The sequence below is a fragment of the Caballeronia sp. GACF4 genome, assembly GCF_023631025.1.
Lineage (GTDB): Bacteria > Pseudomonadota > Gammaproteobacteria > Burkholderiales > Burkholderiaceae > Caballeronia.
On sequence record NZ_JALQDW010000018.1, the window covers coordinates 230,687 to 288,357 of the forward strand.

At 60.9% G+C, this 57,671-nt stretch carries 49 protein-coding genes and 1 pseudogene (1 of these 50 cut by a window edge); 26 read left to right on the forward strand and 24 right to left on the reverse strand.

Annotated features, from left to right (window positions below; translation table 11 throughout):
• Positions 1-48: 48 nt before the first annotated feature.
• From corA to NCR40_RS16170, 5 genes are all read right to left on the reverse strand, one after another.
• Entirely contained in the window at positions 49-1,026 is a 978-nt protein-coding gene (corA, locus tag NCR40_RS16150; protein WP_244829707.1) for a magnesium/cobalt transporter CorA, read from the reverse strand.
• Between the two features lie 174 nt (positions 1,027-1,200).
• The gene (locus NCR40_RS16155; RefSeq protein ID WP_244828389.1) at positions 1,201-1,641 is read right to left on the reverse strand and encodes a bactofilin family protein; all 441 of its coding nucleotides are present in this window, start codon (positions 1,639-1,641) and stop codon (positions 1,201-1,203) included.
• A gap of 63 nt (positions 1,642-1,704) precedes the next feature.
• Positions 1,705-2,061, reverse strand: a complete 357-nt coding sequence (locus NCR40_RS16160; RefSeq protein WP_244828388.1) for a hypothetical protein — start codon at positions 2,059-2,061, stop codon at positions 1,705-1,707.
• A complete protein-coding gene (locus NCR40_RS16165) occupies positions 2,048-3,031 on the reverse strand; it encodes a M23 family metallopeptidase (protein ID WP_250509954.1) in 984 nt (327 codons plus the stop codon). Before NCR40_RS16165 ends, NCR40_RS16160 begins: the two co-directional genes overlap by 14 nt.
• Before the next feature lie 207 nt (positions 3,032-3,238).
• Positions 3,239-4,201 (reverse strand): LysR family transcriptional regulator, encoded by a 963-nt coding sequence (locus NCR40_RS16170; RefSeq protein ID WP_250466796.1) that lies wholly within the window; start codon positions 4,199-4,201, stop codon positions 3,239-3,241.
• Positions 4,202-4,393: 192 nt separating this feature from the next.
• Between NCR40_RS16170 and NCR40_RS16175 the strand changes: the two genes are divergently transcribed.
• From NCR40_RS16175 to NCR40_RS16185, 3 genes are all read left to right on the forward strand, one after another.
• A complete protein-coding gene (locus NCR40_RS16175) occupies positions 4,394-5,941 on the forward strand; it encodes a CoA-acylating methylmalonate-semialdehyde dehydrogenase (RefSeq protein WP_502800988.1) in 1,548 nt (515 codons plus the stop codon).
• A 13-nt stretch (positions 5,942-5,954) separates the two neighbouring features.
• Entirely contained in the window at positions 5,955-6,848 is an 894-nt protein-coding gene (mmsB, locus tag NCR40_RS16180) for a 3-hydroxyisobutyrate dehydrogenase (RefSeq protein WP_250509955.1), read from the forward strand.
• A 266-nt stretch (positions 6,849-7,114) separates the two neighbouring features.
• Positions 7,115-7,471 carry a hypothetical protein gene (locus NCR40_RS16185; protein ID WP_250509956.1) on the forward strand — a complete coding sequence of 119 codons (357 nt, stop codon included), beginning with the start codon at positions 7,115-7,117 and terminating at the stop codon, positions 7,469-7,471.
• Between the two features lie 70 nt (positions 7,472-7,541).
• On the opposite strand, the gene NCR40_RS16190 is transcribed toward NCR40_RS16185, so the two are convergent.
• The 4 genes from NCR40_RS16190 to glgC form a co-directional block, all read right to left on the reverse strand.
• Positions 7,542-8,978, reverse strand: coding sequence for a dihydrolipoyl dehydrogenase (locus NCR40_RS16190; RefSeq protein WP_250509957.1), 1,437 nt, complete (start codon positions 8,976-8,978; stop codon positions 7,542-7,544).
• 64 nt (positions 8,979-9,042) lie between these two features.
• On the reverse strand, positions 9,043-9,843 hold the full coding sequence (locus NCR40_RS16195) for an SDR family oxidoreductase (RefSeq protein WP_250509958.1): 801 nt from the start codon (positions 9,841-9,843) through the stop codon (positions 9,043-9,045).
• A 58-nt stretch (positions 9,844-9,901) separates the two neighbouring features.
• Positions 9,902-11,365 (reverse strand): glycogen synthase GlgA, encoded by a 1,464-nt coding sequence (gene glgA, locus NCR40_RS16200; RefSeq protein ID WP_250509959.1) that lies wholly within the window; start codon positions 11,363-11,365, stop codon positions 9,902-9,904.
• A 37-nt stretch (positions 11,366-11,402) separates the two neighbouring features.
• The gene (gene glgC / locus NCR40_RS16205; protein ID WP_244828377.1) at positions 11,403-12,677 is read right to left on the reverse strand and encodes a glucose-1-phosphate adenylyltransferase; all 1,275 of its coding nucleotides are present in this window, start codon (positions 12,675-12,677) and stop codon (positions 11,403-11,405) included.
• A 451-nt stretch (positions 12,678-13,128) separates the two neighbouring features.
• Here glgC and pdxY point away from each other — a divergent pair, with 451 nt between their 5' ends.
• Positions 13,129-14,007, forward strand: coding sequence for a pyridoxal kinase PdxY (pdxY, locus tag NCR40_RS16210; protein WP_244828375.1), 879 nt, complete (start codon positions 13,129-13,131; stop codon positions 14,005-14,007).
• A gap of 115 nt (positions 14,008-14,122) precedes the next feature.
• Complete coding sequence (locus NCR40_RS16215) at positions 14,123-15,082, forward strand: MBL fold metallo-hydrolase (RefSeq protein WP_250509960.1); 960 nt, start codon at positions 14,123-14,125, stop codon at positions 15,080-15,082.
• A 30-nt stretch (positions 15,083-15,112) separates the two neighbouring features.
• On the opposite strand, the gene NCR40_RS16220 is transcribed toward NCR40_RS16215, so the two are convergent.
• Entirely contained in the window at positions 15,113-15,595 is a 483-nt protein-coding gene (locus NCR40_RS16220) for a hypothetical protein (RefSeq protein WP_250509961.1), read from the reverse strand.
• A gap of 511 nt (positions 15,596-16,106) precedes the next feature.
• On the opposite strand from NCR40_RS16220, the gene NCR40_RS16225 reads away from it, so the two are divergent.
• Positions 16,107-17,444 carry a glycosyltransferase family protein gene (locus NCR40_RS16225; RefSeq protein WP_250509962.1) on the forward strand — a complete coding sequence of 446 codons (1,338 nt, stop codon included), beginning with the start codon at positions 16,107-16,109 and terminating at the stop codon, positions 17,442-17,444.
• Between the two features lie 19 nt (positions 17,445-17,463).
• On the opposite strand, the gene NCR40_RS31305 is transcribed toward NCR40_RS16225, so the two are convergent.
• From NCR40_RS31305 to NCR40_RS16235, 3 genes are all read right to left on the reverse strand, one after another.
• Positions 17,464-17,595, reverse strand: a complete 132-nt coding sequence (locus NCR40_RS31305) for a hypothetical protein (RefSeq protein WP_284503858.1) — start codon at positions 17,593-17,595, stop codon at positions 17,464-17,466.
• Between the two features lie 151 nt (positions 17,596-17,746).
• On the reverse strand, positions 17,747-18,574 hold the full coding sequence (locus tag NCR40_RS16230; protein WP_250509963.1) for a shikimate dehydrogenase family protein: 828 nt from the start codon (positions 18,572-18,574) through the stop codon (positions 17,747-17,749).
• 431 nt (positions 18,575-19,005) lie between these two features.
• Entirely contained in the window at positions 19,006-20,724 is a 1,719-nt protein-coding gene (locus NCR40_RS16235; protein ID WP_250509964.1) for a SulP family inorganic anion transporter, read from the reverse strand.
• 371 nt (positions 20,725-21,095) lie between these two features.
• Here NCR40_RS16235 and NCR40_RS16240 point away from each other — a divergent pair, with 371 nt between their 5' ends.
• The 5 genes from NCR40_RS16240 (at position 21,096) to NCR40_RS16260 (ending at position 26,760) form a co-directional block, all read left to right on the forward strand.
• Complete coding sequence (locus tag NCR40_RS16240; protein WP_250509965.1) at positions 21,096-22,874, forward strand: FAD-dependent oxidoreductase; 1,779 nt, start codon at positions 21,096-21,098, stop codon at positions 22,872-22,874.
• On the forward strand, positions 22,871-23,482 hold the full coding sequence (locus NCR40_RS16245) for an NIPSNAP family protein (protein WP_244828366.1): 612 nt from the start codon (positions 22,871-22,873) through the stop codon (positions 23,480-23,482). Before NCR40_RS16240 ends, NCR40_RS16245 begins: the two co-directional genes overlap by 4 nt.
• A 10-nt stretch (positions 23,483-23,492) precedes the next feature.
• Positions 23,493-24,317 carry a sugar phosphate isomerase/epimerase family protein gene (locus tag NCR40_RS16250; RefSeq protein ID WP_250509966.1) on the forward strand — a complete coding sequence of 275 codons (825 nt, stop codon included), beginning with the start codon at positions 23,493-23,495 and terminating at the stop codon, positions 24,315-24,317.
• Between the two features lie 69 nt (positions 24,318-24,386).
• Complete coding sequence (locus NCR40_RS16255) at positions 24,387-25,247, forward strand: IclR family transcriptional regulator (protein ID WP_250509967.1); 861 nt, start codon at positions 24,387-24,389, stop codon at positions 25,245-25,247.
• Positions 25,248-25,314: 67 nt separating this feature from the next.
• Positions 25,315-26,760 carry a cytochrome P450 gene (locus NCR40_RS16260; RefSeq protein ID WP_250509968.1) on the forward strand — a complete coding sequence of 482 codons (1,446 nt, stop codon included), beginning with the start codon at positions 25,315-25,317 and terminating at the stop codon, positions 26,758-26,760.
• A 13-nt stretch (positions 26,761-26,773) separates the two neighbouring features.
• Here the strand turns inward: NCR40_RS16260 and NCR40_RS16265 are convergent, their stop codons facing one another.
• Positions 26,774-27,379 carry a helix-turn-helix domain-containing protein gene (locus NCR40_RS16265; protein WP_250509969.1) on the reverse strand — a complete coding sequence of 202 codons (606 nt, stop codon included), beginning with the start codon at positions 27,377-27,379 and terminating at the stop codon, positions 26,774-26,776.
• Between the two features lie 199 nt (positions 27,380-27,578).
• Here NCR40_RS16265 and amaB point away from each other — a divergent pair, with 199 nt between their 5' ends.
• The 9 genes from amaB to NCR40_RS16310 all read left to right on the forward strand — a co-directional run bounded on the left by amaB (position 27,579) and on the right by NCR40_RS16310 (position 36,742).
• Positions 27,579-29,078, forward strand: a complete 1,500-nt coding sequence (gene amaB, locus NCR40_RS16270) for an L-piperidine-6-carboxylate dehydrogenase (RefSeq protein ID WP_250510285.1) — start codon at positions 27,579-27,581, stop codon at positions 29,076-29,078.
• Between the two features lie 18 nt (positions 29,079-29,096).
• The gene (locus NCR40_RS16275) at positions 29,097-30,269 is read left to right on the forward strand and encodes an NAD(P)/FAD-dependent oxidoreductase (protein ID WP_250509970.1); all 1,173 of its coding nucleotides are present in this window, start codon (positions 29,097-29,099) and stop codon (positions 30,267-30,269) included.
• Positions 30,270-30,524: 255 nt separating this feature from the next.
• Positions 30,525-30,725 (forward strand): hypothetical protein, encoded by a 201-nt coding sequence (locus NCR40_RS16280; protein WP_244828357.1) that lies wholly within the window; start codon positions 30,525-30,527, stop codon positions 30,723-30,725.
• Positions 30,726-31,073: 348 nt separating this feature from the next.
• Positions 31,074-31,622, forward strand: coding sequence for a hypothetical protein (locus tag NCR40_RS16285; RefSeq protein WP_250509971.1), 549 nt, complete (start codon positions 31,074-31,076; stop codon positions 31,620-31,622).
• A gap of 170 nt (positions 31,623-31,792) precedes the next feature.
• Positions 31,793-32,179 (forward strand): PaaI family thioesterase, encoded by a 387-nt coding sequence (locus NCR40_RS16290; protein ID WP_250466828.1) that lies wholly within the window; start codon positions 31,793-31,795, stop codon positions 32,177-32,179.
• 11 nt (positions 32,180-32,190) lie between these two features.
• Positions 32,191-33,108 carry a LysR family transcriptional regulator gene (locus NCR40_RS16295; protein ID WP_244828354.1) on the forward strand — a complete coding sequence of 306 codons (918 nt, stop codon included), beginning with the start codon at positions 32,191-32,193 and terminating at the stop codon, positions 33,106-33,108.
• 107 nt (positions 33,109-33,215) lie between these two features.
• Positions 33,216-34,409 (forward strand): CaiB/BaiF CoA transferase family protein, encoded by a 1,194-nt coding sequence (locus NCR40_RS16300; protein ID WP_250466830.1) that lies wholly within the window; start codon positions 33,216-33,218, stop codon positions 34,407-34,409.
• The gene (locus tag NCR40_RS16305; RefSeq protein WP_250509972.1) at positions 34,406-35,338 is read left to right on the forward strand and encodes a hydroxymethylglutaryl-CoA lyase; all 933 of its coding nucleotides are present in this window, start codon (positions 34,406-34,408) and stop codon (positions 35,336-35,338) included. The genes NCR40_RS16300 and NCR40_RS16305 overlap by 4 nt, the downstream gene beginning before the upstream one ends.
• Before the next feature lie 75 nt (positions 35,339-35,413).
• Entirely contained in the window at positions 35,414-36,742 is a 1,329-nt protein-coding gene (locus tag NCR40_RS16310; RefSeq protein ID WP_244828349.1) for an MFS transporter, read from the forward strand.
• Positions 36,743-37,068: 326 nt separating this feature from the next.
• Here NCR40_RS16310 and NCR40_RS16315 read toward each other — a convergent pair whose 3' ends face one another.
• The 3 genes from NCR40_RS16315 to NCR40_RS16325 form a co-directional block, all read right to left on the reverse strand.
• A complete protein-coding gene (locus tag NCR40_RS16315; protein WP_250509973.1) occupies positions 37,069-38,175 on the reverse strand; it encodes an acetate/propionate family kinase in 1,107 nt (368 codons plus the stop codon).
• Between the two features lie 4 nt (positions 38,176-38,179).
• Positions 38,180-40,579 (reverse strand): phosphoketolase family protein, encoded by a 2,400-nt coding sequence (locus NCR40_RS16320; RefSeq protein ID WP_250509974.1) that lies wholly within the window; start codon positions 40,577-40,579, stop codon positions 38,180-38,182.
• Between the two features lie 314 nt (positions 40,580-40,893).
• Positions 40,894-41,643 carry a hypothetical protein gene (locus tag NCR40_RS16325; protein ID WP_250509975.1) on the reverse strand — a complete coding sequence of 250 codons (750 nt, stop codon included), beginning with the start codon at positions 41,641-41,643 and terminating at the stop codon, positions 40,894-40,896.
• Positions 41,644-41,794: 151 nt separating this feature from the next.
• On the opposite strand from NCR40_RS16325, the gene NCR40_RS16330 reads away from it, so the two are divergent.
• The gene (locus NCR40_RS16330) at positions 41,795-46,258 is read left to right on the forward strand and encodes an Lhr family helicase (protein ID WP_250509976.1); all 4,464 of its coding nucleotides are present in this window, start codon (positions 41,795-41,797) and stop codon (positions 46,256-46,258) included.
• Between the two features lie 159 nt (positions 46,259-46,417).
• On the opposite strand, the gene NCR40_RS16335 is transcribed toward NCR40_RS16330, so the two are convergent.
• Positions 46,418-46,639 carry a hypothetical protein gene (locus NCR40_RS16335; RefSeq protein WP_244828340.1) on the reverse strand — a complete coding sequence of 74 codons (222 nt, stop codon included), beginning with the start codon at positions 46,637-46,639 and terminating at the stop codon, positions 46,418-46,420.
• Positions 46,640-47,258: 619 nt separating this feature from the next.
• Here NCR40_RS16335 and NCR40_RS16340 point away from each other — a divergent pair.
• Complete coding sequence (locus NCR40_RS16340; RefSeq protein ID WP_250509977.1) at positions 47,259-49,403, forward strand: serine/threonine protein kinase; 2,145 nt, start codon at positions 47,259-47,261, stop codon at positions 49,401-49,403.
• 51 nt (positions 49,404-49,454) lie between these two features.
• On the opposite strand, the gene phaP is transcribed toward NCR40_RS16340, so the two are convergent.
• From phaP to NCR40_RS16365, 5 genes are all read right to left on the reverse strand, one after another.
• A complete protein-coding gene (gene phaP / locus NCR40_RS16345) occupies positions 49,455-49,877 on the reverse strand; it encodes a phasin family protein (protein ID WP_244828337.1) in 423 nt (140 codons plus the stop codon).
• A gap of 472 nt (positions 49,878-50,349) precedes the next feature.
• Positions 50,350-50,736 (reverse strand): DUF3564 family protein, encoded by a 387-nt coding sequence (locus NCR40_RS16350; protein WP_244828335.1) that lies wholly within the window; start codon positions 50,734-50,736, stop codon positions 50,350-50,352.
• Positions 50,737-51,461: 725 nt separating this feature from the next.
• The gene (locus NCR40_RS16355) at positions 51,462-52,796 is read right to left on the reverse strand and encodes an ATP-binding protein (protein WP_250509978.1); all 1,335 of its coding nucleotides are present in this window, start codon (positions 52,794-52,796) and stop codon (positions 51,462-51,464) included.
• A complete protein-coding gene (locus NCR40_RS16360) occupies positions 52,793-53,506 on the reverse strand; it encodes a response regulator (RefSeq protein ID WP_244828331.1) in 714 nt (237 codons plus the stop codon). Before NCR40_RS16360 ends, NCR40_RS16355 begins: the two co-directional genes overlap by 4 nt.
• A 12-nt stretch (positions 53,507-53,518) precedes the next feature.
• Complete coding sequence (locus tag NCR40_RS16365; protein WP_244828329.1) at positions 53,519-53,824, reverse strand: EF-hand domain-containing protein; 306 nt, start codon at positions 53,822-53,824, stop codon at positions 53,519-53,521.
• A 239-nt stretch (positions 53,825-54,063) separates the two neighbouring features.
• Between NCR40_RS16365 and NCR40_RS16370 the strand changes: the two genes are divergently transcribed.
• From NCR40_RS16370 to NCR40_RS31475, 4 genes and pseudogenes are all read left to right on the forward strand, one after another.
• Positions 54,064-54,393, forward strand: a complete 330-nt coding sequence (locus NCR40_RS16370; protein WP_250509979.1) for a hypothetical protein — start codon at positions 54,064-54,066, stop codon at positions 54,391-54,393.
• A gap of 540 nt (positions 54,394-54,933) precedes the next feature.
• Complete coding sequence (locus tag NCR40_RS31470; protein WP_502801000.1) at positions 54,934-55,008, forward strand: hypothetical protein; 75 nt, start codon at positions 54,934-54,936, stop codon at positions 55,006-55,008.
• Positions 55,009-55,292: 284 nt separating this feature from the next.
• Positions 55,293-56,129, forward strand: coding sequence for a 3-oxoadipate:acetyl-CoA acetyltransferase (locus NCR40_RS16375; protein WP_250509980.1), 837 nt, complete (start codon positions 55,293-55,295; stop codon positions 56,127-56,129).
• Positions 56,130-56,765: 636 nt separating this feature from the next.
• Positions 56,766-57,338 (forward strand): annotated as a pseudogene (locus NCR40_RS31475) (ESPR domain-containing protein); the annotation flags it as partial.
• 53 nt (positions 57,339-57,391) lie between these two features.
• Here the strand turns inward: NCR40_RS31475 and NCR40_RS16380 are convergent.
• On the reverse strand, positions 57,392-57,671 hold the 3' portion of the coding sequence (locus tag NCR40_RS16380) for a hypothetical protein (protein WP_250466848.1). It continues 140 nt past the right edge of the window; the window shows 280 of its 420 coding nt (coding positions 141-420); its start codon lies beyond the right edge, outside the window; the stop codon is at positions 57,392-57,394.

Below are 57,671 nucleotides of genomic sequence, written 5' to 3' on the forward strand. Positions count from 1 at the left end.
GCGTTTTGGTTCCGTCTTGGCGCCAGGCGCGAGCTCTGCAAGACAGCATTATAGCCAACCTGCCTTCTTGAAGCGCCAATATAGTACTAAATCCACCGCTAGCATGACAGCGAGACACGCAGGATAGCCGTAAGCCCAGTCCAGCTCGGGTATGCGATGGAAGTTCATCCCATAGATGCCGGCGATCATGGTCGGTACGGCAAAGAGCGCGGCGAACGAACCGAGACGCTTGGTTACTTCGCTTTCCGAGAGCGCGATCAAGCCGAGATTCACCTGTATCGCGGTAACGATCATTTCGCGACGTCCTTCGATGGTCTTCACGATTCGCAACAAGTGATCGTACACATCGCGGAAATATTCCTGCATGCCCGCGCACACCCCCGGAGAGCGTCCGCCATACAGTTTGCTGACTGCTTCGAGCAACGGCGCCGTGTGATGTTGCAAGATCGTCATGCGGCGCTTGAGCGAATAGAGATCTTCGATGATCTCGCGCGAAGCCGTCGAGCCGTTCTGTTCGAAGATGCGCTCCTCGACTTCATCGAGTTCCGAGCCGAGCGATTCCAGCACGGGAAAGTAACGATCGACCACCGCGTCGAGCAGCGCGTACATCACGAACGCCGGACCGTGCTTGAGCAAATGCGGCTCGCGCTCGCAGCGCTTTCTGACTTCCTGAAAGCCTTGCGTTGTCCGGTTACGCACCGAGAGCACATAGTTCTTGCCGACGAATACGTTCATCTCGCCAACGAGCACTTCGCCTTCTTCATCGAACTCGACAGTGTGGAACACGGCGAATAGCGAATCGCCGTATTCCTCGATCTTCGGACGTTGATGGCCGTTTTGCGCGTCTTCAACCGCGAGTTCGTGCAAGCCGAACTGATGCGTCATGTGGGCGAGTTCGCCGGGACCAGGTTCCTTCAATGCAACCCAGATGAAAGAATCGGGCAGATCGCGATAAGCGTTGATATCGTCGATATGCACGTCCGCGAGCTTCCGGCCGTTTTGATAAGCCGCGCAATTGACCAGCATGGGGCGCCCTTGTTGTGTCGATGTCACGGGCCACGCGTCGATGGGCGCTCGGGCCGCGTCATGTACGAGCGACATGCGAGGGCGCGAGCGCGTGGCCTCTTCATCTCTCGAATCTTAGCGGAAATGCCTCGCCTTGCATGCTCGCTGTTTCCCTTGCTGCAAGAACGCGACGCCTTATTTCGCCGAGTAATCGAGTACGGGAATGGGTTCGGGCGCGGGCAACGTGGCGACGAGGCCGCCTTGCATCGAATCGAGCCGAGTCAGCTTGCCTTCTACGGTCGCGCCGACATCCATGCGCAACTTTTGATAGTAGATGTTGCCGTGCACGTGAGCGTTGGACTGAAGCTCGACGAAATTCGCGACGGTGACGTCGCCGACCACGCGTCCGTTGATGATCACATCGTGCGCGACGACGTTGCCGTGAATCGCGCCCTGATCGCTCACGACGAGCAGCGACTCGTCGCCCATGCGGCCCGTCACGTTGCCAGTGACCTGACCGTCCATGCGCAGGCCCTCGCTGAATTCGAGGTCGCCCGAGATATGAACGTTATGCGCGATGAGCGTGGCAAGCTTGGCTTGCTTCACGCCTTGAGTGTCTTTCTTCGATGAAAACATATCGAGTCCTTGCAATGCTGTTTGGATGTGACGAGCGACGCCGGCGGCGCGGCGAGAAGCGCATCAACGCTGTTTCTTGAGGAAGGCGAGATCGGTCTGTAATTTCTCGATCTGCGCGGTGGCCTGCGCCGCGCGTTGTTCGAGCGCCGTGCGCGTCGCGGCTTCCTGTTCGAGCGCGAATTGCGCATGCTGAAGTTGATCGCGCAACGTCTGTTCGGGGGCGGGCGGCGCGCACAGCACGTCGAGCTTGCGCGCCTGTTCGTGCGAAGTCTTGAGCGAATAGCCGGCAGCGCCGAGCGCGGCGATGGCGCAGACCGCGGCGATGACGCCCGGTACGAACGCGAGACTGCGCTTGGGCGTGAGCGAGTAGGTGTGGCGCGCGAGTTGCATCGACGCCCGTTTGGAATCAGCCTTGCGCATGAGCGATGCCCCTGAAAAGCATGAGATAGGGCTTCGGATTGATCTGCGCGCCATCGAGGATCACCTCGAAGTGCAGATGCGGTCCGGTCGAACGCCCCGTGGAACCGACTTCGGCGATCTCTTGTCCCGGCATCACGTACTCGCCCTGATGCACGAGCAGTTTCGATGCATGGCCGTAACGCGTGACGACGCCGTTGCTGTGACGGATATCCACCGCATTGCCATAGCCGGAATGCTCGCCGGCCTGGACCACGCGACCGCCCGCACTCGCGAGAATGGGCGTGCCCGTGGGCGCGACCAGATCCATGCCGGGATGGAAACTGAGCCTGCCGGTGAACGGGTCGAAGCGATTGCCGTAAGGCGAGCCGAAGTGCGAGCCCGGCGCGGGATCGCGGCCGGGGTAGGCCATGTAGGCAGCGTAGTGTGCAAAGGTCTTGTCCTGGAGCAGCGAGAGTTTGTCGCCGATACAGTCGATGATCTGCTCGGCGCGCTTCATGCGCTGCCGGGGCGAGCCGGTCGCGCTGCTGTTCATATCGCAAAGATGCGGCGGCAATTCGGGGCCGCCCGCGCCATCGAGTGCGGGGCCGCCTTCGTCGCTATCGGGCAGCGGCGGGACGTCGTGGACACCGGGTGCTCCGCCCTCGCCGCCGTTCGCGGCCTTGAGGTGAGCGTCGAAATCGTGCAGTTCGCCGACTTGCGCGGCAAGACTTTCCACGCGCGGCGCGAGTTCGATCAGCGAGGCATTGAGACGGCCGAGTTGTTCGATCTCGTAGGAATTGCGCGAGACGAGCGCGTGTTCCTCGCCGAGATGACTACGCCCGAAGATCGTGCCGATGGCAATGCCGAGCGCGAGCGCCGCGATGAGCAGCGCGATCAGCGCGACGACGGCGATTGCACGCGCGGTACGCGCTTCGACGAAGCGAATGCGCTTGCTCGATACCGATCGCCGTGACCAGATGACGAAAGCCATTAGCGAGACGCGCGAGCAGAACAGGCGTCGTGAGCCCGTGCGGATGGAAGCAGGATGGAACTAGGCGAAAGCATGAGGATAGGAGGATCGCGGCGCGGATCGAACATGGAAACCGGCCGGCGATTATGCCGCACGAATGCGCGTATTTGAGGTCTCGAATCAAAATGCTACGAATTCCGCTTTTTGCCTTATTTCTCTCGGAATTAATCAGGATGCCTTGACGTCGACCCACGTCATGTTCGAGTCGCTGCCCATGAGAAACGCGCGATTGGCGTCCGCTGCTTCGCGCAAGTAATCCCACACTGTCGTGATGCGTCTGAGCTTGCGCAAGTCCTCGCGGCAAGAAAGATAGAACGCCCGCGTCACTTCGACTTGCTCCGGCAACACCGCCACGAGTCGCGCATCCGGCGCGGCCATGAAGCACGGCAGGATGGCGAGCGCGCGGCCCTGCAACGCGGCGAAGTACTGCCCGATCACGCTCGTGCTGCGAAAACGCGAAACCGCGCCCGGCACCGCGCGCTCCAGATAGAGCAGCTCGTAGCTGAAGGCGAGATCGTCGATATAACTCGCGAAACGATGACGCGGCAGATCGTCCTTCGTCTGAATGCGCGGATGCGCGTCGAGATATTCGGCGGTGGCGTAGAGCTTGAGCCGGTAATCGCAGAGCTTCGTGTAGACGTACTGGCCTTGCTCCGGGCGTTCGAGTGTGACGGCGATATCCGCTTCGCGTTTCGAGAGACTCACGAAATGCGGCACGGGCAGCAGATCGATGGAGATGTTCGGATGCGCATCTTGAAAGCGCGCGAGTTGCGGCGCGAGAAAGAAGCAGCCGAAACCTTCCGTCGAGCCGACACGCACGTGGCCGGACAGCGCGTGGCCCGTGTTGGCGATCTGCTCGGTGGCGGACTGTACCGTGGTCTCGATCGAATCGACGAAACCGAGCAGATGTTGTCCTTCCGCCGTGAGGACGAAACCGCCACTGCGCGATTTATCGAAGAGCAGCGCGCCGAGTGCGTCTTCCAGCACGCGAATACGCCGCGCGACCGTCGTGTAATCCACGCCCAGCCGCTTGGCGGCGTGGCTCGCGCGCTGCGTGCGGGCAACTTCGAGGAAATAGCGCAGGTCGTCCCAGTTGAGTTTGCTTAGATCGAAGTTCGTGTGTTTTTGCATATCGATCGGGTGTTTTTATGGCGCGTCGATGGACTTTTGCATAACTATACTCAAGGGTACGAGTGCGCTGCATGACGGCGCGCCGATAACGATTCCGGAGACGACATGCTGATTCCCTTGCCGCTGGCCTTCTGGCGCGTCCCGTCGCTTCCGTTCGTCCTTTCTGCATGACATTCCAACAAGGAGACATTCGTGAATATTGCTGCTGAACATCCGGCTCAAGGCGCGGCTCGCGCAGACACGTCGACTCGCACGGCCAAATTGCTGATCGACGGCAAATTCATCGACTCGAAGACTGCGGATTGGCGTGATATCGTCAATCCGGCGACGCAGGAAGTCGTCGGCCGCGTGCCGTTCGCGACCAAGGAAGAAGTCGATGACGCCGTCACTGCCGCGCACAAGGCGTTTCAGACCTGGCGCACCACACCGCTCGGCGTGCGCATGCGCCTCATGCTGCGCTTTCAGGATTTGGTGCGGCAGAACCTGAAACGGGTGGCGCAGACGCTGACCGCCGAGCAAGGCAAGACGCTGGCCGATGCCGAAGGCGATATCTTCCGCGGCCTCGAAGTCGTCGAACATGCGTGTTCCATCAGCACGCTGCAACAGGGCGAGTTTTCGGAGAACGTCGCGGGCGGCGTGGATACCTACACGCTGCGCCAGCCGATTGGCGTCTGCGCGGGCATCACGCCTTTCAACTTTCCGGCCATGATCCCGCTCTGGATGTTCCCGATGGCGATCGTCTGCGGCAACACTTTCGTGCTGAAGCCATCGGAACAAGATCCGCTTTCGACCATGGAACTGGTCGAACTCGCGGTCGAAGCGGGCATTCCGCCGGGCGTGCTCAACGTTGTGCACGGCGGCAAGGAAGTGGTGGATGCCATCTGCACGCATCCGCTGATCCGCGCGATTTCCTTCGTCGGCTCGACGGCGGTCGGCACGCACGTGTACAACCTCGCAAGCCAGCACGGCAAGCGCGTCCAGTCGATGATGGGCGCCAAGAATCACGCCGTCGTCCTGCCCGACGCCAACAAGGAGCAGACGCTCAACGCGCTCGCGGGCGCGGGCTTCGGCGCGGCGGGACAACGCTGCATGGCGACCTCGGTCGCGGTGTTCGTGGGCGCGGCCAAGGACTGGGTGCCGGAACTCGTCGAACGCGCGCGCTCGCTCAAAGTCAACGGCGGGACGGAGCCGAATACGGATGTCGGGCCGGTTGTATCGAAGGCAGCGAAGGAACGCATCCTCGGGCTGATCGGCCAAGGCGTGGAAGAGGGCGCGACGCTCGCGCTCGACGGACGCGACGTGTCGATCGAAGGCTACGAGAGCGGTAACTTCATCGCGCCGACCATTTTCACGGGCGTCACCACCGAGATGACCATCTATAAGCAGGAGATATTCGGGCCGGTGCTATGCGTGCTGGAAGCGGCGACGCTCGAAGACGCGATCGAACTCGTGAACCGCAATCCGATGGGCAACGGCGTCGGCCTCTTCACGCAAAGCGGCGCGGCGGCGCGCAAGTTCCAGAGCGAGATCGATATCGGTCAAGTCGGCATCAACATTCCGATTCCGGTGCCGGTGCCCGCGTTCAGCTTCACGGGATCGCGCGGCTCGAAGCTCGGCGATCTCGGTCCGTACGGCAAGCAGGTCGTGCAGTTCTATACGCAGACTAAAACCGTGACCGCGCGCTGGTTCGACGACGCCACCGTCAACGACGGCGTCAACACGACCATCGCGTTGCGTTAAACAGGAGACAGCGATGCATATCGGCTTTATCGGACTCGGGCACATGGGTGGCCCGATGGCGGCGAATCTCCTCAAGGCCGGTCACGCGGTGACGGCGTTCGATCTTTCCGCGCCCGCGCTCGATGCGGCGAAAGCGGCAGGCGCGACGCTCGCCGCGCGCCCGAGCGACGCGGTGCGGGACGCGGAAGTGGTCATCACCATGCTGCCCGCCGCCGCGCACGTGAAGGCGGTCTATCTCGGCGATGACGGCGTGCTCGCGGGCGTCAAGGCAGGCGTTCCGCTCGTGGACAGCAGCACGATCGACCCGGCGACCGCGAAGTTCATCGGCGCGGCGGCGGCGAAGCACGGCAATCCGTTCGCGGACGCGCCGGTGTCCGGCGGCGTGGTCGGCGCGCAGGCCGGCACGCTCACCTTCATGGTCGGCGCGGAAGAAGCGCTTTTCGAAACCTTGCGTCCCGTGTTGGCGGGCATGGGTAAAAACATGGTGCGTTGCGGCGAAACCGGAACGGGCCAGATTGCGAAGATCTGCAATAACCTGCTGCTTGGTATTTCGATGATCGGCGTAGCCGAAGCAATGAAACTCGGAGAAACGCTCGGTATCGATCCTTCGAAACTGGCGAGTATCGTCAATACATCGACGGGGCGTTGCTGGAGTTCGGATACGTGTAATCCCTATCCGGGTATTGTCGAAACCGCGCCGGCTTCGCGCGGATATAGCGGGGGCTTCGGCGCGGATCTTATGCTCAAGGATCTCGGCCTCGCCGTCGATGCCGCGCGCGGCGCAAAACAGCCCGTCTTCATGGGCGCTCTGGCACAACAGTTGTATCAGTCGATGAGCCAGCAGGGATTAGGCGGACTCGACTTTTCGGGCATTATCAAGTTATACGGAAAAACCCAGGAGCGGTAACGCAGATTAAGCAATAGGTTAATTAGGCACGCACGTGCGTGCCTAATTCGTCTTAACGTAATAATCGCTTTATTAAGCTGCACTGCACCATGTCGCTTTAAACCCCTTACTGGGTGGAATCATCGGGATAACGATGATTCGCTTTCTCGAAAATTGTCCTATTCTGAAAGCACGACGCCCTTGTACTGTTAAAACACGGCTGCAATGGCGTTACTGGATGCAGGCGATTAGCCCGGCCTGTCGGGCGCTCAGACGAGGAGTACGCGATGCAAGTAACACGACACTTAAATATGGAACTGCGGCACGCCACACTGCCGACTTATGTAGCCAGCTACTTTTTCCCGTTGCTATTATTGGCATACGAAATCTGGCGAGTAGGGTCTTACGTTGCGGTCAATGGCTTTAATTTCATGAACTTCAACGCGATGGGCTATGAGTTCGCGCTGATGATCGCCGTGTTCGCCATGCAGGTCATCGTTGAAATTGCTTTCCTGGCGGGCGCGGTTTTGACGAAGCATAAGGACGTGGGGCATCGCGTTGCGAATTTGTCGCTGGGGCTGTTCTGTTCGCTCGTCGTGCTCGGTTTTGACCTTGCACTGCAATATGGCTTGAGCCAAAGCTAAATCACGCGTTCTTGCTCTGAGTCAAAAAGGGCCGGCTGCTTTTGCAGCCGGCCTTTCTCGTTTCAGGCGTTCAATAACCTGCGGCGCTGGGCAATCCCGGTGGCGTCTCCGAGCGTTCTTCATAGCACTTTCTATTCGCATCTTTTAACGCGGTGCGCAATCCTTCTTCGACAACCGGGTGATAGAAAGGCAGCTTCAGCGTTTCGTCCAGCGTCAAGTCGAGTTGCAATGCCCAGGCGAGTAAATGCCCGAGATGTTCCATCGCCGGGCCGCAGCCTTGCGCGCCGCGCAGCTTGCCGGTTTTGGCATCGGCGTAGATATGGAGAAGGCCGCGATTCTGCCGCATTACCCGACTGCGTCCTTGCGTCTCGAACGATACTTCGCCCGTCACCGTCATCTGCTTGTCGAGATCGTCGTAGGCTGCGCCGACGATCGCCACCTGCGGCTCGCAGAACACGATGGAAAAGGGCACCTTGCGCTTGACCGGCTTCACGTCCGGGAAGCGCGCGGCATTGTCGCCTGCGAGCTTGCCTTCGTCGGCGGCATCCTGTAGCCAGGGACGGGTGCCGTCGCAATCGCCTGCATTGAAAATCGCGCTCTTGCCGCATTGCATAGTGTTTTCGTCGAAGAGCGGAGCGCCCTTGTCGTTCAGCTCGATGCCCGTTTTGCCGAGGTCGAGCGGCTGCAGATTCGGCGCGCGTCCGGTCGCGGCGAGCACGAGATCGAAGCGCTCGATGCGCTCGTCGCCTTGGGGCGTCTTGAAGCGCAGCGTCGGTTGCCCGTCCATGAGCGACATTTCGTCGATCTTCGCATCCGCATCCAGATAGAACTCGTCGGCGAGCGCGGCGGCGAGCGCATCGCGCACGGGCGTGTCGCTGATCGCGCCGACGCCGCCGCCTTTCGCGAACATGAATATTTCGACGCCCAGCCGCGACAGCGCCTGTCCGAGTTCCAGCGCGATCGGTCCCGCGCCGAAGATGGCCATGCGCTTTGGGAACGTGTGCAGTTCGAACAGATCGTCGCTCGTGATGAGTTTGTCCTCGAAGACCTTCAACTCGTCGGGAATCACGGGCGCCGCGCCCGTCGCGATCACGATACTTTTCGCCTCGATGCGCGTCTCGTCGCTAACGACGAGCGTCGTCGGCCCGTCGAAGCGGGCGTGGCCGCGCAGGATCGACCCGTCGGGAAACGACTTCGTTTCCTCGATCACGCTATTCACGAAGTGATCGCGCTCGTGCCGCACATAGTCGAGCACGTGCGCGAAATTGGCATCGAGCGCATGCGTGCCTTCGATACCGCGCGGAGCCAGCGCGTGCGCGTCGTGCAGGCCATTCGCGGCGGCGAGCAAGAGCTTCGACGGCATGCAGCCGATGCGCGCGCACGTCGTTCCCAGTTCGCCGCTTTCGATCACGACGGCCTTCGCGCCAGCCTCGCTTGCCGCGCGAAACGCGGCGAGACCGGCCGTGCCCGCCCCGATCACGGCGACGTCTACTGTGATTGTCTTCATCGTATGTCCCGTTGGTTATGTGGTTGCGGCCCGCTGGCCTTCGTTTGTTGTCGGGACGAACACATCATCCGTTGTCGGCGAAACCGGGGCAAAGCGTCATGCCGCCGTCGACGAAGAGCGTCGTGCCGATGACGTAATCGCTGTCGTCGGAGGCGAGCCAGACCGCCGCGCGCCCGATGTCTTCCACTTCGCCGACGCGCCCATAAGGCACGAGCGTGAGCAGCCGGTCGAGCGCTTCCTGCGTGTCCCACGCGTCCTTGTTGATCGGCGTGCGGATGGCACCGGGCGCGATGGAATTGACGCGGATGCGCAGCGGCGCGACTTCCTGCGCGAGCGACTTCATCATCATCTGAATGCCGCCTTTCGACGATGCGTAGTTCACGTGCCCTGCCCACGGAATGATCTCGTGAACCGAACTCATGCAAATGATCTTGCCGAGCGCCTTCGACACCGGCCGCGGCCCGCGCCGCTGAAACTCGCGTACCGCGCGCTGCGCGGTGAGAAATTGCCCGGTCAGGTTCGTGTCGATAACCCGGCGCCAGTCGTCGAGCGTGAGTTCGGTGAACCTCGCGTCCTTTTGCAGGCCGGAGTTCGCCACGACGATATCCACCGTGCCATAGCGCTTGACGACGGCATCGAACATGGCGTCGGTTTCGTGTTCGTCGGAGACGTCGGCGGCGACGGCGAAGGCATCGCCGCCATTCGCCGTAATCTCGGCGGCGAGCTTTTCGGCGGGTTCCGCGTGCGAGTGATAGTTGATGGCGACTTTCGCGCCGGCATCGGCGAGCGACTGGGCGACACCCGCGCCGATGCCGGAACTCGCGCCCGTGACGAGCGCGATCTGGCCTTCGAGGGATCGTTGCATGAGCGTTTCCGTGTGATTTGCGTCACGTGGCGGCAAGCAAGGTGCGCGCCCGGCACGTTCACGCGCCGAGCACGCCCTGATAGACCTCCGCGTAGCGCAATGCCGCCGTCTCCCAGCCGAAGTTCTGCGTCATTGCGCGTTTGACGACGGTCTTCCACTCCGTGCGACGCGCTTTCAACGCGAACGCGCGCCGGATTGCACCGACGATCCCCGCGCGGTCGAAGACATCGAAGGTAAAGCCGGTCGCGAGTTCATCCGCGAGATTTTCCAGCGAGCAATCGACAACCGTATCCGCAAGCCCGCCCACGCGATGCACGAGCGGCGGCGCGCCATACGACAGCGCATAAAGCTGCGTGAGTCCGCAAGGCTCGAAACGCGACGGCACCATGACGACATCGCTGCCCGCGATGATCGAATGCGAGAGCGTTTCGTCGAAACCCAGTTCGACGGCCACCGCGCCCGGATGCGCGAGCGCCGCGTTCTTCATGCCGGTTTCGAGCGCCGGGTCGCCCGTGCCGAGCACGACGAGCTGGCCGCCGCGCTGCACGATATCCGGCACGGCGGAAAGCAGCAGGTCGAGACCCTTCTGCTCGGTCAGGCGGCTGACGACACCGAAGAGCAGGGCGTCGTCATCGCGCGTGAGGCCCATGCGCTCCTGCAAGGCGGCTTTGCATTTGCTTTTCGCCGATGGCTTCGCGGCCGTGTAGCGCGACGCGATGGAGTCATCGACGGCAGGGCTCCAGATCGAATAATCGACGCCGTTCAGAATCCCGGTGATGTCGTGGGTACGCGACTGCAACAGGCCATGCAGACCCGCGCCGTGGGCTTGCGTCTGGATCTCGCGGGCGTAAGTCGGACTCACCGTGGTGATGCGGTCCGCGTAGTAAAGCCCGGCCTTCAGAAACGAGACATGGCTGTAGAACTCGACGCCATCGACCGCGAAAAAGTCGCCCGGCAATTGCAGCGCGCCGAACTCGGACGCGGGAAAGACGCCCTGATACGCAAGGTTGTGCACCGTCATCACCGTGGCGACGCGCGGCGCGCCTTCACGCTCGAACGCGCGCATGTAGGCGGGCGCGAGGCCCGCATGCCAGTCGTGCGCGTGCACGATCTGCGGCTGCCAAGCGGGATCGGCGCCGCCAGCGATACGTGCCGCGCTCCAGCCGAGCAGCGCGAAGCGCCGGTCGTTGTCCGCATACGGGCGATGCGCGGCATCGAGATAAGGATTGCCCGGACGGTCGTAAAACTGGTCGGCCCGCACGACGTAGACGATTACGCCATGCGGCTGCAACACACCGCGTTCGAGCCGCACATTGCCGGCACCGAACGCAGCGCCCAGATCCGCGACGGGCTCGATGCCGGTGAGACCTTCGAGCACGGCGGGAAAGCCCGGCAGCACCACGCGCGCGTTCGTGCCCAGTTGCGATTGCGCCGGCGGCAGCGCCCCGACTACGTCGGCGAGGCCGCCGGTTTTCAACAGCGGAAACATTTCTGCTGCAACATGCAGCACGCACACGGTCATCGGCGCTCCCGTAGGTTGAGTTGACTACTTTGTGGCTTCAACGATCCGCGAGCCGCTGCAACGCTTCGCGCGTGACGAGCGTGACGCCGGACTCCGTGCGGAAAAAGCGCGCGGCATCGTCGTCCGGATCTTCGCCGATCACGAGACCTTCCGGTACCGTGCAACCGCGATCGATCACCACGCGCTGCAATCGGCAGCTCGGTCCTATCGTCACCTGAGGCAACAAGACTGCCTCATTGATGTTACAGAACGAGTGCACCCGCACCGCCGACGAGAACACCGACTTCGAAACTTGCGATCCTGAGATCACGCAGCCGCCGCAGACGAGCAGATTGGTGATCGCGCCTTGCTGGCCGTTGAGATCGCGCACGAACTTGCCTGGTGGCAACTGTTCCTGATTGGTCCAGATCGGCCATTTGCGGTCGTACAAATCTAGCTCGGGGATGGTCGATGCAAGGTCGAGGTTTGCGGCCCAGTAGGCATCCACGGTGCCGACATCGCGCCAGTAAGCGGGCGCTTCGGGATCGGCGCTGGAGGTCACGCACGACATGCTGAACGGATGCGCGATGGCCGTGCCGCTCGTCACCACGCGCGGAATGATGTCCTTGCCGAAGTCGTGATCCGTGTTCGACGCGGCGATGTTCTCTTCGAGCAGGTGATAAAGATACTTCGCGCTGAACACGTAGATGCCCATGCTCGCGAGCGCCACGTCGGGCTTGCCGGGCATGGCGGGCGGATCGGCGGGCTTCTCCAGGAAGTCCGTCACGCGGCGATTTTCATCGACATGCATCACGCCGAAGGCGGTCGCGTCCATGCGCGGCACTTCGATGCAGCCGACGGTGCAATCCGCGCCGCTCTCCACGTGGTCGAGCACCATGCGCGTGTAATCCATCTTGTAGATGTGATCGCCCGCCAGCACGATGATGAACTCCGGCGCAATCGACCGGATGATGTCGAGGTTCTGGAACACGGCGTCGGCCGTGCCGCGATACCAGCTCGAATCGACGCGCTGCTGCGCCGGCCAGATATCGATGAACTCGTTGAACTCGCCGCGAAGGAAACCCCAGCCGCGCTGAAGATGGCGCAACAGCGAGTGAGCCTTGTATTGCGTGACGACGGCGATACGGCGGATGCCCGAGTTGAGGCAGTTCGATAAAGCGAAATCGACGATGCGGTACTTGCCGCCGAAATGCACGGCAGGTTTGACGCGCCTGTCGGTAAGCGGTCCGAGACGAGTGCCGCGCCCTCCGGCGAGGACGATTGCCAGGGTCGACTTTTGCAAATCGGTGCGATTCTTTGACGACGTCTCCATGTCAGCTCCTGATTTGACCTGCGACTAGTGAATTGATGCTGCTCTCTTGTTCGTCCTCGTATGCTGGCGGCGCGCGAGCTCGCTGGCTCGGGGTAGGTCCATGAGTTCGCGCGCACGAACAGGGTGGAAGCATTATCCGGTGCGCGTCGGCATTCGTGTACCGATGTCGCTCTTTTTTTGTTCCACCGATCCGCGCTGCCGCGCGCAGTGCACGGAAATGCTGGCGGCATTTTCGAGCAAACAGCGTGCCGAACGCCCGTGCGGCGGCCTTCTCGGGTGTTGCAGTTGCGCAATTTATCGTGCGTGGACGATGCCGCGGTGCGTTAAGGCACGGCACAATACGGCTATGCAAGCTTCGCGATCAACACGCAAACGCTTGCGAGCACGAAGAGAAGCCGCATGCCATGCGGCATTCTCCTGACCGAACAAGCCGCACCCGGGAATCAAAAACATGAACAACGTCCTGAGTATCCAGTCGCATGTGGTGTTCGGCCACGCCGGCAATAGCGCGGCGGTTTTCCCAATGCGCCGTCTCGGCGTCAACGTCTGGCCGCTCAACACGGTGCAGTTCTCCAATCACACGCAATATGGCCGCTGGACCGGAAGCGTGGTCGACGCCGACGAGCTTCAGAGCGTGATCGAAGGTATCGGCGCGATCGGCGTGCTCGGTCGCTGCAACGCCGTGCTGTCGGGCTTTCTCGGCGCGACCGAGCAAGGCCGCGCGGTGGTCGAGATCGTGAAGATGGTGAAGGCGGTGAATCCGCGCGCGCTCTTCTTTTGCGATCCGGTCATGGGCGTGACGGGCGGCTGCACGGTGGCGCCGGGCATCGAAGACTTCCTCGTGACGACCATGCCCGAAGTCGCCGATGCCATGATGCCCAATCACCTCGAACTCGAAAAGCTCGCGGGCCGGCCGATCGAGACGGTGGAAGAAGCCGTCGATGCCTGCCGCGAAGTCATCGCGCGCGGGCCGCGCACGCTGCTCGTCAAGCATCTGCTCGACCGCAACAGTCGCGCCGATACCTTCAACATGCTGGCCGTGAACGCGCACGAAGCGTGGTTCGCGCAGCGTCCGCTGTATCCGTTCGCGCGTCAGCCAGTGGGCGTCGGCGATCTGACGAGCGGTGTGTTCGTCGCGCGCACCTTGCAGGGCGATTCCTTGCGCCACGCGCTCGAACACACGCTCGCGGCCGTCAACGCGGTGGTGAAGACGACTTACGATGCAGGGCGTTACGAGCTGGAGATCGTCGCCTCGCAGGACGAGATCGCAAAGCCCACCGACTGGTTTCCGGCCATTCGCGTGTCGGGCACCGAGATGGCGCGGCGATAGTCCGGCCACGCGCCCCGTATTTACCCTTGGTTGGCTGACAGGACGCGCGGTTGCTTTTGACAAGCCGCCAGATGGGCGTCGATGATTCACCGACCCTCACTCATGGAAGCGCGACATGGCAAAGGCTTTCGCATCCCAGGCGGACCTGGAAGAGAAGAAGATCACCTTCACGCAGCTCTCCGAGAACGCCTGGGCCTATACGGCAGAAGGCGATCCGAACTCGGGCGTGATCGTCGGCGACGACGCCGTGCTGATCGTCGATACGACCGCGACGCCCTCAATGGCGCAGGATCTGATCGCGAAGATTCGCAGCGTCACCGACAAGCCGATCAAGTACGTCGTGCTGTCGCACTATCACGCGGTGCGCGTGCTGGGCGCATCGGCGTATTTCGCGGAAGGCGCGCAGCAGGTCATCGCGAGCCGTGGCACGTACGAGATGATCGTCGAGCGCGGCGAGGCGGACATGAAGTCGGAGATCGAGCGCTTTCCGCGCCTCTTCGCAGGCGTCGAGACGGTGCCGGGCCTGACATGGCCCACGCTCGTGTTCGATCGCGAGATCACGCTCTGGCTAGGCAAGCTTGAAGTGCGCATCGCGCATCTCGGCGCGGGTCACACGAAGGGCGATACGGTCGTATGGCTGCCATCGCAGGACGTGCTGTTTTCGGGCGATCTGGTCGAATACGACGCCGCGTGTTATTGCGGCGATGCCCAGCTCGCGCAATGGCCCACGACGCTCGAAGCCTTGCGCGCGCTGAATGCGCGGAAGCTCGTGCCGGGCCGTGGCCCCGCGTTGCTCACGCCTCAAGATGTGCACAAGGGTCTCGACTACACGAAGGACTTCGTCACGATACTGCTTGCCGCCGGGCGCGAAGCCGTTGCGCAACGACTCGACCTCAAGGGCGCGATGGCGCTCGCACGCAAGTCGATGGACCCGAAGTTCGGCCACGTCTTCATCTACGAGCATTGCCTGCCTTTCGATGTCTCGCGCGCCTTCGACGAAGCGAGCGGGATCACGCATCCGCGTATCTGGACCGCCGAGCGCGACAAGGAAATGTGGACCGCGTTGCAGGAATGATGCGCGCGGCCGTTCGCGTTTGGTCGTCAATCACGCGGTCGCGGCGGCTGCGGCCATTGCCTTGAAGTTCTCCGGCGTGGCGAATGCGAGGTACTGCGCCTGCATGTCGGGCGTGAGGAATTCGAGCATCGTCGAGTTTTCGATCCATAGTTCGATCACGTCGAAGAAATTGCGGCCGCGCATGCAGCGCACCGCGCGCCAGCCTTCGCGTTCGCCGATGGCGATCACTTGCGCCGCGTCCATCTGCGTGGCAATCGCCATATGAAACGCGCTGTATTGCGGACGGTCGACCTTGCCCGCGCCAAAACTCACGCTGGTTTCCGCGCCGCCGCCGGGCCTGATGACGCGATCGCCCGGATAGACTTCGATGATGCTGCCGCGGTCATCGCCGGCGACGGCCATCCACGAGTCGGGAAACGATGGAAACGGCGCGGCGAAACCGTTCCAGAGTTCGGCGAGCACGTTGGCGACGTGTTGTGGATCGCGGGCGGGAATGGATGCGTGGTAGATCATCGCGAAGGTCTCCGGTGGCTTTGAGGAAGATCGACGGCGATGCTTTCATGCTTCGCAAGTGGCTGTCAATTGGCACTGCTACGAAGCGCGGATGAGTGCTTAATTTTGGCGTTATCTTGTCACTAAGCGCTGATAGAAAACGCTTGAAGTGTCTGAGGAAAATCCGTCGATTAGTTAGCAAGACAGACGGATAAAAAAATGCCGCCCGGGGTAGGCGGCGAGAGCGCGTCCAGTTGAAATCCCGTTAGGGTGAACGCGTGAGGAGACAACATTGAGGAGTATGGCAAACGCCCGGGCGGCGCTCAACCTCGATTCGGAAGCACACCATTTCATGGTCGCCGTGATTCCGTTCAAGCTGAAACCTCGTCGTCGCCGGGTTCATTGCTTGAGTAAGCGCTTCGGAACGATGTGCATCATCGTTGCGCTTTCAAACATATCTTTGCGTTTCTGAACGCGCGCAACGCCATGCGTTGGCTACACTGATAATCCGCTTCGTTTCCACGCTTCATTCATGCCTTGTCTGCTCGTTGATTCATTCGATTTCAAGCAGTATCCCGACGCGAACCACGCACTCAAGCACGCTTTGGAAATACGTGATTCCGGCGATTGGGCGTTGCTCGAGCACTTCTGTGCAAACGCGCTGCAGTGCTTTCCTGGCGATGTCGAACTGTCCTGGCAACTCAGTCATAGTCACTGGATGCGGCATGACTGCATGAAGGCCGAAGCGGTCATGCGCGATGCCGCAAGGCTGCATCCGGACAACGGTCTCGTCACGGGCGCGATCGCGATGTATCTGAACGAAGAGGCGCGTTATGAGGAAGCGGAAGCGCTTTACCGCCAGGCTATCGCGCAGAGTCCAAATGCGCCGCATCTCCCGATTGATCTAGCCGATCTCGAATTGCGTCGCGGCGCGTGGCGTGACGGCTGGACGCGCTTCGAACATCGTTTGACTAACCCGCATCATGGCGACAAAAGCGTCGTCACCCGCTTGGAACGTGAAGCGCCGCGCTGGCGCGGTGAATCGCTCGCGGGAAGGCGCGTGGTTGTGTATAGCGAGATCGGTCATGGCGACGATATCCAGTTCGTGCGTCTATATCCGCGATTCGCAGAGTTGGTGCGCGCGCACGGCGGCGAGCCGATGCTGGCCGTGCGCCACGTCCTTCACTCGCTCATCGAGCGTGTCGTGCCTGATTGCGTGCTGGTCGCGGAACATGCATTCAGCGGCTGCGATTACTCCATACCCATGATGAGCATGCCGTTCTGGCTAGGCTTGATGCCGGCGGAAATCGAGGGCCGCGCGTATCTGCATGCCGATGCGGAACGCGTTGCGGCGTGGCGCTGCTTGCTCGAAGAAGAAGGCGCCGATAACTTGCGTGTCGGCATCGTCTGGGCGGGCAGTCCGACGCATCGGCGCGATGGTCAACGCAGCATTCCCGTCGATGCGCTTGCGCCGCTTTGGCGTCTGTCGAACGTGACGTTTTATCCGGTTGCTCCCGGCCGCGATGGCGATATCGCAAAGATGCGCGCGGCAGGTGCGTGTGTCGTCGAGGTTGCGCAGCGCTATCGAGACAATTTTCATGACTCCGCTGCATTGCTCACGGCGCTGGACGTATTGGTGACTATCGATAGTTCGCCCTTGCATCTCGGTGGCGCGCTTGGGCGGCCGGTGCTGGCGATGATCGATCTTGCATCGCACTGGTGTTGGGGAACCGGCGAGACGCAGCCGTGGTACGACTCGGTGCAACTGCTGCGTCAGCATGCGGCGGGCGACTGGCGGCCCGTTGTGGAACGCGTTGCGGATGAACTGGCGCAACGCGTCCGCATCCATCAAAGGACGGCGGGCAAATGAGTCGACCCGCCGTTGCCGCTCATGAGCACTCGTGGGCAGGCATGGGCCGCGCATAGCCGCGCTGGGCGGAATGGATGGTGGTCACGCACTGACCGTCTTGCGGTTCAAGCGCGCTGTCGATATCGCGCTTGGCGCCGTCGTGCGTCTTCATGCTGTAGCGACTCTCGCGGTGCGCTTCGGGCTGCTGTCGAAGAGGCCGTTGAGATCGGCACGCGCTTCGGAAGGAAGCGAATGCGCGGCCGTCAAAGTGCAGTAAGGATCATGGAATCAAAACCGGAAGCCTTTATTCGGCTGGCGCGGCCTCAGCGCTTCAACAGATAGTCCAAGATTTTGTCGCACACGCGCCCGAACATTTGCGTGCCGGTGACGGTGCGGCAACCTTGCGCGCGCGCCGCTTCGATGAACGGCGTAAGCGGCGGCTTCGTGACGACATCGCCGACGAAAGTCTTTGCATCGAGCTTCGATACATCGATTGGCAGCGGATCGCCTTCGCGCATTCCGGCAGGCGAGGCATTCACGACGATGTCGAAGTTCTCCGCGCCCGAGTCGCTATCGACGCTCACGGCGCCGCGACCCAGACTCGCTAAACGCGAGGCGAGGGATTTGGTGCGCGCGGCATCGAAATCGCGGACAGCGAGCGATGCGACGCCCGCATTAACCAACGCATGACCGATTGCCGATCCCGCTCCGCCCGCGCCGATTAGAAGCGCGCGTTTTCCTTGCGGATCGCAGCCTGCGTCGCCAAGGGCCGCGACCATCGCGGCGCCGTCGGACATGCCGCCGTGCCAGGAGCCGTCCGCGTTGCGTCTTAGCATGTTGGCCGCTCCGAGGAACGCGGATTCTTCCGCGAGCGACGCGCAAAAGCCAGCGGCGCTGAACTTGTGCGGCACGGTGATGATGACGCCATCGACGTTTTGCATTGGCGTGACGCCGGCGAAGAAAGCGGCGAGGTCGGCAGGTGCGACGTGAGCCGGGATCACGATTGCATCGTGTCCTGCCTTGCGCAAGGCGGCGGTCACGCCGGAGGGCGAACGTACCTGCGCAATGGGATCGCCGACGATGAAGTAGAGGCGAGTTGCGCCGCTTAAGCCCGCATCGAGCGATGCGGAGAAGGATGTGTCCTGCGCCATGCTTTGAATGTCTCCTTTGTGCGCTTCGGTCGGGGGACGTTGCGCGGATGGGTGTCTTAGCTCAAAAGCGTTGATGAACTGTAGTCTAAATTAGAATTGGATTCAATCTTCTGTCTGCGTTGGCAACTAACGGTCTTCGATTTTGGCTTACTTGGAATCCGCAAGGTGAGTGGTCGGAGGAAGTGCCTAATGGCTCTCAGCGCCAGCGTGGACAAAGTGCATGCAGTATGCAACTTGCGGGTGCCTAAAATACAAAATCCAATGCAAAACGAGTGTGAAAGTGCTGAAACCGAAACCGAAGCCGAGCGCCGAGCGCCGAATGCCGAATGCCGAATGCCGAATGCCGAATGCCGCAGCCGCAGCCGCAGTCGCAGCCAGATGCTGAAGCCGAACCCCGAGCCCTGAGTCCTATGTGCCGAACGCGCCGCACCTCAAAGCGCCCCTGCTTCATGCGCCTCGGCACTCACCCCCGCAGCCGCAAGCGCCTCGTGCAGCGTCGCGAATACATTGGACTTGCCGATCACTTCCGTTAGTCCATGCCGATCCATGTCGAGCCGAAGAAACGGATTCACTCGTCCAAAGATCATCGCGATATCGTGATGCCGCACGCTTGCGACTAAATCGCTCAACGTGCGCGCGGCCGAGTAGTCCAGATCGGTGATCGCGCCGGCATCGACGACAAAATGACGTAGTTCAAGAGGCGCCGCATCGATCAACTGCTTCACTTCCGCCGCGAAGAGATGATCGTTCGCATAAAACAGATCGGCGCCGAACCGATACACGATCAAGCCAGGCGCGGTGACGACGCCGGGACGCGTCGGTACGAACTGCCATCGGCGGTCCGGCGCGACGGGCGCGAGTACCATCGTATGCGGACGATAGCTGTGCCGCACATGCCGCATCAGCGACAACGCCACGGCAAGCAAGATGCCATGCTCGACCCCGATCAGAACGACCGCCGCCGCCGTGATCAGCGCCAGCGTGAACTCTCCCGGACTCTCGCGCCGAATGGCCTGCAGGCTTTGCACATTGACGAGCCCGACGGCGATGGTGAAGACAATCGCGGCAAGCACGCAATGCGGCAGGTACTGCAAAAAGCCGCTCAAAAACATCAAGACGACGACCACCACCGCCGCGAAGGTGAGTTGCGCGATCTGGCTGCGTGCGCCGGCGCGATCGGCCATCGCTGTCTGCGTCGGGCTGCCGTTGACCACGAAGGCGCCGCTGAACGCGGCAGCCGCATTCGCGGCGGCGAGGCCGAGCAAGTCGCCGTTGGTATCGGCGGACTCGTGGTGCTGCTGTGCGAAGACGCGCGCCGCGGCCGCGCTTTGCGCCACGATCATCACGAAGCACGACGCCGCCACGGGCACGAGATCGAGAAACTGCTGCCACGTGACGTGTGGCACGCGCAGCGGCGGCAATCCGCCTGCGACCGGGCCAAGTACCGCGATGCCGTGGGCCGCGAACCCGAACGTCTTGCTCGCGAGGATGCTGCCGATGACCGCGACGAGCGGTATCGGCACGCGCGGCCAGATACGTCTGAAGCCGAGTATCGCGACGATCACGAGTAACGAGAGAGCGAGCGTCGGCAAGTTCGCTTCGACGATATGGTCGACAACATACCAAAGCTGCGCAAGACTGCGCGACGACGGCACCGGCACGGTCATGCCGAGGATATCGCCGAGCATGGCGATCGACACCTGTATGCCGACGCCCGCCAGGAAACCGGCCAGCACCGTGCGCGAAAGGAAATCGGCGAGAAAGCCGAGCCTGAAGAGCCGTGCGAGCAGCAACAACGCGGCAGTCAGCAGCGCGACCATGCTTGCCAGTTCGACATATTCGGCGCTCGCCATCGGCGCGATGGTCGATACGCGGCTCGCGAAAATCGTGGCGGTGGCGGAATCCGCGGCCACCACGAGATGGCGCGATGCCCCGAACAACGCGAACGCGGCGAGCGGAATGAATGCGGTATACAAACCTGTAACCGCAGGCATGCCGGCAATGCGCGCATAGCCCAAGACTTGCGGGATATCCATCGATGCGAGCGAAAGCCCCGCAAGAATGTCGCGTCCCGCAGCGAGCCGGTCGATCGGCAAGATGCCTTTCAGGAAACGCGGCGGCACGGGAGGTCGCGGAGTTGAATCTTGCATGCGTTATACCGGTCGCGGGAAGAGCGCATCGTGCCCCATGACGGCCGCAATGCCAAGCGGCTTGATCACTCACGCCAAGCAATCTAAAAAGGTCTTTGCGCGCGATCGGAAAATGGAATAGGATTCCAATATCAAAGACAGTTCTACAGCTAAAGGCAGCTTCGAGTCGCGTATAACTGCGATCCGAATCGGAAGGAGCGAGACAAAAATGATGGAGACGCTGGTTAGATCGAATACAAGCGGCCGTATGCGCGAGCTTGTCTCTCGGCTGTCTACGCGACATCGAACGTCACCAGACAGCATGCGTTTGCTGCACGAGGACTCGTCGCCGCGTGCGCCGGCAAGCAATAGGCATCAACCCAGGCCTAGCGATGAAGCCTGACCCGGTACTGGAATGCGACGTCCTCGTGCTCGGTTCCGGTGCGGGCGGACTATCGACGGCCGTGACAGCGGCCACGCGAGGACTCTCCGTTTTGGTCTGCGAGAAGGAAGACGTCTTCGGCGGCACGACCGCGTGGTCGGGCGGCTGGATGTGGGTTCCGCGCAGTCCGCTTGCGACGCGCGCAGGAATGATCGAGGAAGCAGACGCGCCGCGAACATATCTGAAGGCCGAACTTGGCGCGCAATACGACGCGGCTAAAGTCGACGCGCTCATCGAACACGGTCCGCGCATGGTCGAGTTCTTCGAGACAAATACGTCGATGCGTTTCATCGATGGCAACCGCATTCCGGACTTTCATACCTCGCAAGGCGCGGGCATGGGTGGCCGCTCCGTGTGCGCCATGCCTTTCGATGGTCGCGAACTCGGGGCGCTCATCGACAAGCTGCGGCCACCGCTTCTCGATACGACGATCAACGGCATGGCGATTTCTCCTGGACAAGAGCTCACGCACTTTCTGAACGCCACGCGCTCGGTGCGCTCCGCGTGGCATGTCACCAAACGCTTCGCCAAGTTCGCGCACGACAAGCTTCGCTACGGCAGATCGATGCATCTATTGAACGGCAATGCGCTCATTGCAAGACTCTTGAAGTCGGCGGCGGATCGTGGCGTCGATCTGCGCACGCGCGCTAAAGCGGTCGGTCTCTTGCGCGATGGCTATCGTGTGATCGGCGCTCATGTCGAGATCGAAGGCGTAAAGCATGAGGTCCATGCGCGACGCGGCGTGGTGCTCGCGTGCGGTGGTTATCCGCACGATGAAGCACGTCGCGCGGCTACGTTCGCTTATACGCCGACGGGCCGCGAACATTGGTCCGCGGCGCCGCGTTCCAACACCGGCGACGGCATTCGCATGGGCGAGGCCGCAGGCGCACACTTCAATGCAGCGCTCGAAAACCCCGCGGCTTGGGCGCCCGTTTCGCTCGTTCCGAAGCGCGATGGTCCGCATGTCGCGTTCGCGCATCTGATCGAACGCGGCAAGCCTGGTCTGATCGCGGTGACGCGTGCGGGGAGGCGCTTTGTGAACGAGGCGTCGTCATACTACGACTTCATGTCCGCGTTGATGGACATCACACCCGCAGGCGATGAAGTGTGCGCGTGGCTCGTCTGCGATCATCGTTTTCTGCGACGCTATGGCCTTGGTGCCGCGAAGCCGTTTCCATTCCCGTTGCGCGCGCACGAACGCTCGGGCTATCTAAAAAGCGCGCCCACGCTCGAAGCGCTCGCGCGAGTTTGCGGCATCGAGCCAACTGGCTTCATCGAAACCATCGCGGCCTATAACCACTACGCTCGCGACGGCTTCGATCCGCAATTTCATCGAGGCTCGACACCCTACAACCGCATGCAGGGCGATGCATCGCATAAGCCGAATCCATGCGTTGCACCTATTGCCGATGGCCCGTATCACGCAGTGAAAGTGCTGCCCGGCAGCCTCGGTACATTCGCCGGCCTCGCTACCGATTCGACCGCCCGCGTGCTGGACGAAGCGCACATGCCGATTGCCGGCCTCTACGCAGTTGGCAACGATGCCGCGAGCATGATGGGCGGCCACTATCCCGCAGGCGGCATCACGCTCGGTCCGGCGATGACCTTCGGCTATCTCGCGGGCCACGCACTTGCAGATCAAGGCGATGACAGCAGTGAACGCGAAGCGCATCGCATCGAAACCATGACCACTCTCTCTCAATTCAATCAGGCAAGGACATTTCAATGACCCTGTACGACACAGTCACACTCACCGTGAAGATCGGCACGAATGCGCAGGTCTTCGAAAACATCAAGTCGAGCGGCGAGCAAGCAGGCGCGCGCTTGCTCGGATGCTGGTATTCCGATATCGGTGCCTTGGGCAAGGTGATGGTCTTGCGCGGCTACGCTTCCGAAGCGGCACTGATCGATGAACGCAGGCGCCTTCTGCTCGAAGGCAATCCGTTCGGTTGCGGCGAATTCATTACGGATGTCGAAATAAATAGCTATGCGCTCTTTCCATTCCTGCCGCCGATCGAGCCTGCCGAACACAACGGCATCTATGAGATGCGCGTTTACGGCACGAAGCTCGCGAGCCTGCAGCACACCATCGACGCGTGGCAGAACGCCTTGCCCGAACGCACGAAGCGTTCGCCGTTGATCGGTGCAATGTACGCGCTCGATGGCACCGTGCCGCGTTTTCTGAACATCTGGCCGTACAAGAGCGTGGATGAACGCTCGCGTATTCGCGCGGAATCGGTGAAGGATGGCGTATGGCCGCCGAAGGGCGGACCCGCGCATCTGACGACGATGGAATCGACCATCTATGTGCCCGCACCGTTCTCGCCACTGCGCTAAGGAAAACCATATGTCCACACGAAAACTTTCGCTCTCAGCTTTGACCGTGCTCGAATTGACGCCGCCGCAGATGGTCGAATGCGCGGCGAACGCCGGCTATGACTATGTCGGCCTGCGCCTTCTTCCGGCGACCGATACCGAAGTGCGGCACGACATCATCGGCGATACACCGCTCGTGCGCGAGACGCTCGCGGCGTTGAAGGACACCGGCATTGGCGTGCTCGACACGGAAATTCTCCGCCTCAAACCCGACACCGATGTGACCGCATACGAGCCGATGCTTGCGACCGCCGCCGAACTTGGCGCGCGCTATGTGCTCGTCGCGGGCAACGATCCCGACGAGTCGCGCACCGCCGAGCGTCTCGCGCAGTTGTGCGATCTGGCGCGTCCCTATGGCCTCTCGCCATCGCTTGAACCGATGCCGTGGACCGACGCGAAGGACATCGTGCAAGCCGCGCGCATCGTGAAGGCGGCGGAACGCAACAACACTGGGCTGATCATCGATCCGCTTCACTTCGACCGCGCGGGGTCGTCGACCCAGACGCTGAGTGAGTTGCCGCGCGAGTATTTCGGCTATGTGCAGTTCTGCGACGCGCCCGCCGAGCGCCCGACCGACCTCGAAACACTACTTTTCCAGGCGCGCTGCGAGCGGATGATTCCGGGTGAAGGAGGTATCGACTTGGCTGGCATTTTGCATGCACTGCCAGAAGACTTGCCGCTTTCACTCGAAATACCGACGCAACAGTGGGCCAAGACCACCAACGCGCTCGAGCGCGCGAAGCGCATGCGCGAAGCGACGCTTGCCTTGCTCGACGAGGTTTATGCCGGGCATTGAACGATGGCGGTTGAATTCCGAGGTGGAATCATGTTCAAATTCCGAATCGGAACTTCGAGGTAACGAAACATGGCAGGAAATCTTGAGCGCGCGTTGTCCATCATCGAACTGCTGGCGAAGAACGGCGGACGCATGCCGCTTGCCGCCATCGCGGATACCTTGAGCATTCCCCGCAGCGGCACGCATCGTCTGCTCGCGATGTTGATCGACGAAGGCTACGTGCGCCAGGACGAGGATCACGGCGAGTACATGCTCGCGCTGAAGCTCGTGTCGCTTGCGCTGATCTATCTTTCGACGGGCGGCGTGCTCGATGTGTCGCAACCGGTGCTCGACCGCCTCGCGGCGGCGTCGGGCGAACTGGCGCGGCTTGGCGTGGTGGAGGACGATCACATCACCTTCGTCGGCAAGGCGCAGGGCGCGAAGTCCGGGCTGCGCTACGACCCGGACATGGGCAGCCAGCCGCCCTTGCATTGCACGGCAAGCGGACAGGCGTGGTTGTCGTCGCTGACCGATGAGGAAGCGCTCGAACTCGTGTCGAAGCAAGGCGGACTCGGCAAGCCCGGACAAGGCGGTCCGAAGGCGCCGAAGACGATTCAGCAGTTCCTGACCGACTTGCGCGCGGCGCGCGAACGCGGTTACGGCATCGCGAGCGAAACCTACGAAGCCGGCATGACGTCGATGGCCGCGCCGATTCATCATCCTATGACGGGCGTGGTCGTGGGTGTCGTCAGTCTCGCGGGCCCGACGAGCCGTTTGCCGGAAACGCGTCTGAAAGAGCTCGCGCCCGCGCTGCTCGAAGCGGCATCCGATATGAGCGCGGCAACATTGAGCTCGCCTTATTTCAAGCGGCCGCTGACTCAAGCTCCGGTCGTTGCCGAAGCACCGGCGCCTGCTGGCAGGAAGCGGGCAAAAAGCGCTCTCGTTCAATAAGCGTAACGGCCGTCGCGCGCGTCGCGCTTGCACTATGCTGTGCACATCAGCGCTTGCGAGGCCGATCATGAATGCCGCGTCCGTCACAGCTTCTTTGCGCGAAATCGACGACTTGCCTTCGCCGCGCGGCTTGCCGCTCGCGGGCAATCTCTTTCAATTGCCGCCGTCGACTCATCATCTGACGCTCGAGCGATGGGCGAAGGAACTGGGCACGCCGTATCGCTTCAAGCTCGGCCGCGTGCCTATTGTCGTGTGGTCGGATTTCGAGCTGTCGCAAGCGGTTTTGCGTGAACGTCCGCATCGTTATCGGCGTTACGGTCCGCTCGAAACCTTGTTCGATGAAGTCGGCTGCAACGGTCTCTTTTCCATCGAAGGCGAAGCGTGGGCGCCGCAGCGTCGACTCGTGATGCAGGCGCTGTCCGTGCCGCATATCAAGGCGTTTTATCCGACGCTGGCCGCGATCACCGAGCGTTTGCGGCGGCGCTGGGAGTCGGCCGCGCGCGAGGGACGTATCGTCGAGATGAACGACGATTTGAAGCGCTATACCGTCGATGTCACGAGCGCGCTCGCATTCGGCGAAGACCCGAACACGCTGGAAAAAGAACGCGGCGTCATCCAGGAGCATCTCTCGCAGCTTCTGCCGATGATCATGACGCGCCTCTCCACGCCGTTTCCCTACTGGCGCTATATGCGGCTGCCGCGCGACCGCCGATTCGATCGTGCGATGGCCGAAGTGCATCGCTATGTGCGTGGCTTGATGTCGAGATCGCGCGAGCGCATGCGTGACGAGGCATCTGCACGCGAGCCGCGCAATTTGCTCGAAGCGATGCTCGCGCTGCGTGACGCGCCCGAGTCCGGCCTCACCGATGACGAAGTCGCCGCCAACGTCATGACGATGCTCGTCGCGGGCGAAGACACGACGGTGGCATCGCTCGCATGGGGACTCCTGTTTCTCGGCGGCGATGAAGCCTTGCAGACGCGCATCGCGACGCATGCAAAATGCACGTTCGGCGACGCGCGCGTTTGTCCGAGTTATCAGGCAATGCGCGAACTCGATCTATGCGAGGCCGTCTGCACGGAGGCGAGCCGACTGCATCCGGTGGCGCCGTATTTGTCGCTGGAACCGTTGGAGGAAGTGGAGTTGCAGGGCGTACGGCTACCCGCGGGCACCAAGCTCTTTTTTCTAAATCGTCCCGCGATGCTTGACGAAAGCCACTTCAGCGATCCCGCGCGCTACGATCCGGATCGCTGGCTGCGCGAGCATCGGCTGCAGGCGGGCGAGCACGCAAATCAGGGAACGCACGATCCACGTGCTTATCTGCAATTCGGCGCGGGGCCGCGCGTGTGTCCGGGACGGCATCTGGCAGCGGTCGAAATACGGCTCGTCATTTCGATGCTCACGGCGAATTTCACGGCGCGCCTGGCTCAGGATGCCGCCGATATTCACGAAGTCTGCAACTTCACGGTGGTGCCGAATCGTATGCCGATGCGGCTCGCTTTGCGGCCCGCTTGAACCGCGTCATCGTTCATTGAACGTCGGTGGCACCGGTTGCCATCCACAGAACTTCGGCATCTTCCGCGCTGGTCGATATCGCCGCGTGGCCCGTGCGGCTGTCGAAATAGATGCTGTCGCCCGCATTCAGATGCGTCGGCGCATAGAGTTCCGAGTAGAGGCACACGCTGCCGCTGATCACGTACAAAAACTCTTCGCCTTCGTGACGGCCCCAGTCGTCGAAGGCATCCAGTGTATGCGCCGAGATGCGGATGCGAAACGGCAGCATCGCCTTGTGCGCGAGTTCAGTCGCCAGCAATTCCATCTGATAACCGCGATACGCGTGCCTTTGCCCCTCGTCGCGTCGCGTGAGTGCGCGCCGGCCGCTTGCGCTGGCAGCGGGCGCGCTGCCGAACAGTTCCGCGAGATCGATCTGCAGGCCGCGTACTATCTTCTGCAAGACATCGAAAGTCGGCGACATCAAGCCGTTCTCGATCTTCGACAACGCCGAGCGCGACACGCCGCATAGCCGGCTCGCGGTTTCCAGCGTGAGATTCTGAGCGGTGCGAGCGTGCTTTACCCGTCGTCCGAGATCGGCTGCGGATTGCTCAGTCGAATTTTTGGCGGGCAAAGTAGACATGAGAGGTCGAAGGTGGTTTGTTTCCGATAATACCATCGACTTTTCGGGCGTTTGCATTCGGTATGCAAACTGAGACTGGTGAGAACCCCAATATTGACAGCGTTGTGAGCATGCGACGCTGGGCGTATAGTTTCCGAACTTGACCGTTGTTTCGCATCGGAAACAGCGAGGCTAATCTTGCATGCAAAAGGAATTCACTGTGGACGCCAAGACCATTCTCTCCGACCTCGGTATCGCAGGCATCGCGAACGAGGGCGACATGACTGTCACTTCGCCCATCAGCGGCGAAATCATCGGACGCGTGAAACGCCATACTTCCGCCCATGTCGATACCGCGCTTGCGCAAGCCCGCAGCGCATTTGCCGTATGGCGCAACGTTCCGGCGCCGCGACGTGGCGAACTGGTGCGTTTGCTCGGCAATCGCCTGCGCGAAAAGAAGGCTGCGCTCGGCCGGCTCGTCGCGCTCGAAGCGGGCAAGATCCTGCAAGAGGGCCTGGGCGAAGTGCAGGAAATGATCGACATTTGCGACTTCGCCGTCGGCCTTTCGCGGCAACTGTATGGCCTGACGATCGCCTCCGAGCGGCCCGGTCATCGAATGGCGGAAACGTGGCATCCGTTCGGCGTCTGCACGATCATTTCTGCATTCAATTTTCCGGTCGCGGTGTGGTCGTGGAACGCGGCGCTTGCGCTCGTGTGCGGCAATGCGGTCGTGTGGAAGCCGTCGGAAAAGACGCCGCTTACCGCGCTCGCCGTCGATCGCATCATGCGCGATGTACTCGACGAGTTCGGCACCGCGCCGGCCGGCCTGGCATCGGTTCTGATCGGCGACCGTGAAGTGGGCGCGAAGCTCGTCGCGGACAAACGCTCCGATATCGTCAGCGCGACCGGCAGCACGGAAATGGGCCGCGCGGTGGGCGTGGAAGTGGCGCGCCGTTTCGGGCGCTCCATTCTCGAACTCGGCGGCAACAACGCGGGCATCGTTTCGCAGACGGCCAATCGTGACCTCGCGCTGCGCGGCATTCTGTTTTCGGCGGTCGGCACGGCGGGGCAGCGCTGCACGTCGCTGCGGCGTCTTTTCGTCCATGAGAGCATCTATGACGAAACCGTCGCTCGCCTCAAGGATTTGTATGCAAAAGTCCCGGTCGGCAATCCGTTGAACGACGGCGTGTTGATGGGACCGCTCATCGACGTGCAGGCTTTCGCGCGCATGCAGGACGCGCTGGAGCAGGCGAAGGGCGAGGGCGGCAAGGTGTTCGGCGGCGAACGCGTGAGCGTGACGGGTAACGAGAATGGCTATTACGTGCGTCCCGCGCTCGTCGAAATGCCCGCACAAAGCGAAGTCGTGCTGAAGGAAACCTTCGCGCCCATTCTTTACGTGATGCGCTACACCGATTTCGATGACGCCATCGCCGCGAACAACGCCGCCGCGCACGGCTTGTCCTCATGCGCCTTCACGACGGATCTGCGCGAGGCGGAGCGCTTTCTGTCGGCATCGGGCAGCGATTGCGGCATCGCCAATATCAACATCGGGCCGAGTGGCGCGGAGATCGGCGGCGCGTTCGGCGGCGAAAAGGAAACCGGCGGCGGACGCGAATCCGGCTCGGACGCATGGAAGGCCTACATGCGGCGCGCGACCAACACGATCAACTATTCGTCGGAATTGCCGCTTGCACAGGGCATCGACTTCAATCTCGGCTAGTCCTTAAACGGAGGCGGCGTGGTGTCCAAGGTTGTGATCGTTGGCGGCGGCGTGATCGGCAGTTCGACCGCGTACTTTCTTCGCATGATGGATCCAGGCGTGCAAGTCACGGTGATCGAGCGCGATCCGACTTACGCGCGCTCGTCGTCGGCGTTGTCGGCGGCGTCGATCCGACAGCAATTTTCGACGCCGCTTTCCGTGCGTATGTCGTTGTTCGGTATCGAGTTCTTGCGGTCGATTGGCGAGCGCCTCGAAGTGAACGGCGAACGGCCCTCGGTCGATCTGCACGAAGGCGGCTATCTCTTTCTAGCGACGCCGCCGGGCCTGTCCACGCTGCAAGAGAACCATGCGCTGCAACGCGAACTCGGCGCGGATATCACCTTGCTCGATCCCGCTTCCCTGCGCGCGCGCTTCCCCTGGTTGAATACAAAAGACCTTGCGGCGGGTGCGTTCGGCGAGACCGGCGAAGGCTGGTTCGACGGCTATGGTCTCGTCCAGGCGCTACGACGCAAGGCGCAGGCGCTGGGCGCGCGTTACGTGGCCGCCGAAGTGACGGATATTGAATGCCAAGGCGGCCAGGCGAAGCGCGTGCTTGCCTCGAACGGCGAAGCGTTCGCATGCGATGTCGTCGTCAACGCGGCGGGCGCTTGGTCGCGCCGGATTGCGGCAATGCTCGACATCGATATTCCGGTGTACGCGCGGCGGCGCAGCATTTTCAACGTATCGTCGCCAGCGGTGCTCGAAGACTGCCCATTGTTGATTGATCCGAGTGGCGTCTACTTTCGCCCTGAGGGACGCACGTTTATCTGCGGCACATCGCCTTCGGCGGACAACGATCCGGACGACCTGCCGCTCGATGAAGTCGATCACGCGCTTTTTGACGATGTCATTTGGCCGACGCTTGCGCACCGCGTTCCGGGATTCGAAGCGCTGCGCGTGGAACGATGCTGGTCTGGGTATTATGAATACAACGTGTTTGACCAGAATGCGATCATTGGGGCCCACCCGCACATCGAGAATTGCCTTTTTGCCAATGGGTTTAGCGGACACGGCTTGCAACAAGGACCCGCAACGGGACGGGGCTTGAGCGAACTTATCTTGCATGGAAAATACATCACGCTGGATTTATCTTCGCTCGATTGGGCGCGCGTGTTGACCGGCCGGCCGATCATTGAAAAAAACGTGGTTTGAAAAAGCTATATGCAGTCCAGTTGCATAAACCAGTATGGCTGCATTACCGTCTGCAAAAGCAGGCGCTAATATGGCCGTCAGAGAAATTAGCAGATTGCTGTCAACGACATGGGCACGCGATAAATAGCAATTTTTTCGAGCAAGTCACAAAAATGCCGTTCGTCCATTAATGAAATCCACTAGGGCCAATAGACGCCGATAAGCGCATGCTTAAACCGTCAGACGCAACTTGCGTTTTTAGTACGGAGACAAGACATGGAAGCCTATATGAGCGCCCGGCTCGCACAATGGCTGGAAGACGAAGCCGACACCGCGTCGGCAACAACTGCCCCGGTGTGTCACAAGTCCAGCCAGGTCAGCGGCGCACCACAGTACGTTGCGGAAATCTGCGGTCGTTTTGCAGGCGAGAAAACCGAAGAGGAACAAAAATCCTGCGTGATTCGCGGGTATAACTGATCATTTTCTTTTCCGATTCGTTGCGCGTGCGACACGCTTTACGGCACGCGTAGCGCAACTCTGCCCGATAGAAAAAGCCATTCACGCGAGAAAAGGATTTTGCTTATGATCGCTTCAGGTCATTAAGCTTCCACGATTCACGCGCATCAATCGGCGCTGGAAAATTATTTCCATTGCAAGCTAAAAAAACGCGGTTGACGCATTTTGGCAATGTGGCGTCGCGTGAGAACGTGGAGCGAGTTTTTTTGATCGCCTACGCTGACGCTTGTGAATGGAGAATTCCAATGAAAGATATCGGGGAGCGGCAAGATTTGACCGCTCGGCAACCGCATGTTTTGCGAGCGTGTCATGAGCGGCGGTGACGATCCCGGGCCACTGGAACTGATGTCGCCGCCCGCCCCGCGCATGCGCGACAGACCAGCCGACTTGCCGCCGGTCGCGTTCGAGCTGCCTGTCACGCCCCCGTTCGAACCGCCGTCAGGCAAGCGCTCGCTTCAAGATCTCGTGGCGGACGCGGATCGTCTGCGCCGTGCGGTTGCAGCGTCGGCGTGTGTAGTCGTTGCATGGTCGATATTCGAGGCGCCTTGGGAAATCGACGCCAACAGCAGCACGGAGGAGATTGCCGGTGTCATCTTTTCGAAGGCGATGCTCGGCGCTATCGCAGCCTTTGCGCTTGCCGGACGCAAGTCGGCGCGCTATCTACTGCTCTTTGTATGCTTGACGAGCGTGCTGGCCATCGTACCTGACTTGCCCGCCGAATTCATTCACGCGCCATGGCTGGCGTTCTTATCGAGCGTCGAGTCTTTGGCAAAGCTCGCGACTTTTGCCATGCTCGCGTGGTATCTCAAGCTCGTCAGCCGAATCGACGCTTTGCGCGCAGTTGCGCCGACCAAATGAAGGCCTAAGACTAGAACGACCTCTTCAAAACCCGCCTCGCGCGGGTTTTTTGATGTGCGCGAGAAACCCAACGTGGCGGCACGTTGCGCGCCTCGATGGCACAATCGAATGCAATATTCCAAACCCGCGCAGCACCCACAAGCATCGACGATGCAAGGAGATCCGCAAACGTGGCGAACCTGGATCTGGACAATCCGTTTCTCGAAGCGCTTGGCGCGACCCTTACGGCATGGCGCGCCGGGTATGCAGAATTCAATATGCCAATTCACGCGGGGCATTTGAACCGTCAACGTATTCTTCAGGGCGGCGCGATCGCTACCTTGCTCGACGCCGCCTGCGGTTACGCGGGTCTTTTCACGAGCGGTTCCACGCCCATCCACGGGTTCACGCTTTCGCTCACGGTCAACTATCTGGATCGAGGTATTGGCGACAAGGTGGTCGCCAAAGGATTCCTTGAGCGACAGGGACGCTCGGTTTACTTTGCGCGCGGCGAAGCGTGGATAGACGAGCGCGTGATGATTGCGAGCGCGCAAGGCACGTTCAAGTACGCGCGCTGAAGCACCATGCCATGACCTCTCGCAACCTGCTCCGGCGCCTCGACCTCACCACGCTGCAACTCTTTCTCGCGGTTTTCGAGGAAGGCACGCTCACACGCGCGGCGGAACGTGAAGCGATCGCGGTATCGGCGGCGAGCAAGCGGTTGCTGGAACTCGAGCAAGCGGTCGGCGCCGTGTTGTTCGAGCGCAAGGCGCGTGGAATGGAGCTCACGCCCGCGGGCGAAACGCTTCTGCACCATGCGCGCCGCGTGTTGCGCGATGTCGAGAATATCGGCATCGAACTGGCGGAACATGCGAGCGGCGTGCGCGGTTATGTGCGGATGATGGCGAATCTTTCCGCCATCGTCGAATTCCTTCCGGAAGATTTGCGCGCGTTCATCACCGTGCACGATCAGATCAAGATCGATCTGGAGGAGCGGCCGAGCGGCGGCATCGTGGAAGGCGTGCTGGATAGTCTCGTCGATCTCGGCATTTGTTCGGGCGATGCCGACACGCGCGGACTTCAATCCACGCATTACCGCCATGACCGTCTCGTGATCGTGACGCCGGGCGATCATCCGCTGAGCCAACGCGAGCACGTCACTTTCGCCGATACCCTCGACTTCGACCATATTGGCCTGCATTCGGCCAGTTCCATCAATATGCGCACGCATCTGGCCGCGCGGCAAGCTGGCAAGGCGTTGCGGCTGCGCATTCATGTGCCGGGCTTCGATGCCGTGTGCCGCATGGTTCAGGCGGGCATGGGCGTGGGCGTGTTGCCGCATCGCGTATTCGAGGCGATGGGGCGACAGCTTGGACTCGCTGCCGTCGCGCTCGACGAGGAGTGGGCCGCGCGCAGCCTCGTGATCGTCGTGCGCGATACGGGCGCCTTGTCGCCAGTGAGCCGTCTTTTGTTCGATCATTTGCGATCGGTGGAAGCGGGCACATAAGCGAGCGTTCGTCATTCGCGAACGATGCTTGCCAAAATGCGGTTGGACGCGGTCGAGCGTTCGCCAATAAGCTTGTCTCAAGCAAATCATAAATGGAGACAAGCACCATGAGCGGACCCCTCAAGGGCATTCGCGTCATCGAGATCGGCACTCTCATCGCGGCGCCCTTCGCGGCGCGCATGCTGGCCGAATTCGGCGCCGAAGTCATCAAGATCGAAACCCCCAACGGCGGCGATCCCTTGCGCAAATGGCGCAAGCTCCATGAAGGCACGTCACTCTGGTGGTATCTACAGTCGCGCAACAAGAAATCCGTGTGCGTGAATCTCAAGTCGCCGGAAGGCGCGGACGTCATCAAGCGTCTTGCGGCGGATGCGGACGTCGTCATCGAAAATATGCGGCCGGGCGCGCTCGAAAAGCTTGGCCTTGGCTGGGACGTTTTGCATGCAATCAACCCGAAGCTCACGATGGTACGCATTTCCGGCTACGGTCAGACGGGCCCGTATCGTGACCGGCCGGGCTTCGGTGCAATCGGCGAAGCGATGGGTGGCATTCGGTATACAACCGGCGATGCCGATGGCCTGCCCGCGCGCGTCGGTGTCAGTCTTGGCGACTCACTCGCGTCGCTGCATGGCGTGATCGGCGCGTTGATGTCCCTGTTGCGCGTCAAGACCGGACAAGGCGACGGTCAGGTGGTCGATGTCTCGCTCGTGGAAAGTGTTTTCAACCTGATGGAGAGCCTCGTACCCGAATACGATTTGCTCGGGCATGTACGCGAGCGCAGCGGCGGCGCGCTGCCGGGAATCGCGCCATCGAACACCTATCGGACCGAGGACGGCGGCTTCGTCGTGATCGCAGGCAACAGCGACCCGATCTACAAGCGTCTGATGAACGTGATAGACCGCCCCGATCTCGCCGACGATCCCGCGCTCGCGCACAACGATGGTCGTGTGCGGCAGAGTGCGATGCTCGACGAAGCCATCACGGCGTGGACCACGCATCATGCAATGGACGATGTGCTCGACACACTCGCCGTTGCGGAAGTCCCTGCGGGACGCATCTATTCCGTTGCGGACATCATCGACGATGCGCATTACCAGGCGCGCGATATGTTGCTGCAGGCCGACTTGCCGGGCGGTGCATCGGTGAAGATGCCGGGAATCGTGCCGAAACTGTCGGATACGCCAGGCGAAGTGCGCTGGCAAGGACCGACGCTTGGCGAACATACGCAATCGGTGCTGGAATCGCTCGGCTTCGATGCAAGCGAAGTGCAAAGGCTTCGTGCCGAAGGAGCGGTTCAATGAACGATGATCGTTTGCTCGTTCAGGAAGTCGCGCCGCGCGACGGCTTGCAGATCGAATCGAACTGGGTCGAGACTGCCGACAAGATTGCATTGATCGATGGTCTCTCGGCGTGCGGCTTCACGCGCGTCGAAGCGGGCTCGTTTGTATCGCCGAAAGCCATTCCTGCGTTGCGTGATGGCGAGGCCGTGTTCAAGGGCATCGAGCGTCAAGAAGGCGTGATCTATGTCGCGCTGGTGCCGAACGTGAAGGGCGCGCAGCGTGCGCTCGATGCGAACGCCGACGAACTGAACCTCGTGATGTCTGCAAGCCAGACGCACAATCGCGCCAACATGCGCATGAGTTGCGAGGCATCGCTTGAGGGCTTCGGGGATATCGTCGCGCTCGCGCAAGGTACGAAGGCCATGCTCAATGCAACGGTTGCCACCGCGTTCGGCTGTCCGTTCGAAGGGCATATCGATGAAGACCGAGTGGTGTCGATCGTGCGGGCATATCGCGAGTTGGGTATCGATGGCATCACGCTTGCCGATACGACGGGCATGGCGAATCCGCGACAGGTCGCGCGGCTCGTTACGCGCGTGCTGGAGCAAGTGCCGGCCGCTGCGTTGACGTTGCATTTTCATAATACGCGAGGGCTAGGCCTTGCCAACGTACTTGCCGCATACAACGCAGGCGCACGCCGGTTCGATGCCGCGCTCGGCGGCCTGGGTGGCTGTCCATTTGCGCCGGGTGCATCGGGAAACATATGTAGCGAAGACCTCGTGAACATGTGCGACGAGATGGGCATACCCACAGGCGTCGATTTGCAGAAGCTCATCACGTTGTCACGCACTTTGCCTGCGCTCGTCGGCCATGACGTGCCGGGACAAGTCGCGAAGGCAGGACGCAACTGCGACCTGCATCCCGTTCCCGATTACGTGCGCGCAATCTGAAATCATCGACGACAAACCATACGACCGGATATCACAAAACAATCCGGCCACTTTGCTTCGAGCAAGGAGACAAACATGAGTGACTTGAGCGTAGGTGCGCCGCGTGAGCAAGCGCTAGGCAATACCGCGGACATCATCCGCAAGGTGGCATGGCGTCTCATGCCGCTCATCATGCTGTGTTATCTGTTCGCGTTCTTCGACCGCATCAATATCAGCTTCGCGAAGTTTCAACTGCAAAGCACGTTGGGTTTCTCCGATACCGCCTACGGTCTCGGCGCGAGTCTCTTCGTGATCGGCTATGTGCTTTTCGAAGTGCCGAGCAACTTGCTGCTCTACAAAGTCGGTGCGCGTCGATGGATAGCGCGCATCATGATTTCATGGGGTATCGCAACGGCGCTGATGGTTTTCGTGCAGACCGAGTGGCAGTTCTATGGCTTGCGCTTCATCATCGGCGCGATGGAAGCGGGCTTTGCGCCAGGCGTGCTTTACTACCTGACGCTGTGGTTTCCGGCGAGCTATCGCGGACGTATCACGTCGCTGCTGTTTCTTGCATCGGCGTTCTCGGGTTTGTTTGGCGCCCCGTTGTCCGGGCTCGTGCTGGGGCATATGAACGGCGTGTTCGGTATCGCCGGATGGCATTGGCTCTTTCTGCTTGGCGGCCTGCCTTGCGTGCTGCTTGGCATCCTCGTTTTGAAGGTGCTGAAAGATCGTATCGACGATGCCGCGTGGCTCACGGGCGCCGAGAAGACTTACCTGAAAAGCCAAATCGCGACGCAGAGCCAGCACACGGACTCCGGGCACTCGCTCTTCGGCGCGATCAAGACCCCCGGTTTTCTGATGCTCGGACTGATCTACTTTCTGATTCAAGTCGGATCGTACGGTCTCAACTTCTGGGCGCCGCATTTGATTCGCGCCGCCGGGACGGAGAATCCGACGATCATCGGTCTGTTGACGGCGGTGCCTTATATCTGCGGGGCGATCTGCATGGTCGTGGTAGGGCGCATGTCGGATCGCTCCGGCGAGCGGCGCAAGTTCGTTTGTGTATTGCTTCTGATGGCGGCTGCAGGCTTCTTCGCGGCCGGCGTGTTCGACAAGCAGACGGCCTTGTTGATCGCCGCGCTCGGTGTGATGGGTGCGGGCGTAATTGCATCTATTCCGGCGTTCTGGGCGTTGCCGCCCAAGCTATTGACGGGAGCAGGCGCGGCGGGCGGGATCGCGCTTATCAATACGCTTGGACAGCTTGGAGGCATCGTGAGCCCGGTGATGGTCGGACGTATTCGTGATGTCACCGGCAGCACGACGCCTGCGCTGTATGCCATCGGTGCGATGAGCCTGATTTGCGCGCTGCTGCTCTTGTATGGGCTGCCGCAGTCGTTGCGGCAAAGGGATCATTCGGAGAAATAGGACCAAGGTGGTCCGAGGAAGGTTGAAAAAGCGCCCGGCGATGGTTGTTCACCGGGCGCTTTGCCTATTGCATGCTGCATTCGGTACGTTGAATGCAGAATGGGATTTGTCGACACGTGGCCGTTCTTCACGCTTGGTGCTTTCACGTTGTGCAGCCTTTTGCATGCAAAAGTCAAAGAAACTCGGCGTGCAATCGGATCGTGGTTAGCGCGTTGCGTTGCTTGTACGAGTGCACGCAACGTAAAGATCTACGTCTTGTCCGCTGCACTCTGCATGCAAAATGCCGCCGACCATCCGACGGCACACTGCATGCAAAATGCAACCAGTCACGCATCAAGCAACCGCCGACAATGCCTTGCAATCTGCCGTTCCTCCTCGGTCTCCACCACCCGATGCGAAGCCCCAAGAAACGAAAGCCCATCGAGAACCTGCGCACGAACCGCCTCGCTATGCTCGCCAATTCCTCCGCTGAACACGATCTCATCCAGCCCGCCGAGCAAAGCCGCATACCCGCCGATAGTCTTCCGTATCGCCGTGCAAAACACGTCGATGGCAAGCGTTGCGTTCGCATCGCCGTGATCGCGGCGTTCGATCAGCGTTTGCATATCGTCGTCCGATTCCGATAACGCTTTGAGACCGCTTTGCCGATTCACGAGCGTCTCCAGCGCATCCGCGTCGAGCGACTCCTGGCGCAAGAGATGAATCAGCAAACCGGGATCGAGGTCGCCGCTGCGCGTCGCCATCGGAATGCCGCCGGTGGGCGTCATCCCCATCGACGTATCGATTGAATGGCCATTCTGCAACGCGCACAGGCTCGCGCCGCTGCCAAGATGCGCGATGACCGTGCGCGGCTTCAGTTTCGCGCCAAGCGCGTTGACGATGGATTCATACGACAGCCCGTGGAATCCATAACGCGTGACACCACGCTCGGCAAACTCTCGCGGTAACGCATAACGCGTCGCGCGCTCCGGCATCGTGCGATGGAATACCGTATCGAAGCATGCAAAATGCGGTATGCCAGTGAAGATGCCCTGCGCTTCGTCGATGAGGGCAAGCGATTGCGGTAGATGTAGCGGCGCAAACGGCACGGCGTCGCGCAACGTGTCCTTGAGCGCGGAAGTAATCTCGCGATGCTCCCGCACATCCGGCCCGCCATGCACCACGCGATGCCCGACCGCTGCAAGCGGTTCGCGCATATGCTCGCGCAGGGCATCGGCGACACGCTGCAACGCGTCGTGCTGCGACTCCATCAGATGGTCCTGCGCGACATCGATCTGCTTGTCGGAAGAACGCATCGTCAAGGAACCGTTGTCGCGGCCGATGCCCTTCGCGCTGCCCGTGAGCCACGCCTCATCGTCGCCGTCGTTCGCCATGAACACGCCGAACTTGAGCGAAGACGAGCCGCTGTTCAACACGAGAATGCCCTGTGTCATGGTGTCAGTCCTTCCATGTCCACTCGCGGATCTCGTCGCGGTCGATACCTTCCGCATGGGCATACTGCACGCTCTCGATGATCTGATTCTTGAGCCATTCCTTCGTATGCGCGGCGGTATCGGAGATACGTTCCACGCGGTCGATCACGTCGATGGCAAGCGAGAAGCGATCGACGCCATTGATGATCGCAAGCTCGAACGGCGTGTTGATGTTGCCGCGCTCGCAGTAACCATGCACGTGCAGATTGTCGTGATTCGTGCGGTTGTACGTGAGTTTGTGCACGAGCGACGCATAGGAATGGAAGTTGAAGATGACCGGTTTATCACGCGTGAAAATGGAGTCGAAGTCGCGATCGGAAAGACCATGCGGATGGTCCGTATCCGGCATCAGCCTGAAAAGATCGACGACATTGACGAAGCGTATCTTCAGATCGGGGCATTGCGCCTTCAAAATCTCGACGGCGGCGAGCGCTTCCATGGTCGCGATATCGCCCGCGCTGGCAATCACCACGTCGGGCTCGTGGCCCTTATCCGTCGATGCCCAATCCCAGATGCCAATGCCCTTCGCGCAATGCACGATGGCATCTTCCATGTTCAGATACTGCAGATGCGGCTGCTTGTCCGCGACGATCACGTTCACGTAATCGTGCGAGCGCAAGCAATGATTCGCGACGCTCAACAGGCAATTCGCGTCGGGCGGCAGATAAATTCGCACGACACCCGGGCTTTTGTTCGTGACGACATCGAGAAAGCCAGGATCCTGATGCGTGAAGCCGTTATGGTCCTGCCGCCATACCAGTGACGTGATCAACAAATTGATCGATGGCACCGGCGCGCGCCACGCAATCTCATTCTTTGCTTTTTCGAGCCACTTTGCGTGCTGATTGAACATGGAGTCGATCACGTGCACGAAGGCTTCGTAGGTCGCGAAAAGACCGTGGCGACCGGTCAACACATAGCCTTCGAACCAGCCTTCGAGCGTGTGTTCGGAGAGCATCTCCATCACGCGGCCATCGACGGAAAGGAAGCCGCCGTCTGCATCTTCGGGCAGCGTTTCCGCAAGCCAGCGCTTGCCCGAAACTTCATAGACGCCGTCGAGTTTATTGCTCGCGGTTTCGTCCGGACCGAATAGACGAAAGCGCGTCATGTTGCGACGGATCACTTCGCGCAGATAAATGGCGAGCACGGCCGTTGGCGACTGATACGTGCCGGCCGCGCTTTTGAATTCGAATGCAAAATCACGAATGTCGGGTAGATCGAGCGATTGCCGCAACACGCCGCCGTTTGCATGCGGATTTGCGCTGATGCGGCGCGCGCCTTCCGGCGCAAGTTCGCGCAGCGGCTCGATCAGCCGGCCGTTCTCGTCGAACAACTCCTCGGGCTTGTAACTGCGCATCCAGGTTTCGAGTACCTGCAGATTTTTGCGACTGGTCGCCGGATCGGCCACCGGCACCTGATGCGAGCGCCAGAAATTTTCGACCTTGTGACCATCCACTTCTTTCGGACCGGTCCAGCCTTTCGGCGAACGCAGCACGATCATCGGCCAGCGCGGACGCTCCACCTTTTCCTTGCTCGCGCGCGCACGCTCTTGAATTGCGCGAATCTCGCCGATGCAATGTTCCAGCGTCGCCGCCATCTTCTGATGCATGGTGTCGGGGTCGTCGCCCTCGACGAAATATGGCGTGTAGCCGTAGCCCTTGAAGAGCGCTTCGAGCTCCTCATGTGGAATGCGCGCAAGGATGGTCGGATTGGCGATCTTGTAGCCGTTCAGATGCAAGACCGGCAGCACGGCGCCGTCGGTGATCGGATTGAGGAACTTGTTCGAATGCCAGGACGTGGCGAGCGGTCCGGTTTCGGCTTCGCCGTCGCCGACCATCGTGGCGACGATCAGATCGGGATTGTCGAAGGCTGCGCCGAACGAATGCGACAAGCTATAGCCGAGCTCGCCGCCTTCGTGAATCGATCCTGGTGTTTCTGGCGTGCAATGCGAGCCGATGCCGCCCGGCGAAGAGAAGGCGCGAAAAAGCCGCTGCATGCCGTGTTCATCGGCGCTGCGATCGGGATAGATTTCCGAGTAATGGCCTTCGAGGTAAGAGTTGGAAAGCGTGGCGGGCGCGCCGTGTCCAGGGCCCGAGACGAACATGACGTTGAGATCGTCGCGCTTGATGAGACGGTTTAAATGCACCCATACGAACGATTGCCCCGGGTCCGAGCCCCAGTGGCCGAGCAAACGCCGTTTGATGTGTTCGGGCTTGAGGGGTTCGAGCAGCAACGGATTCGCGCGCAAATAAATCATGCCGACCGAAAGATAATTGCAGGCTCGCCAATATGCGTCGAGCTTACGCAGGAGGTCGGTGGAAAGAGGCGTCTCGGTTGCTGTCCTGCCTTGGACGTCGTCGTTCAATTGCATCTCCTTGCGGTGAAGTGAGAAATCGAGCGTCGGGATACGGCCTGGCGCGTGTACTTGCCATGTTCGAGCTTTATTGTTGCGCTTTAGTTGCAGCGCCGTGCGGGAGTGTGACGCGATGCCGCGAACATCATACTTGGGTTCGCCAGATGATGTCCGCAAGCATGCAGAGGCAGGTTAATCGCGGGCGGATTGCCTGAGATCTTAGTCCATCAGCAGCGCTTTATGGGTTTCCCATATGCCGATGTAATGCACCATGAAGCTGGTCGGCCGCTGATAAATCCAGGGTGTGTTGAAGTCGATAAGACTGGCTACCTGCGTTGCGTCGAAGTCGGGGCGCGTGGAAAATTCGGCGTTGAAATAATATTGATCGCCCTTTTGTTCGGCGTGTATAGCGTCACTATCGCGACCGACCGATTCGGCTGTCGAATACTGACGGCGGATGTATCGGTAATGCCGGTGTCGTTTAGCGAAAGCAGTGGCAGGCCGCGCGTCTGGCAGTCGTTGATATGTTCGAGGAGCGCATTGCGGAATCGCCGATGATGCTTCTGGTCACAAATCTTGACCGAGAAAGCAGACCAGTGCGCCCAGACGCTCTCGACGTTGGTGGAGGCGGGCACGACAGCCATGACATCACCAACGCGATACCGCGACGGACAATACGCAAATGCCTGCAAGAGGAGCGCTTCTTCCTTCGGAAGCACGACGCCATTGCGGCATCGCGTGACTATCTCGAACAACTCACGCATGACGTGCTCGGTCTTGCGCCAAATTTGCATGTCGAGTTGCGGCAGATCGGACTCGATGCAGGTTAGAAGCCAGTCGCGGCCCTGCATGAGTTCCGGCAGAGCGAGCGGCCTGAGAATCGCGGCATTCTCGTTCAACAGCAAGACGAGTTCGTCCTCATTCGCCAAGCCGAAGCTGATGCAGCAGCGTTTCGTATTTGATGATCCAGCGTGTTTCGTCGCTGCAGCCGCTGATTTCGGACATATCGATTTCGATGTGCCGATAACCATGCCCGCGCGCATAACGCCGATGATTGGCAAGCGCGGCAGGCGCATGGTCGAAAAGCAGACTGATGACGATCATAAGACGTAGAAATGGCCAGAAGCGCGGAGCCGTAAGGATCAGTGACAGCCTACCTTTCTCGCATGGGATTCGTCCGAAAAAGCCTGATAAACGCAGTTTCAAAACCCCTCATACAATGACTGCATGACCCGCACCGACGCCCTGAAGGGCTTTCATCCCGCCGTCGTCAACTGGTTTCGCGCGCATTTCGAAACGCCGACCGCCGCGCAGGCGCGCGCGTGGCCGCTCATCCACGCGCGCCGTTCCACGCTCGTGGCTGCGCCAACTGGCTCGGGCAAGACGCTGACGGCCTTTCTCGCCGCGCTCGATGAACTCGTGCGCGAAGGCGTGGAAAGCGCGGCAAGCGGCAAAGTGCTGCCCGACGAGACGCGCGTGGTGTATGTGTCGCCGCTCAAGGCCTTGTCCAACGACATTCGCGTAAATCTGGAAGAGCCGCTTGCGGGCATTGCGCGCGAGCTTGGCCCCGACGCGCCGCTGATACGCGCCGCCGTGCGCACGGGCGACACGACCCAGCAGGAACGCAGCGCCATGCGAAAGCGCGCGCCGCATATTCTCGTGACGACGCCTGAATCGCTTTACTTGCTGCTGTCGTCCGATTCCGGCCGGGCGATGCTGTCGACCACGCGCACGGTGATTGTCGATGAAATCCATGCCGTGGCGGGCAGCAAGCGCGGCTCGCACCTGAGTCTGAGCCTCGAACGGCTGGATGCGTTGTGCGAGGCGCGCGGCGCGGCGCGGCCGGTGCGCGTCGGTTTGTCGGCGACGCAAAAGCCGATCGAGCTCGTCGCGAAGTTTCTCGCGGGCGTCGGAAAGCCGTGCGAGATCGTGGATGTCGGTCACGTCCGTGCCCGCGATCTCGCCCTCGAAATGCCGCCGATGCCGCTCGAAGCGATCATGTCGAACGACATGTGGGAGCGCGTCTATGACCGGCTGGCCGAGCTTTCCGGCATGCATCGCACGACGCTCGTGTTCGTCAATACGCGACGCATGGCCGAGCGCGCGGCGCGGCATCTGACCGAGCGCCTTGGCCGGGACGCGGTCGCGGCGCATCACGGCAGCCTTGCGCGCGAGCAGCGGCTTTCCGCCGAACAGCGCCTGAAGCGCGGCGAATTGCGTGTGTTGATCGCGACGGCATCGCTGGAATTGGGTATCGATATCGGCGATGTCGATCTCGTCTGCCAACTCGGCTCGCCAGGATCGATCGGCGCATTCTTGCAGCGCGTCGGGCGCTCGGGGCATCACGTCGGCGGCGTGCCGAAAGGGCGGCTCTTTCCGACTTCGCGCGACGACCTGATCGAGTGCGCGGCCTTGCTCGATTGCGTGAGGCGTGGCGAACTCGACGCGCTTTCCATTCCGCGCGCGCCGCTCGACGTGCTCGCACAGCAAATCACGGCGGAGGTCGCCTGTCGCGAATGGGGCGAGGATGAATTGTTCGAGCTGATCGGGCGTGCGTATCCGTACGCGACGCTCGAGCGCGCCCGCTTCGACGAAGTGGTGCGCACGCTCGCCGAGGGCTATACGGGGCGGCAGGGCGTGCGCGCGTCGTATGTTCATCGGGATGCGGTGAGCCGCACGTTGCGCGGACGGCGCGGCGGCAAGTTGACGGCCGTGACTTCCGGCGGCGCGATTCCCGACAACGCCGACTTCGCCGTGCTGCTGGAGCCGCAGGGCTTGCAGATCGGCACGGTGAACGAGGACTTCGCGGTCGAGAGTCTGGCTGGAGACATCTTTCAGTTGGGTAATACGTCGTACAGGATCATGCGGATCGAAGGTGGCCGGGTGCGAGTGGAGAACGCGAATGGTCAGCCGCCGAACATTCCGTTCTGGCTTGGAGAGGCGCCGGGGCGCAGCAGTGAGCTTTCCTTCGCGATCGCGCGGTTGCGGGCGGGGGTGGATGCGCGGTTGGCGGGTGTCGGGGCCAAGGGCGCGAAGGATTTAAGCCTCGCGCATGGCGCCAATGACGCGTACGCGGCGAACGCGGCGAAGGACGCGCGCAACGCCGACAGCGCGAAAGACGCACTTAGCGACTCGCTAGCTCCCACCATCGCATGGCTCGCCGATGAAACCGAAGGCATCGGCGCCAATGCCGCGCGTCAGATCGTCGAATATCTCGCACGCGCACGCGCCGCGCTGACCGTGCTTCCGACCCAGGACACGCTCGTCATGGAGCGCTTCTTCGACGAATCCGGCGGCATGCAACTCGTGATTCACGCGCCGTTCGGCAGCCGCGTCAATCGCGCGTGGGGTCTCGCGTTGCGCAAGCGTTTCTGCCGCACCTTCAATTTCGAACTGCAGGCGGCGGCGACGGAGGATGCCATCGTCCTGTCGCTCACGGGCAGCCACAGCTTCGCGCTCGATGAAGTCTGGCGGTATCTGAAATCGGCAAGCGCGGAACATGTGCTGATCCAGGCGTTGCTCGACGCACCGCTTTTCGGCGTGCGCTGGCGCTGGAACGCGACCAACGCGCTCGCCTTGCCGCGCTATTCGGGCGGCCGCAAAGTCGCACCGCAGTTGCAGCGCATGCGAAGCGAGGACTTGCTCGCCGCCGTTTTCCCGGATCAGGTCGCGTGCGCGGAAAACATCGCGGGCGAGCGTGAGGTTCCGCAGCATCCGCTGGTCGAGCAGACTCTCGACGACTGTCTGCACGAAGCGATGGACAGCGAGACTTGGCTTGCACTTTTGCGTCGTATCGAAACGGGCGATGTGCGGCTCGTCACGCGCGAGTTGCCCGCGCCGTCGCCGCTTGCCGCCGAGATTTTGTCGGCGCGGCCGTATGCTTTTCTCGACGACGCCCCGCTCGAAGAGCGCCGCACGCAGGCTGTCTTGGCGCGCCGCTGGACCGATCCGCAATCGACCGATGATCTCGGCGCGCTCGATGCCGACGCTATCGAAAGCGTGCGCGCGGAAGCCTGGCCCGCGGTGACGAGCGCCGATGAAATGCACGAAGCGCTGACCGGTCTCGCGTGCATCGCGCATGGCGAGGCGGCGCGTTGCGACGGCTGGCCAGCGTGGCTCGACGCGCTCGCACGCGCCGGGCGTGCGACGCGCTTGCAGATTGCGGAGCACGACGCGCTGTGGATCGCCGTGGAGCGGCTTGCCTGCCTGCGCGCGGTCTATACGCATGCGCCGATGCATCCCGCACTGCAGCCGCCGCCCGGTTTCGACCATGCCTGGACTGAAGATGACGCGCTCGTCGAGATCGTCCGCGCGCGGCTCTCGGGGTTCGGTCCGCTGACGGTGCCGGAAATTGCGCGTCCGCTTGCGTTGCCTGCGTCGAGCGTGGCTTCGGCGTTGACGCGTCTGGAAGCCGAAGGCTATGTAATGCGTGGCTGCTTCACGCCCACGGCTAAAGACGAGGAATGGTGCGAGCGGCATCTGCTGGCGCGGATTCATCGCTACACGGTGCGGCGTTTGCGTCGCGAAATCGAACCCGTGGAGCGGCAGGATTTCATGCGTTTCCTGTTCGAATGGCAACGCGTCGCGCCGGATTCTCACGGCGAAGGCCGCGATGCGCTTCTCGGCGTGCTCGAACAGCTCGAAGGCTTCGAGGCGCCCGCCGTGGCGTGGGAGGATGAAATCCTGCCGGCGCGCATCGCCGATTACTCGGGCATGTGGCTCGACGAGGCTTGCCGTGCGGGCAAGATCGTGTGGACGCGTCCGGCCGGCCGTGCGCGCGCGACGGGTGGCCCGGTGCGCGGCACGCCGATCGTGCTGCTGCCGCGTCGCCATCTGGGGGCATGGAATACGCTGATGCGCCCCGACGAAGCGCCGCAGTTGTCGTCGCGCGCGCAACGCGTGTTCGAGGCCCTGAGCACGCACGGCGCGATGTTCTTCGACGAACTTCTCGCCGATGTACGGCTCCTGCGCACGGAACTCGAAGATGGGCTCGGCGAACTGGTCGCGCTGGGCCTCGTCAACGCGGACAGTTTTGCGGGCTTGCGCGCGCTTCTGGCGCCGGCCGCCAAGCGCAATGTGTTCGCGCGGCGGCAGCGGCGCGGCGGGCTTTTCATCGGCGGGATGGACGATGCGGGCCGCTGGGCGCTCTTGCGTCGAGCCAATTCCAACGATGATGCGGACATCGAGCACGTCGCGCTTGCGCTGTTGCGCCGGTATGGTGTCGTGTTCTGGCGACTGCTCGAACGCGAAGCGCAGTGGCTGCCGCCGTGGCGCGATTTGCTGCGTGTCTATCATCGGCTCGAAGCGCGTGGCGAGATTCGCGGCGGGCGCTTTGTTGCGGGACTCGCGGGTGAGCAGTTTGCATTGCCGGATGCGGTGCCGCTGTTGCGCGACGTGCGCAGGCGGGCGAAAGAGGGCGCGCTCGTCGCGCTTGGCGCGGTCGATCCGCTGAACCTCGTGGGCACGTTGCTGCCAGGCGAGAAAGTGCCGGCGATTGCGGGCAATCGCGTGTTGTTTCTGGATGGCTTGCCGGTTGGGGCGGTCGTGGCCGGTAAGACGCGATATCTCGGCGATTTCGATGGCGATACACGCGAACGTATCAGGCTTGCGCTTGTGAAGCGGAGCGGGCGGTCGATCGGTACGCCATTGACGGGCGGAATGGGCACGATCGGGATGACGGTGCGTAGTTGACGCACCGCTCGTTGGCGTTTTGCATGCATGACGCAGCGCGGTGGCATTTTGTATTACGACCACCGTGCCTCGCGTTTGCTGCTTGCTTCAATGCATAAGCAGCACGCTAATCGTTCACCCCGCGAACATCGACGGACGTAAGCGTCGTGTCCTCAAACGCTACTTCTTCGACACGATCTTGGTCGTGAATGGCCCAGGCTTTTCAGCGGGCACATCGTTCACCGGCACGCCTGGATAATCGACCACGCGATTCGCGTTCGCTTTCGGCCTGATACGAAAGAGCGGACGGGCACCGCTGCGTGCGCCGCCCGTGATCGCGGTCATTGCCTGACGGTCCAACTCGATGCTGTCCGCGAGATCCTTGATTTTGACGATGGCCATGACTGTGTCCTCCAAAAAAGTGAGAAGCCTGAAGCCGCGCCGATCCCGGTCAGATGCGGCGCGTCGAACTTACCTTGCATGCAGCATGCACATTCGACCAACGCAGAACGCATTAAGTATATGCATTTCGTCTGACGCTGCCACGCAAGGCTACTCGTGCCGCCGCGACCGTTTCATTCTGACCGGATGTGCCAAGCGGCAAGACGGCGGAGGGGTGTCACCCTTGGCCGTTTGTATGATGCATGCGTGATTCACTGAATGCACCATGCCTGATCGAGAGTGCAACGTCGTACCCTTTCCGGTCATGTCATGCATCAGGTATGCCAGTCGAACGCCTTGGCATGAACGAATCGACGGACCCCATGTGTGACGTGCTTTACGCAGCGACGAGCCGCTTGGCCAACCGCGCGCAATAAGACGCAAAAGCCTGTACCTGACTTAACCGAACCAACACCCGAACCAAACATGTCGGTATCCGAACGACATGTGCGCGATGCCGCGCATCATCGAAAACGCCATTTGCGTAAGGCGCATGCGGAGGCTAGTATCAAGCGATTACTGGGTATTTGTTACGACAAGTGAATTGTCGGTCGATTTGGAGCCGCGTCGCGTCGCACAGATGACAAGCTTTGCGCAGGCGATTCGTACATATCGGGGCGACGGCGGGTCGCGCGACGAGTTCTTTGCCGGGGTCGATGGCGCGCTCGCCATCGAACGAACTCCGGCCAAGCGGCTCATGGAGATCCTCGACGAGGAGCACGCGGCTCGGCCTCTACCACCCGATATCTACGTTGCCATTCGACGCCGCATCGAACATGTGGCGCTCGCTCATCCCGAAACAGAGTTCGGCACCGGCTTCGCGCCCGGCCGCGACGAGACGCGCGTGCAGACCACGCCGGGTTTCCCGGCGCCTTTGCCGCCGCGCGCATCGGGCGACGCGAGCGCATCGACGTCCGGCCACGCCACGCAGGTGCTCACGGAAGTCGTTCAGGTCAAGGGTGTCGGCGACACGCTGAACAATCGCTTCGTGCTGGAGGAATGTCTCGGCATCGGCGGGATGGGAACGGTCTACAAAGCGCTCGACTTGCGCAAGCTGGAAGCGTCGGATCGACGGCCGTACGTGGCGATCAAGGTTCTCAATCTTCAATTTCGCGGCAACCCGAAATCGTTGATCGCACTGCAGCGCGAGGCGCGCAAGGCGCAGCAGCTCGCGCATCGCAACATCGTGACCGTGTACGATTTCGATCGCGATGGCTCGATCGTCTATCTGACGATGGAATATCTTTCCGGCCAGCCGCTTTCGAGAATGCTTCGGAACCCGAACTTCAAGGGTCTGCCGTTTGCCGAAATGTTTCCGATCTTCAAGGGCATGGCGAACGCGCTCGCATACGCGCACGAGCGAGGCTTCGTCCATTGCGATTTCAAGCCGCCGAACGTTTTTCTCACCGATACGGCGGAAGTGAAGGTGATCGACTTTGGCATTTCGCGTGCAATCACGCGCCCCGAGGACGAAAGCGAGGCCACGGTCTTCGATCCCGGCAGCCTGGGCGCGCTCACGCCTGCGTATGCAAGTCCGGAGATGCTCGAGCATCGCGAGCCCGATCCGCGTGACGATATCTACGCGCTTGGCTGTATAGCGTACGAATTGCTGGCGGGGAAGCATCCGTTCGAGCGCGTTCCCGCGCTGCAGGCAAAGAGCGCCAACATGAAGCCGCAGCGGCCCGAGAATCTGGGCAACAAGCAGTGGAAGGCGCTCAAGGGCGCGCTGGCGTTCGAACGCGAGGCGCGAACGCCGAGCGTCACGCAGTTCCTGGATGAGCTTAGCGAACCGCCTGCCGCTGCGCCCGCAAGCAATAAACCGAAGCGCGAAGTCGGCCCCAGGATTGCGATCGGAGCCGTGGCGGTTGCGGCGATCATTGCTGCGGGCGCGAGCTATTACTTCTTCGAGCGGTCAAAAAACAGCGAACAAGCGCCACCCTCGAACGCGAGCGCAAGTCCGGTCGAACCAGTAAGACCGTCGAGCGCCGAACCGCAAGCGAGCGCGTCGGTGGTCGCGATAACGCCTGCCGTTCCCGTCGCCGCCGCACCGCAGCTTACGATGGCCGCAGTCACGCCGGTGCTGGCGAGCGCGCCGTGTTCGGCGCTCGTCGCATCGGTTCACGATCAGACGGTCGATGTGCAGGGTTTCATATCGGAGAAATACGGGCTCGCGCGTTTGAAGGACACGCTTGGACGCGTGCCCGGCGTGAAGACCACCAACTTCGGCGTGCAGCAAGTCGTCGACGACAAATGCGATCTGCTCAAAGTCTTCGCGCCTTACTGGACGGCGAACCGGCAGTTGGGACATCCGGCATCGGTCCATACGCGGTCGAACCAGTTGCGCCTGACCGAAGGCGATCCGCTGATCGTCGATCTGATGACGCCCGCGTTCGAGTCCTACGTCACAGTCGATTACTTCATGCTCGACGGCAGCGTGGTGCATTTGCTGCCGACCGAAAGATCCCGCGACAACCAGGCGCCTGCAAACTACGCGGCCACACTCGGCTCGATGGGCGATTGGGTCGTCGGCAAGCCGTTCGGCTCGGAGATGATCGTATTGACCGTGACGCCCGCGCCGCTTTTCGATGCCATCCGCCCGGACAGTGAAGCGAAGAGCGAATATCTGCGCGCACTCGACAAGCGTCTTACGGCGCTCACCGGCAAATACGGACGCGATAAAGTCGTCGTGGACATGTTCCAAATCACGACGCAGGCGAAGAAGTGAGCGTCGCCACGTAAGCGACGGCTCACCGGAACGTTGGCTGATCTCGCGCGATCAAGCTTGTGGTTTGTTGACCGACGCCTTCAGTTCCTGCAACGCGTCCTCCATGCGCTTCGTGACGAGCGCATAGGCTTCGGCCTGCGTCTGCTGCGTGGTGCGGGCGATGTCCTGCATATCGGCGAGCGCATTGTGCAATGCCCGTTGCACGACTTCGTTGGCGTTGAACGGCGGTTTCGCGGCCGACGATGCCATTTGCTTGGCGATATCCTCCAGATCGCCCAGCGTGCGCCGCAAGATTTCAAGTTGCTTGTCGCGCAAGGCCTCGATGCCGCCGAACGCAACGCGATTGGTGGCCGCGAGCGCCTCGACGTCTTTGCGTCGCGATTCCATGATCGCGGTGACATCGAAACCGGGAAGCTGATACTGCTGAAACATGGCGGCAAACTGGCTGAACGGATCGCTGAATTTCTGATTCATCTTGCCTCCCAGGTCGTTCGGTGGAGCGCGTTCTCATGCATGGAGCCATTCGATCGCGCGGCAACGTGCGCCGTGTGCCACGTCTTCTCGACGCGCGGCCCGGCCCCTGATACTACCAATTTAACCGTGCTAAATGGGGCAAGGGAAAACACCAGAGCGATTGCATTCAAACGACCAACTGTCGGGATGCTTAATGCAAATCAAGGCGCGTCGCGTCGCAGCGAGCACGCAATAGAGCAACGGCTGACAGGCCGCGCGACTGGCGGCCAGGATCGGAGGCGAGGGGGCGTTACGACGGTCCGCGTGGTCTTCGTTTCGTTGGCCGGCGCGGCACGGGCATGGTGTTCGACCGCCGCGCAGTTTCCAATTACCGCGCGATAGCGATTCCGATTTGCACGACAGTCTTCGTCATGGCGCTCATGCCGCTACCGAACGGCGACCCATTATCTTCGAGATGTCGTGCCTGCCCGCTTCAGAGCGCGGTCCAGTTGACCTCCTCGCCAGCGAATACGCCGTGCTCCGCCTTGATCTGCGCGCGGTCGATACATTGCACATGCCAGCGTCCCTCGCTCTGTGCGCCGGATTGATCGGTGTACCAGAGCGCGCGTCCGGCGAGCCCTTCGGGCGGACCGCCCGGTACGTCGAAATCGAGTTGTTCGAGCACGCAGATCGGTTGCGGCGCATCCTGCCCGCAGATCACGGTGTCGCCCGCACCTTTGGTCAGACCGCCCCAATCAGGCACGTCCATCGATTGGTGACCTTCGCGTGACCAGCGGCTGGATTCTCTGTCGAGCCACAAAATGGCGTAGGCGGCCGATTGAGCGCCTTCGAATCCATCCAGCTTGACGGTGATACGCATGACTTCCTCCATTACATCGATTTGGCGGACGGGACGCTCGAGCGCTTATTCGCGCTGGCCATGAGCGTCTTCGATTTGAACGGTGGCGTCGCGCGCCACGCTGTAATACGTGTCTTTAGTTATTTTTGTATTCGGTATGCACTTAAACACTCGCGGGTTTAGGCGCAATGTCTGGTTCGAGCGCGATACTGGCGATCGGTTCGATAAGCCGAAAGAAATCGCAAATCGGTCGGTGCTGTATGGCTCCACGCCATGAGTGCTGCGGCGCACAACAACGCGGTCAACTTAAAGCAAGTGCGATGCCGACCTCAGCTCCTGCACGATGGTGAAGCTTAGTACGCCAATCTGACGCTTCGGAGGCATGGCGGTACTTTTGCGTTGTCGATGAATGCACTACCTCGTCAGCCCGCGCCCCAACAGCATGCCTGCGTGCCCCATACCGGACCTACACGCCGAACACGCTCATTGCACTGCAGCAACTCAGATTCGCTATGGGTATTCGGTCGACGATATGCGCGGTCCATCTATTCAGATTGATAGCGTCTTCAAGTTGGAGCGTCGATGGCAACCGGCTGACGATTTTTGATTCAAGGGATGTGGGCGCGAGCCACAGGCACCGCAGGCAGTTTGATATTTCGTCCTGCTGCGCGACCGTTTCATCTTACGAGAACAGTATGGGCTCACCGGGGAACGAATGCAAAATACTGTTGAGCCGCGCATGAATTCTAAATACCAAGCGGCAAGACAATGCACGCCTCAGCGCCACCACCATCGCGTGCCCGCAAAACTAGCGTTCCGCCGTGCTGCCGAGCGATGCGCTCTACGATCGCCAGACCCAATCCCGTGCCTTTTGGCTGCGCTTCGCCGCCGCCGCGCTTGAACGGCTGTTTGAGCGCTTCCGGGTCCTCACCGCCAAGCCCCTTTCCGCGATCCGCGATCACAATGCATGCAGCATGCAATCGCGTATCGGTCCAGCTACGCACTTCGAGTCCGACGACGCCATAGAGTATGGCGTTCTGCATCAGATTCATCAGTACGCGCATCATGCCGATGGGACGGAAGGCGAACGGCTCTATGGGCCCGAGCGTAAGCGCGAACTCCTGGCCAAGGCCCGCAAAATCCGCTGCCAGATTCGAGATCAATGCGTTTATGTCTCCCACGACCGGCGCTTCCTTGGCACCGCTCCCTGCATAGTCCATGAACTGCTGGAGGATGCTGTCGATCCGATCCAGATAACCTTCCGCCGATGCCGTGAAGTGAGCGTCCGCCGCACTCGCCGAGGACATCGCCATCGCAAGGCGCAGCTTCGTCATCGGGGTGCGAATGTCATGCGAAATACCAGCGAGCATCAGTGCTCGCGTGGCGTCCGCTTCGCTCAGGGCAGCGCTCATTTGGTTGAACGCGCGACTAACCTGGGCAATCTCGGTGGGGCCGTCTATCGGCAAGACGCCGGGTTCATCGCCGGCAGAGAGGCGCCGCGCGGCATCGGCGAGGTGTTCGAGCGGGCGATTCAAATGCCGCTGGATCAAATACGCGGTCGCGATTGCAAGCGCCCCAAGGCCGAGCGATAGCAGCAGGGCCGTGGCGAGGCCGTCGTCGTGCGCGGCTTCCGGCACGGGCAGGGCGACCCAGCGTGGCTCGCCGGACAGATGCGCACGTATCCAGAGGCGCTGCTGGCCATCCGCCGCCGTCGCGCCGCTTTCCCAGCGCACTAGCATGTCTGGCGGCAGATGCGCTCGCAAACTATCGATGAAAGTCTGACGCTGATACGTGCGATAGAAGCGCAAGCGCGACTCTTCGGGCGTCTCGCGCGCGTCCTCGGGCAGGGCGGCGCGCACTTCGAGATGAGCGGCGATGGAATTCGATGCTTGCGGCGGGCTTGCTTTCAGAAGGGTATCGAGCGTCTCGATGTAGGCCGCGAATGTGGTCGCCGCCCGTTCGATGCGCGGCGTCTGAATGAAATGGAGCAGCACGGCGAGCGCGCATACCTGACTCACCGCCACCAGCGCCACGAGCAAAAGAATATTGCGTGCAAAAAGGGACCGCGGCGCGAGGCTCACGTTTCCACGTCCGCAAGCAACATATAGCCGACGCCCCATACCGTCTTGATGAAACGCGGCTTGCCCGGATCTTCCTCGATGAGCTGGCGAAGACGCAGCACCTGGACATCGATGCTGCGATCGAGTGCATCGTGATCGCGTCCGCGCGTGCGGGCGATGAGGTTGTCACGACTCACGGCGCGGTTCGGTGACGATCCAAGTGCATGCAATAACTGCATCTGCGCGGAATGCATTTCGAATGCATTACCGCTGCGCGTAATCTGCTGCTTGCCGAGATCGAGCCGAAACTCGCCGAAACGCAGTACTTGCGAGGTGAGCGTGGGATCGCCCGCTGCAATCTTCTGACGGCGCAGCAGCGCTCGCACGCGCGCCACCAGTTCCTGCGGCAGGAAGGGCTTGGCGAGATAGTCGTCGGCGCCTGTCTCCAGGCCGACGACCTTGTCCACCGGATCGCCCTTGGCCGTCAGCATGAGAATGGGCAGCGTGTGTCCTTCGGTGCGCAGACGCCGGCATACCGACAATCCGTCTTCCGGCTCCATCATCCAGTCGAGCACGAGCAGGTCGTATGGTTCGCGTTGCAGATAGCGGTCGAGCCGCTTGCCGTTTTCCACGACCCGCACCTCGAAGCCTTGCGATGTGAGGAAACGTTGCAGCATGTTGCGCAGTTCGGCTTCGTCGTCGAGCACGATGATTTTCGGAAGTGCTTCCATCGGCGATCTCCGTTAGCGTTGCGCGGCATGCTGATGCATAAAGGCTTCGATCTGCGGCAGCGTCACGTAGCCGGCTTTTTGCGTGTCGATTTCGTCGAAATGTCGAGCCACCATCGGCATGCTGGACGATGCTTGCGCGCGCGTGAGCTTGCCGTCGTGCGTGGTGTTGGCGCTTGCGAAGCGCGTCTGCAGACCGTGCATGACCTGCTCGATATGCGGACTTGCGCCCATTGGCTGCGTGGCGGTTTGTGCGAAGACCGCCGTGGCGATTGTGAAGCCGAGAATGCCGGCCACGCACGCTCGTGGAATCTTTTGCATGTCGGTTCTCCGTGAATTCGATGCAGCCAGACAGTGACGACATTTTATTGAGCCGCGTAGCGAAGGCAATCTCGGGGAAACGACGAATCATGTCGCCGTGTGTCATGCATCGTCCGGCAAGTCTTTCTCGACATCCAGTGAAACATGTTTGCGCTCACGTTTTTCGCGGTCGTTCGATATCGTTCTGCTGGCCGGCATTGCTGGTCGCCGCCTTCCTCTCAAGACTCAAGGACATCGCCATGAAAGTTCGTCTGCTCAGTATCTCCGCTCTTGCCGCCCTTGCCCTCACTTGCGCAGGGAGCGCATGGGCGGGAACTTCAGTCGTCGTTTCGTATGCTGGGCCCGCGGTGATTTACGCGCCACCGCCGCGCCCGGTTTATTACTACGCGCCTCCGCCTGCTCCGACTTATTACGTGCCAGGACATGCGGTGGTTGTGACGCCCGTCGCGGTGCCGCCGCCGCGTACGGTCGTAGTGGCGGCGCCCGCGCCGACCTATGTCGTGGCGCCGGCCGCGCGCGTGATCTATGCGCCGCCGGTTTATCGCCCGCCTGTCGTCATCGTTCGATAGGCGCATTGGATTTTGAATGCCAATGGGCCGTTGCACTTCGTCTGTGCCAAGTGCTTTGGTGGCGTTTGGTTCCCTTGAGCCGCTCGTGCGCCGCGTCAATTTGCATTCTGCATTTGGTCGATTGAATGCAGCATACGCATTGAACCGACCGTTTGAAGTTTCGCGGGCAAATTCCCTGCGCGCGGTCTTGCACCGGCACCGATTACAGCCGCACTAAAGCTTTTGCAGTCTCGCACTGTCTGAAACACGATTCGCAAATTCCAAGCGAGAGCGCCGAATGCGATTTTGCATGCCGTATGCGGCGTCGCGGCATACAAAAGGCCAACGTCACATCGACAGCCGGCAAAGGCCGCCTCCTATACTGTGTGTAAGCGTCAGGGCGTCTACTGGCGGACGCCGCTATCGGAGTTTTTGCCGTTGTCTTGGCGTTCTCGAGGTTGGGGCGAATACGCGACCTATCGTGAACTCACGGCATTTTGCCGGAAATAAATGACCTCGAAGGAGCGCTTACTATGAACACGCGGGTCGTCGCCGCAAGGCGTGCGATTGCCGGGGCGCTGGCACGCAGTTGGCTCGGTAAGGGGTGTCGCCAACTGCGAATGCGACAGTTACTAATCGCTCAGGCAAAAAGCGCAAGACGGGGCCCGCTTGTTTCGCGCGATCGATGGCCGGCGATTACCGACTGGTAGTTTGACAAGACGGTTGCTGGCCCAGGAGCGACAACCGCTCCACTGTCGGAGTCAGAAAAAGCACGAACGTGAGATCCATTGGGTCCATAAGAATAAGGGTTTGCGCGGCTTGCAACGGTTCGTACGATCCAGCAACATATTAAACGTACTAGTTAGTTAAAATTAACCGAACCGCCGGCGACTAGATCGGCGCCTCACAGGAGCACGAACGTGACGCAATCGCCTACAACTGATCCTTGCATCATCTCGGTCGCCATCACGGGCTCGGTACCGAAGAAAAAAGATAATCCCGCTGTGCCAACCACGATTCCCGAGCAGATCGAAAGCACGCTCGAAGCCTATGAAGCCGGCGCGACGCTGGTTCATCTGCACGTACGCGATGAAGACGAGAAATCGAGCTCGGATCGTCACCGCTTCGAAGAATTGCAGGACGGCATCCGCAAACACTGTCCGGACATCATCATTCAGTTTTCGACAGGTGGACGCGGCCGATCTTTCGAGCAGCGTGGGGCGATGCTCGATCTGAAACCCGACATGGCTTCGTTGGCGACGGGTTCGGTGAATTTCCCGACCATCGTGTATGAAAATCCGCCAGACTTCGTGCGTTCGCTCGCGCAAACCATGCTCGACCACGATGTAAAGCCCGAGATCGAGATCTTCGATCTGGCGATGCTCTACAGCACTTATGACCTCGTCAACCAAGGTTTGCTCAAGTCGCCGGTTCACGTGCAGTTCGTACTTGGTGTAAAGAATGCATTACCGGCGCGTCGCGAAATCCTCGAGTTCGAAGTGGAGCAGTTGGGCAAACTCTTGCCCGACGCGACATGGACGGCTGCGGGAATCGGCCGGCATCAACTCGAAGTGAATCACTGGACGCTGGAACTCGGCGGCCACTGCCGCACGGGTCTGGAGGACAACGTGCGTTGGGACAAAGACACTCTCGCCAAGAGCAATGCGCAACTGGTGAGCCGCGTGGCGTCGCTGTGCGCGGAGTATGGCCGGCCGGTGGCGAGCGCGAAGGAGGCGCGGCAGTTGTTGTCTCTTTGAAGTTTCAATTGCTTGAAAGGGCGCGTCGACGAGAAATCGCGACGCGCTTTTTTTTGCTGTCTCGCTTATTCATCGCAAGTTGATAGGCGATGTTGTCGCTTATGTTTGACGCATGCGCATGCAGCATCGGTTACCGCGTGTCTTCGCATACTGGTAACGCTTTCCAATACGCACAAGTTCTGTTTAATTTCCTGCTGACTCATCTTTTAACTGCCTAATGGCCATTGAATGGCCATATCGCCTGCTAGATCTTCTTCGTATATATACATCGCTGATTTTCGGCAAATACATCGTTCAGCACGTTCAGATATTCGATGCATTTTTAAGACTTTCTGAATGGAAAAAACGCTTCGATAAGACAAAAATCCAAGCGTGGATAGAGACTTCTTGCCGCGCGATTGAGGAATGTCAGAGGCTCCATGTCCTGGTGACACTCTGACATGCGTGATTAGGTTTTGGAAACCTAAATAATCGAAGCTCTGACGATTATTGCTTCTTCATGTTTATCCGATGGCCCCGAGCCAAGCGGTCTATGTCGCGTTTGGTCAAGCGCCGTGTTGCTCATTACGAGCACATCAGTCCGTGTCGGAAATCACGAAGAAAAAGAATTTCAACTTGAACTCGAAGAAGGTTTTGATGAATAAGACGTATCGCGTGGTTTGGAGTCAGGCATCGGAAAGCTGGGTTGCCGCAGCGGAAAATGCGCGGACCAAAAGCAAGCGTGGCCGAACAAACGCAGCAGTGTTGGCGGTGTTCGCACTCGCTGCGGGCAGCGCGCAGGCGGGGAGTGGGTATTCCGTCGGTGTATTATCGGACGGATACACGCCGGCCAGTTGCCTGAGTGACCAAGGCGCAGGGAACGTCGTGCAAACGTCTTCCGTGGCTTGTGATGGCACCAATCACCCTGGAGCGGGTCTGGTTGCCTATTCAGCAAGCGGGGGAATGGGCGCTTACGCCGTCGCTGTTGATTCCAATACACTTGTAATGGGAGCCGGGGGCGGGACCCTCATGACAATGACTCCCGGCAATATCTCGGTCACTGCATCGACCTTCTCGATCAGTACCGGTACCACGTTCGACATGGGCAACAACAAAATTCAGAATATGGCGCCGGGGGGACTGACAGCAGGAAGTCATGATGGCGTGACCGGTGCTCAGTTATATCTGGCTCTTTCGACGACCGCGTCTAGTTTGGGCGGCGGCGCGTCCGTGAGCGGCGCAAGTATCTCTCCACCGTCTTATCCTGTAGCCGGAACGACCTATCATGACGTAGGCGGGGCGATCAACGGGCTGAACACGCAGGTCGGCTCTTTATCGACGACAGTCAGTTCGGTGTCGACAACGGTTGCTTCCCTTTCCACCACCGTAGATTCGGTTTCCACTGGTCTCAATTCGTTATCCACAACGGTTTCGACGACGGCCACTTCCTTGTCGACGAGCGTGGACTCGTTATCGACGTCGACTTCAAGTACTTTGAACTCGCTGTCTACCTCTTCATCGACGGCGGTGACGTCACTGTCCACGACCGTCGATTCGGTATCC

What these genes read in the sequence shown, in the direction of transcription:
- NCR40_RS16160 (WP_244828388.1), bottom strand. Translation starts at nt 2,061, where the DNA reads ATGCGCAAGGCTGATTCCAAACGGGCGTCGATGCAACTCGCGCGCCAC.
- NCR40_RS16325 (WP_250509975.1), bottom strand. Translation starts at nt 41,643, where the DNA reads ATGCGCCTGCCGCGCTTGCCAATCATCGGCGTTATGCGCGCGGGCATG.
- NCR40_RS16245 (WP_244828366.1), top strand. Translation starts at nt 22,871, where the DNA reads ATGACCCTGTACGACACAGTCACACTCACCGTGAAGATCGGCACGAAT.
- corA (WP_244829707.1), bottom strand. Translation starts at nt 1,026, where the DNA reads ATGCTGGTCAATTGCGCGGCTTATCAAAACGGCCGGAAGCTCGCGGAC.
- NCR40_RS16190 (WP_250509957.1), bottom strand. Translation starts at nt 8,978, where the DNA reads ATGAAGACAATCACAGTAGACGTCGCCGTGATCGGGGCGGGCACGGCC.
- NCR40_RS16365 (WP_244828329.1), bottom strand. Translation starts at nt 53,824, where the DNA reads ATGCAAAAGATTCCACGAGCGTGCGTGGCCGGCATTCTCGGCTTCACA.
- NCR40_RS16360 (WP_244828331.1), bottom strand. Translation starts at nt 53,506, where the DNA reads ATGGAAGCACTTCCGAAAATCATCGTGCTCGACGACGAAGCCGAACTG.
- NCR40_RS16265 (WP_250509969.1), bottom strand. Translation starts at nt 27,379, where the DNA reads ATGTCTACTTTGCCCGCCAAAAATTCGACTGAGCAATCCGCAGCCGAT.
- NCR40_RS16370 (WP_250509979.1), top strand. Translation starts at nt 54,064, where the DNA reads ATGAAAGTTCGTCTGCTCAGTATCTCCGCTCTTGCCGCCCTTGCCCTC.
- NCR40_RS16250 (WP_250509966.1), top strand. Translation starts at nt 23,493, where the DNA reads ATGTCCACACGAAAACTTTCGCTCTCAGCTTTGACCGTGCTCGAATTG.
- NCR40_RS16335 (WP_244828340.1), bottom strand. Translation starts at nt 46,639, where the DNA reads ATGGCCATCGTCAAAATCAAGGATCTCGCGGACAGCATCGAGTTGGAC.
- NCR40_RS16255 (WP_250509967.1), top strand. Translation starts at nt 24,387, where the DNA reads ATGGCAGGAAATCTTGAGCGCGCGTTGTCCATCATCGAACTGCTGGCG.
- phaP (WP_244828337.1), bottom strand. Translation starts at nt 49,877, where the DNA reads ATGAATCAGAAATTCAGCGATCCGTTCAGCCAGTTTGCCGCCATGTTT.
- NCR40_RS16215 (WP_250509960.1), top strand. Translation starts at nt 14,123, where the DNA reads ATGGCAAAGGCTTTCGCATCCCAGGCGGACCTGGAAGAGAAGAAGATC.
- NCR40_RS16155 (WP_244828389.1), bottom strand. Translation starts at nt 1,641, where the DNA reads ATGTTTTCATCGAAGAAAGACACTCAAGGCGTGAAGCAAGCCAAGCTT.
- NCR40_RS16260 (WP_250509968.1), top strand. Translation starts at nt 25,315, where the DNA reads ATGAATGCCGCGTCCGTCACAGCTTCTTTGCGCGAAATCGACGACTTG.
- NCR40_RS16330 (WP_250509976.1), top strand. Translation starts at nt 41,795, where the DNA reads ATGACCCGCACCGACGCCCTGAAGGGCTTTCATCCCGCCGTCGTCAAC.
- NCR40_RS16280 (WP_244828357.1), top strand. Translation starts at nt 30,525, where the DNA reads ATGGAAGCCTATATGAGCGCCCGGCTCGCACAATGGCTGGAAGACGAA.
- NCR40_RS16310 (WP_244828349.1), top strand. Translation starts at nt 35,414, where the DNA reads ATGAGTGACTTGAGCGTAGGTGCGCCGCGTGAGCAAGCGCTAGGCAAT.
- NCR40_RS16195 (WP_250509958.1), bottom strand. Translation starts at nt 9,843, where the DNA reads ATGCAACGATCCCTCGAAGGCCAGATCGCGCTCGTCACGGGCGCGAGT.
- NCR40_RS31305 (WP_284503858.1), bottom strand. Translation starts at nt 17,595, where the DNA reads ATGAAGACGCACGACGGCGCCAAGCGCGATATCGACAGCGCGCTTGAA.
- NCR40_RS16220 (WP_250509961.1), bottom strand. Translation starts at nt 15,595, where the DNA reads ATGATCTACCACGCATCCATTCCCGCCCGCGATCCACAACACGTCGCC.
- NCR40_RS16225 (WP_250509962.1), top strand. Translation starts at nt 16,107, where the DNA reads ATGCCTTGTCTGCTCGTTGATTCATTCGATTTCAAGCAGTATCCCGAC.
- pdxY (WP_244828375.1), top strand. Translation starts at nt 13,129, where the DNA reads ATGAACAACGTCCTGAGTATCCAGTCGCATGTGGTGTTCGGCCACGCC.
- NCR40_RS16350 (WP_244828335.1), bottom strand. Translation starts at nt 50,736, where the DNA reads ATGCGTATCACCGTCAAGCTGGATGGATTCGAAGGCGCTCAATCGGCC.
- NCR40_RS16170 (WP_250466796.1), bottom strand. Translation starts at nt 4,201, where the DNA reads ATGCAAAAACACACGAACTTCGATCTAAGCAAACTCAACTGGGACGAC.
- glgA (WP_250509959.1), bottom strand. Translation starts at nt 11,365, where the DNA reads ATGACCGTGTGCGTGCTGCATGTTGCAGCAGAAATGTTTCCGCTGTTG.
- mmsB (WP_250509955.1), top strand. Translation starts at nt 5,955, where the DNA reads ATGCATATCGGCTTTATCGGACTCGGGCACATGGGTGGCCCGATGGCG.
- NCR40_RS16235 (WP_250509964.1), bottom strand. Translation starts at nt 20,724, where the DNA reads ATGCAAGATTCAACTCCGCGACCTCCCGTGCCGCCGCGTTTCCTGAAA.
- NCR40_RS16315 (WP_250509973.1), bottom strand. Translation starts at nt 38,175, where the DNA reads ATGACACAGGGCATTCTCGTGTTGAACAGCGGCTCGTCTTCGCTCAAG.
- NCR40_RS16295 (WP_244828354.1), top strand. Translation starts at nt 32,191, where the DNA reads ATGACCTCTCGCAACCTGCTCCGGCGCCTCGACCTCACCACGCTGCAA.
- NCR40_RS16185 (WP_250509956.1), top strand. Translation starts at nt 7,115, where the DNA reads ATGCAAGTAACACGACACTTAAATATGGAACTGCGGCACGCCACACTG.
- NCR40_RS16305 (WP_250509972.1), top strand. Translation starts at nt 34,406, where the DNA reads ATGAACGATGATCGTTTGCTCGTTCAGGAAGTCGCGCCGCGCGACGGC.
- NCR40_RS16285 (WP_250509971.1), top strand. Translation starts at nt 31,074, where the DNA reads ATGAGCGGCGGTGACGATCCCGGGCCACTGGAACTGATGTCGCCGCCC.
- glgC (WP_244828377.1), bottom strand. Translation starts at nt 12,677, where the DNA reads ATGGAGACGTCGTCAAAGAATCGCACCGATTTGCAAAAGTCGACCCTG.
- NCR40_RS16300 (WP_250466830.1), top strand. Translation starts at nt 33,216, where the DNA reads ATGAGCGGACCCCTCAAGGGCATTCGCGTCATCGAGATCGGCACTCTC.
- NCR40_RS16240 (WP_250509965.1), top strand. Translation starts at nt 21,096, where the DNA reads ATGAAGCCTGACCCGGTACTGGAATGCGACGTCCTCGTGCTCGGTTCC.
- NCR40_RS16165 (WP_250509954.1), bottom strand. Translation starts at nt 3,031, where the DNA reads ATGGCTTTCGTCATCTGGTCACGGCGATCGGTATCGAGCAAGCGCATT.
- NCR40_RS16230 (WP_250509963.1), bottom strand. Translation starts at nt 18,574, where the DNA reads ATGGCGCAGGACACATCCTTCTCCGCATCGCTCGATGCGGGCTTAAGC.
- NCR40_RS16340 (WP_250509977.1), top strand. Translation starts at nt 47,259, where the DNA reads ATGACAAGCTTTGCGCAGGCGATTCGTACATATCGGGGCGACGGCGGG.